The organism is Spirosoma endophyticum, from assembly GCF_900112365.1.
In the GTDB taxonomy this organism is placed as follows: Bacteria; Bacteroidota; Bacteroidia; order Cytophagales; family Spirosomataceae; genus Spirosoma; species Spirosoma endophyticum.
Window position 1 is genome coordinate 1 of record NZ_FOLQ01000025.1, and the last position, 57671, is coordinate 57671.

At 43.7% G+C, this 57671-nt stretch carries 55 protein-coding genes; 27 read left to right on the plus strand and 28 right to left on the minus strand.

Going from position 1 to position 57671, the window contains the following annotated elements; genetic code table 11:
- The coding region (locus tag BM202_RS31260) for a BACON domain-containing protein (protein ID WP_143100811.1) at positions 1-2540 on the minus strand (2540 nt) is incomplete at its 3' end.
- A 1193-nt stretch (positions 2541-3733) separates the two neighbouring features.
- On the opposite strand from BM202_RS31260, the gene BM202_RS31265 reads away from it, so the two are divergent.
- Positions 3734-4267, plus strand: coding sequence for a hypothetical protein (locus BM202_RS31265; protein WP_093833658.1), 534 nt, complete (start codon positions 3734-3736; stop codon positions 4265-4267).
- 170 nt (positions 4268-4437) lie between these two features.
- Here the strand turns inward: BM202_RS31265 and BM202_RS31270 are convergent, their stop codons facing one another.
- The 10 genes from BM202_RS31270 to BM202_RS31315 all read right to left on the minus strand — a co-directional run bounded on the left by BM202_RS31270 (position 4438) and on the right by BM202_RS31315 (position 13047).
- Complete coding sequence (locus BM202_RS31270; RefSeq protein WP_093833660.1) at positions 4438-5247, minus strand: hypothetical protein; 810 nt, start codon at positions 5245-5247, stop codon at positions 4438-4440.
- A 307-nt stretch (positions 5248-5554) separates the two neighbouring features.
- The gene (locus tag BM202_RS31275; RefSeq protein WP_093833662.1) at positions 5555-6316 is read right to left on the minus strand and encodes an IS5 family transposase; all 762 of its coding nucleotides are present in this window, start codon (positions 6314-6316) and stop codon (positions 5555-5557) included.
- Between the two features lie 38 nt (positions 6317-6354).
- Entirely contained in the window at positions 6355-6813 is a 459-nt protein-coding gene (locus BM202_RS31280) for a hypothetical protein (RefSeq protein ID WP_093833664.1), read from the minus strand.
- A gap of 37 nt (positions 6814-6850) precedes the next feature.
- On the minus strand, positions 6851-7828 hold the full coding sequence (locus BM202_RS31285) for a site-specific integrase (RefSeq protein ID WP_093833666.1): 978 nt from the start codon (positions 7826-7828) through the stop codon (positions 6851-6853).
- A gap of 83 nt (positions 7829-7911) precedes the next feature.
- Complete coding sequence (locus BM202_RS31290; protein WP_093833668.1) at positions 7912-8673, minus strand: Fic family protein; 762 nt, start codon at positions 8671-8673, stop codon at positions 7912-7914.
- A 48-nt stretch (positions 8674-8721) separates the two neighbouring features.
- On the minus strand, positions 8722-8919 hold the full coding sequence (locus BM202_RS31295; RefSeq protein WP_093833670.1) for a hypothetical protein: 198 nt from the start codon (positions 8917-8919) through the stop codon (positions 8722-8724).
- A gap of 652 nt (positions 8920-9571) precedes the next feature.
- Positions 9572-9967, minus strand: coding sequence for a helix-turn-helix domain-containing protein (locus tag BM202_RS31300; protein ID WP_093833672.1), 396 nt, complete (start codon positions 9965-9967; stop codon positions 9572-9574).
- 191 nt (positions 9968-10158) lie between these two features.
- Complete coding sequence (locus BM202_RS31305) at positions 10159-11847, minus strand: type IV secretory system conjugative DNA transfer family protein (protein WP_093833674.1); 1689 nt, start codon at positions 11845-11847, stop codon at positions 10159-10161.
- 30 nt (positions 11848-11877) lie between these two features.
- Complete coding sequence (locus BM202_RS31310) at positions 11878-12693, minus strand: DUF5712 family protein (protein WP_093833676.1); 816 nt, start codon at positions 12691-12693, stop codon at positions 11878-11880.
- A complete protein-coding gene (locus BM202_RS31315) occupies positions 12694-13047 on the minus strand; it encodes a BfmA/BtgA family mobilization protein (protein ID WP_093833678.1) in 354 nt (117 codons plus the stop codon).
- Between the two features lie 523 nt (positions 13048-13570).
- Here BM202_RS31315 and BM202_RS31320 point away from each other — a divergent pair.
- The 3 genes from BM202_RS31320 (at position 13571) to BM202_RS31330 (ending at position 16416) form a co-directional block, all read left to right on the plus strand.
- A complete protein-coding gene (locus BM202_RS31320) occupies positions 13571-14668 on the plus strand; it encodes a dsDNA nuclease domain-containing protein (protein WP_177236754.1) in 1098 nt (365 codons plus the stop codon).
- Positions 14669-14703: 35 nt separating this feature from the next.
- Positions 14704-15405 (plus strand): OLD family protein, encoded by a 702-nt coding sequence (locus tag BM202_RS31325; protein ID WP_143100812.1) that lies wholly within the window; start codon positions 14704-14706, stop codon positions 15403-15405.
- A gap of 306 nt (positions 15406-15711) precedes the next feature.
- The gene (locus tag BM202_RS31330) at positions 15712-16416 is read left to right on the plus strand and encodes a hypothetical protein (protein ID WP_093833684.1); all 705 of its coding nucleotides are present in this window, start codon (positions 15712-15714) and stop codon (positions 16414-16416) included.
- A 1054-nt stretch (positions 16417-17470) separates the two neighbouring features.
- On the opposite strand, the gene BM202_RS31335 is transcribed toward BM202_RS31330, so the two are convergent.
- Together BM202_RS31335 and BM202_RS31340 are read right to left on the minus strand one after the other, a co-directional pair.
- Entirely contained in the window at positions 17471-17755 is a 285-nt protein-coding gene (locus tag BM202_RS31335) for a hypothetical protein (protein WP_093833773.1), read from the minus strand.
- Between the two features lie 134 nt (positions 17756-17889).
- Positions 17890-18096: a helix-turn-helix domain-containing protein gene (locus BM202_RS31340; protein WP_093833686.1), complete on the minus strand. Its 207-nt coding sequence runs from the start codon at positions 18094-18096 to the stop codon at positions 17890-17892.
- Between the two features lie 783 nt (positions 18097-18879).
- Here BM202_RS31340 and BM202_RS31350 point away from each other — a divergent pair.
- Positions 18880-20205, plus strand: a complete 1326-nt coding sequence (locus BM202_RS31350) for a replication initiation protein (RefSeq protein ID WP_177236755.1) — start codon at positions 18880-18882, stop codon at positions 20203-20205.
- Between the two features lie 126 nt (positions 20206-20331).
- Here the strand turns inward: BM202_RS31350 and BM202_RS31355 are convergent, their stop codons facing one another.
- The 5 genes from BM202_RS31355 to BM202_RS31375 form a co-directional block, all read right to left on the minus strand.
- Positions 20332-20625: a hypothetical protein gene (locus tag BM202_RS31355; protein ID WP_093833692.1), complete on the minus strand. Its 294-nt coding sequence runs from the start codon at positions 20623-20625 to the stop codon at positions 20332-20334.
- Entirely contained in the window at positions 20597-21259 is a 663-nt protein-coding gene (locus BM202_RS31360; RefSeq protein ID WP_093833694.1) for an AAA family ATPase, read from the minus strand. The genes BM202_RS31355 and BM202_RS31360 overlap by 29 nt, the downstream gene beginning before the upstream one ends.
- Before the next feature lie 1004 nt (positions 21260-22263).
- On the minus strand, positions 22264-23079 hold the full coding sequence (locus tag BM202_RS31365) for a hypothetical protein (protein ID WP_093833696.1): 816 nt from the start codon (positions 23077-23079) through the stop codon (positions 22264-22266).
- A gap of 866 nt (positions 23080-23945) precedes the next feature.
- Positions 23946-24380 carry an ester cyclase gene (locus BM202_RS31370; protein WP_093833698.1) on the minus strand — a complete coding sequence of 145 codons (435 nt, stop codon included), beginning with the start codon at positions 24378-24380 and terminating at the stop codon, positions 23946-23948.
- A 77-nt stretch (positions 24381-24457) separates the two neighbouring features.
- Positions 24458-25000 carry a Crp/Fnr family transcriptional regulator gene (locus tag BM202_RS31375; RefSeq protein ID WP_177236756.1) on the minus strand — a complete coding sequence of 181 codons (543 nt, stop codon included), beginning with the start codon at positions 24998-25000 and terminating at the stop codon, positions 24458-24460.
- 116 nt (positions 25001-25116) lie between these two features.
- On the opposite strand from BM202_RS31375, the gene BM202_RS31380 reads away from it, so the two are divergent.
- The 7 genes from BM202_RS31380 (at position 25117) to lgt (ending at position 34595) form a co-directional block, all read left to right on the plus strand.
- A complete protein-coding gene (locus tag BM202_RS31380) occupies positions 25117-25788 on the plus strand; it encodes a response regulator transcription factor (protein WP_093833702.1) in 672 nt (223 codons plus the stop codon).
- A 24-nt stretch (positions 25789-25812) separates the two neighbouring features.
- The gene (locus BM202_RS31385) at positions 25813-27207 is read left to right on the plus strand and encodes a sensor histidine kinase (protein ID WP_093833704.1); all 1395 of its coding nucleotides are present in this window, start codon (positions 25813-25815) and stop codon (positions 27205-27207) included.
- A 127-nt stretch (positions 27208-27334) separates the two neighbouring features.
- Positions 27335-27610, plus strand: coding sequence for a hypothetical protein (locus tag BM202_RS31390; RefSeq protein WP_093833706.1), 276 nt, complete (start codon positions 27335-27337; stop codon positions 27608-27610).
- 57 nt (positions 27611-27667) lie between these two features.
- Positions 27668-29092, plus strand: a complete 1425-nt coding sequence (locus BM202_RS31395) for a TolC family protein (RefSeq protein WP_093833708.1) — start codon at positions 27668-27670, stop codon at positions 29090-29092.
- Positions 29093-29103: 11 nt separating this feature from the next.
- Complete coding sequence (locus BM202_RS31400) at positions 29104-32370, plus strand: efflux RND transporter permease subunit (protein ID WP_093833710.1); 3267 nt, start codon at positions 29104-29106, stop codon at positions 32368-32370.
- 95 nt (positions 32371-32465) lie between these two features.
- Positions 32466-33596 (plus strand): efflux RND transporter periplasmic adaptor subunit, encoded by a 1131-nt coding sequence (locus BM202_RS31405; protein ID WP_093833712.1) that lies wholly within the window; start codon positions 32466-32468, stop codon positions 33594-33596.
- 156 nt (positions 33597-33752) lie between these two features.
- Entirely contained in the window at positions 33753-34595 is an 843-nt protein-coding gene (lgt, locus tag BM202_RS31410; protein WP_093833714.1) for a prolipoprotein diacylglyceryl transferase, read from the plus strand.
- Positions 34596-34661: 66 nt separating this feature from the next.
- Here the strand turns inward: lgt and BM202_RS31415 are convergent, their stop codons facing one another.
- A complete protein-coding gene (locus BM202_RS31415) occupies positions 34662-36011 on the minus strand; it encodes a chloride channel protein (RefSeq protein WP_245776868.1) in 1350 nt (449 codons plus the stop codon).
- 125 nt (positions 36012-36136) lie between these two features.
- Between BM202_RS31415 and BM202_RS31420 the strand changes: the two genes are divergently transcribed.
- The 7 genes from BM202_RS31420 to BM202_RS31450 all read left to right on the plus strand — a co-directional run bounded on the left by BM202_RS31420 (position 36137) and on the right by BM202_RS31450 (position 41540).
- Entirely contained in the window at positions 36137-36742 is a 606-nt protein-coding gene (locus tag BM202_RS31420) for a methyltransferase family protein (RefSeq protein ID WP_093833718.1), read from the plus strand.
- A 22-nt stretch (positions 36743-36764) separates the two neighbouring features.
- On the plus strand, positions 36765-37403 hold the full coding sequence (locus tag BM202_RS31425) for a Crp/Fnr family transcriptional regulator (RefSeq protein ID WP_093833720.1): 639 nt from the start codon (positions 36765-36767) through the stop codon (positions 37401-37403).
- 65 nt (positions 37404-37468) lie between these two features.
- Entirely contained in the window at positions 37469-38272 is an 804-nt protein-coding gene (locus BM202_RS31430; RefSeq protein ID WP_093833722.1) for a sulfite exporter TauE/SafE family protein, read from the plus strand.
- An 86-nt stretch (positions 38273-38358) separates the two neighbouring features.
- Entirely contained in the window at positions 38359-39774 is a 1416-nt protein-coding gene (locus tag BM202_RS31435; RefSeq protein WP_093833724.1) for an MBL fold metallo-hydrolase, read from the plus strand.
- Between the two features lie 50 nt (positions 39775-39824).
- Positions 39825-40400: a YeeE/YedE family protein gene (locus tag BM202_RS31440; RefSeq protein WP_093833726.1), complete on the plus strand. Its 576-nt coding sequence runs from the start codon at positions 39825-39827 to the stop codon at positions 40398-40400.
- A gap of 8 nt (positions 40401-40408) precedes the next feature.
- Complete coding sequence (locus BM202_RS31445) at positions 40409-40912, plus strand: DUF6691 family protein (RefSeq protein WP_093833728.1); 504 nt, start codon at positions 40409-40411, stop codon at positions 40910-40912.
- Between the two features lie 10 nt (positions 40913-40922).
- Positions 40923-41540: a class I SAM-dependent methyltransferase gene (locus BM202_RS31450; protein ID WP_093833730.1), complete on the plus strand. Its 618-nt coding sequence runs from the start codon at positions 40923-40925 to the stop codon at positions 41538-41540.
- A gap of 199 nt (positions 41541-41739) precedes the next feature.
- Here BM202_RS31450 and BM202_RS36875 read toward each other — a convergent pair whose 3' ends face one another.
- The 7 genes from BM202_RS36875 to BM202_RS31485 form a co-directional block, all read right to left on the minus strand.
- Positions 41740-42237 carry a DUF6169 family protein gene (locus BM202_RS36875; protein ID WP_143100813.1) on the minus strand — a complete coding sequence of 166 codons (498 nt, stop codon included), beginning with the start codon at positions 42235-42237 and terminating at the stop codon, positions 41740-41742.
- A gap of 266 nt (positions 42238-42503) precedes the next feature.
- Entirely contained in the window at positions 42504-43583 is a 1080-nt protein-coding gene (locus BM202_RS31460) for a hypothetical protein (RefSeq protein ID WP_093833734.1), read from the minus strand.
- Entirely contained in the window at positions 43564-44511 is a 948-nt protein-coding gene (locus BM202_RS37565; protein WP_093833736.1) for a hypothetical protein, read from the minus strand. Before BM202_RS37565 ends, BM202_RS31460 begins: the two co-directional genes overlap by 20 nt.
- Positions 44512-44608: 97 nt before the next feature.
- On the minus strand, positions 44609-44851 hold the full coding sequence (locus tag BM202_RS31470) for a hypothetical protein (protein ID WP_093833738.1): 243 nt from the start codon (positions 44849-44851) through the stop codon (positions 44609-44611).
- Positions 44835-45311, minus strand: a complete 477-nt coding sequence (locus BM202_RS31475; protein WP_093833740.1) for a hypothetical protein — start codon at positions 45309-45311, stop codon at positions 44835-44837. Before BM202_RS31475 ends, BM202_RS31470 begins: the two co-directional genes overlap by 17 nt.
- A gap of 19 nt (positions 45312-45330) precedes the next feature.
- Positions 45331-47718 (minus strand): ThiF family adenylyltransferase, encoded by a 2388-nt coding sequence (locus BM202_RS31480; RefSeq protein WP_177236757.1) that lies wholly within the window; start codon positions 47716-47718, stop codon positions 45331-45333.
- Between the two features lies 1 nt (position 47719).
- Positions 47720-48832 carry a ComEC/Rec2 family competence protein gene (locus BM202_RS31485; protein WP_093833744.1) on the minus strand — a complete coding sequence of 371 codons (1113 nt, stop codon included), beginning with the start codon at positions 48830-48832 and terminating at the stop codon, positions 47720-47722.
- Positions 48833-48937: 105 nt separating this feature from the next.
- Here BM202_RS31485 and BM202_RS31490 point away from each other — a divergent pair, with 105 nt between their 5' ends.
- The 3 genes from BM202_RS31490 to BM202_RS31500 are packed head-to-tail and all read left to right on the plus strand — an operon-like array spanning position 48938 to position 50782.
- Positions 48938-49636, plus strand: coding sequence for an RNA polymerase sigma factor (locus BM202_RS31490; RefSeq protein WP_093833746.1), 699 nt, complete (start codon positions 48938-48940; stop codon positions 49634-49636).
- Positions 49620-49976, plus strand: a complete 357-nt coding sequence (locus tag BM202_RS31495) for a hypothetical protein (RefSeq protein WP_093833748.1) — start codon at positions 49620-49622, stop codon at positions 49974-49976. The genes BM202_RS31490 and BM202_RS31495 overlap by 17 nt, the downstream gene beginning before the upstream one ends.
- On the plus strand, positions 49973-50782 hold the full coding sequence (locus BM202_RS31500; RefSeq protein WP_093833750.1) for an ImmA/IrrE family metallo-endopeptidase: 810 nt from the start codon (positions 49973-49975) through the stop codon (positions 50780-50782). The genes BM202_RS31495 and BM202_RS31500 overlap by 4 nt, the downstream gene beginning before the upstream one ends.
- Positions 50783-50977: 195 nt before the next feature.
- Here the strand turns inward: BM202_RS31500 and BM202_RS31505 are convergent, their stop codons facing one another.
- Positions 50978-51823 (minus strand): abortive infection system antitoxin AbiGi family protein, encoded by an 846-nt coding sequence (locus tag BM202_RS31505; protein ID WP_093833752.1) that lies wholly within the window; start codon positions 51821-51823, stop codon positions 50978-50980.
- Positions 51824-52006: 183 nt separating this feature from the next.
- Entirely contained in the window at positions 52007-52684 is a 678-nt protein-coding gene (locus BM202_RS31510) for a recombinase family protein (protein WP_093833754.1), read from the minus strand.
- 121 nt (positions 52685-52805) lie between these two features.
- On the opposite strand from BM202_RS31510, the gene BM202_RS31515 reads away from it, so the two are divergent.
- From BM202_RS31515 to BM202_RS31535, 5 genes are all read left to right on the plus strand, one after another.
- Positions 52806-53009: a hypothetical protein gene (locus BM202_RS31515; protein ID WP_093833756.1), complete on the plus strand. Its 204-nt coding sequence runs from the start codon at positions 52806-52808 to the stop codon at positions 53007-53009.
- Between the two features lie 4 nt (positions 53010-53013).
- Positions 53014-53715 carry a recombinase family protein gene (locus BM202_RS31520; protein ID WP_093833758.1) on the plus strand — a complete coding sequence of 234 codons (702 nt, stop codon included), beginning with the start codon at positions 53014-53016 and terminating at the stop codon, positions 53713-53715.
- 255 nt (positions 53716-53970) lie between these two features.
- The gene (locus BM202_RS31525; protein ID WP_245776869.1) at positions 53971-55236 is read left to right on the plus strand and encodes a WG repeat-containing protein; all 1266 of its coding nucleotides are present in this window, start codon (positions 53971-53973) and stop codon (positions 55234-55236) included.
- A gap of 445 nt (positions 55237-55681) precedes the next feature.
- Entirely contained in the window at positions 55682-56692 is a 1011-nt protein-coding gene (locus BM202_RS31530) for a TlpA disulfide reductase family protein (protein ID WP_218160634.1), read from the plus strand.
- A 120-nt stretch (positions 56693-56812) separates the two neighbouring features.
- On the plus strand, positions 56813-57217 hold the full coding sequence (locus BM202_RS31535; RefSeq protein ID WP_093833764.1) for an energy transducer TonB: 405 nt from the start codon (positions 56813-56815) through the stop codon (positions 57215-57217).
- Positions 57218-57671 lie beyond the last annotated feature (454 nt).

Below are 57671 nucleotides of genomic sequence, written 5' to 3' on the forward strand. Positions count from 1 at the left end.
GCGTAGCTCATGAACTCCGCGCTGACCCCGAACCCGCCCACATACTGCCCGGCCGAGGCCTGGCTGCCGCTGCTGGGCGTCCGGTTACCACTGCCGCTCTCGGCTTCCAGACAAATGACTTCGGTTGTGGAAGTACTGCCTTGCTGGGTCACGGTAATGGTCTGGGTGAGGCCACCGCCGGTAACGCTCAGGGTTGCCGACCGGGCGGAGCCGGAATTGGCCGCCGCCGTGAGGGTGAACGTACCGTTATTGCTACCACTGGCCGTGTTCACGCTCAGCCAGCTGGTGCCGTTGGTATTGACACTCCAGGCGACGTTGCTGGATACGGTAATGAGTTGACTACCCCCACTGGTGGAAGCAGACCAGTTTGCCGGACTCACCGACAGCGAATTCGTGATTCCGGCTTGGGTGACAGTGATGGATTGAGTGGTCCCAGCTGGCCCGTTTATGGTCAGGGTGGCGGTCCGGTCGCTGGCCGTGTTGGCCGCCGCGGTCAGGGTAAGCGTGGCTGAGCCATTGCCAGTAGTTGGACTCAGGGTTAACCAGGCGGGAACGGTGGTAATGCTCCAGGCCCCACTGGCGCTTAGGCTGGCCGTGGTCGATCCCCCAGCAGACGGGGCTGACCAGGCGGCCGGACTGACGGAAAGATAATTATCAGTGGTCTCCCCGTATTTGTACAGGGTAGGAAATTGTCCTTTTAGCTGTACATCACTAATGACTCCATTAGCATCTCTTACTTTGATGGTCTGGACTTTGTAGGCGGGGTTCCACATGTTATAGGCCATAATTATTTTACCACCCGCCGTCGTATTGATAATATGGACTAGCGGATGTTTGGCCGTATAGGCAGAAGCGGGCAACAAGGCCGTCCCGGTGATCCAGGTGCTTCCTCCGTCCACACTGATGTCGGGTTTACTCCAGGTCTGACCAACCGTTTGCCGGTTTACCTCATTGGCTTTCCAAATACCCAAATACAGGTAATCGTCAACCCCGTAAAACTGACGAGCGTATACATCAGCCCCCGGATATTGGGTATTGCCATCCTCCTTAATCCAGTTGGACTTATCATCATTGCGGGTGTAATTATCCGAAAAATAACAAACCCCATCCCCAATGGTATTGGAATATAAGCCCGTAAATTCCTGTAAGGAACTGGACTGTTTGACCCATTGGCTTTGCCCACCGGTAAAGGTTATAGCGCCGCCCGTGGGTAGGGTGTGGGAAACCGTCGCAAAGTAGGGGGTCTCATGGAAGCCTTCAACGGTCAGTAAATGCTTCCATTCGGGAAATAGTTTTTTATTAATTTCCAAATCCTGGATCCACGCATACATGTTGGTGGGACTCATATCCTGCGTATACGTTTGTAGACTGGCTATTTTCCAGTCGTCGGCGACACTGGTATTATTGGCGATGACTTTTTGCCAATAGGCCGAAATGTAATTGAAGTTTACCAGGCTGTATCGATCGGTCGCACTGACATTGTATTTAGCATTCCATAACCCAGCATCGGTGCCTCCCGAAGGATCATGAAAAAACCGATCGGTATAGTAAGGTTGAGAATGGTGCTGACCAAACAGCGTTGTGGATCCATTTTGGATAACCCGGTCAAAAACATATTTATAATTGGTTAGCCCCTGGCTGTCAATATTGCCATTCCAAAACTCCCCATCTTGTAGCACGACCCCATAATTGCTTTTACTGCTTAGGTTAGTCCCGTAGGTATCCCAGGCTTGCTGGGTGGTCATGTGGTTGAATTGGTACCCCGCTATACAGCCTGCCTGCGGATAGGGTAAGGTTGAGTTACAGTTATTCCAATTCGTCGCCCACTCCCCATCATTAGCCGTTACGTACCGTTTACTAACCGGCAGATTGGGCATATTTTTAGCGTTCAAATAACTCAGCCCGTAACTCATCACGGTGTTATGGTCCGTGACACTTTTGGGTAACATGCCCGTGTGCAGGTTTATTTTACCATACTGCTCAATGGTTCCCGCCCCAATGGGGGGAATAAGCCCTCCCTTGAAGGTTTGCACTTCCAGGCTATTTTTGTTCCAGTGGAACGTACTAGGTTTTATGATGTAATTCGGCGAATCCGTGTCAAACTTTTTGATGTGGTAAGGCACCTCGATAATATTGGTAAAGCCTTGCGGTGAACCATACAGACTCCAGTCGTTTGGGTTGGTGGTTGTACAGCCACAGTGGTAGGTAAAATCGCCCCCAAACTCATGGACGATGTTTTCAGGCCGTGAGGTCTGAAAGCCGTAATAATTCTGGTCCCCACTGTGATCTTCGTTGATCCACCAGACTTTTTTTGCGTTGACCCCCCCGCACGGTAACTGGTCCCACAGCAGATCCGTTACAATATTCTGGTTCGAACCCGAAAATTGTAGTTTCGCGTGGTATCGATTGATGCTGCCGTCATTGTTATAAATAACATACCCATCTGGGTAAAAGGACCAGGAGGCATCCGTTCCGGCAACTTGGCTATACGCCAGGTTGCTTAATAAAAAAATAAACAGTGTGTAAACTATCTTTTTCATAAAGTTAAAGGGTATTGTTTGCTTAATCTGTAATAACACTATTGGCTGGTAGATACTGGTCAGTTGACCAGTATCTACCGCATCAAATCCTTACGCTTACTACTTGGTTGCGCATTATTCCGATGCCCAAATGAATTCGAAGCCATTCAGTTATCCGCTACTATTGGCTTTCCCCTATTTACTTTGGCTAGAGGCATCGCTGGTGAAACAACAAAAATGGCTTTTAAGGTAGCGGGCTGGTTGTGTTAACCCGCTGAGCTGACAAGGAAAAATGCCGTGCTTTAACGAACGAATAAGCGCTTGGGGCGCGGGGAATAAGTGGTTAGCTTTCTCACTCCTATTTGTGTTGAGACGTGAAAACAACGGCTGTATAATCAGCCATCAGACGTTGCATATTCACCTGATCCGATCATTTAAAGTGATCAGGCGCTACGAAGTCACAAAATCTAGACGTAATTGTTCGGGAGCTGTTAACTTATCATAGGCAAATGTTGTCAGAAGGTGATAAATCGGCGAAAAGGTATGCATTAATTTATATTTTAGCTCCTTATAGTAATAATTTAATATACATTAAATTAGGATTAATAAAGTCGGTATTAATCCGAGTAAAATTTCTTACATTAAGAAGTATATAATAAGGTGTGAAAAGTGATAGGTACTGTGCCGGCGCATAGTCCATGAAGACTTCGGCTGTAAATCACTCTATAAGGTGTTATAGTAAGATGGGCTTTAAACTGGAAGCCGGCGGATTGAAAACCCGCAATGCATGAGCGTATGCGACTGAACGAGTAGACAGATATTTACAAAACCAGTGTCTCAAGAAACGCTCTTTTTCTTGAGATGAAATAAGTTAGTAGTACAAACTAAAACCCTAGTTTGAAGCCGATAATTTTCGCCCGTTTGTAAGAAATACCCCATAACGGGTTTATGCTGTCTATTAGTAGCTGGGTTTATCGGGTATCATCTGCTGCATTTACCCTGGCAGCAATCAATAAGTCTAACCTTAACGCCCCGTCCCGAAGAATTTTTCGCTCCCTATAGTGGTGCAAATGATGATTCAACGAATCTGCCAAGCTAAAACCTTCCACCGTCCTTAATTAACCTATCGATCATTTTCAGCTTGAAATTTAGAGCCTGTTTCGATTTGCCCAATTTTTCATATGATTAATCACCCTTTAACTAATTATATCTCCATGGATATTTTTCGTATTAATGAAAAAATTGATCGTTTGACAACAAATCTGGAACAAACCTACCCATTATTTACAGACCTAACCCAGCCGATCGCACGAATTGCATTAATAATTCTGCCAATTGCAGTTGCCGTTCTTTATAGCAAATTATTTTCCATAGGTTGGTCGTTAATCGAGCCACTTCATTTGTTTGTTCCAGGGAGTGAAACCGAGTACTCACTTGGATACCTTTTGCTTTTTGTGCCACTCATGTGCCTAGTATCTATTTCACTAATTTTATCATCCTGCTGGGCGATTCGCAATCTTAATTTGACAGATAAAAATTCAGTAATTGACCTGATAAGTGCTTTAATTATCCTAATGATTTTAGGCTGGTGTTTACCCACGATAAACTCCGAAACGCTAAAAGTTTTATCCGTCATAACAGCGGACCGAGCAACAGTACTGAGCGCGGTATATTATATTTCGGTAGCCCTAACCTTCGCTTTTTGTCACTGGCCACGCCAGTTACAGGGAAGTAAATCATTTGTATAAGTTAAATACTGAAAAACCATACCAAAACCGGGAAAGGTTTGCCTTCGCAGTCGGGATGGTACTTTTTCCGGTTTTATTTTCAACGTAGAATTTATTATTGACCTAACCAAGAAACGGCGAACTAGGAAAATCGCTATAAAGTGATAAAAATATTGAAAGCTTTTCTTCTCCTACTCGATAAAGTATTCGTTAATAATGGCTACCGACTTATCGTACAGTTCCTCATATTTTTCTGGTGAGTTTGCCTTTAGCTTTTGATTAACAGTAACATGTTCCTCTTCGCTTACTTCATAGGCTATCACTCCGAATCTTTGTGCAATATTTTCTACCGTGTCCTTTCCCCAAATGTCAACCGCGTTACCAGTATTGTCCAAAACAAAGCTATGGACATACCCAAGTTGACTTCCACCGAATAAAGGACTGTATATTTTAGCTATTAAGGCCACTGGTTTGAAATTTCTTAAATAACCTAGAGCCGTTGCAAAAGGATTACAGCTTCTAAAGGTAAAATCAGCGGCAATATGTGCAGGAACGTTTGGTGCTTGCCGCTTCGGAATTTTCGCTAAAAAATCTTTATTAGCCATAATTAGTTTTTGGGCTGTATGTATCCTGGATTCATCGGGCTTTACTCTTAGTGGCAATTTAAACAATTCGCTTTCACTATAAAATCTTGTTACAAGAACGCCTTGGTTTGCTCCTCGTTTCTGAGCTATGGGTTGAATAATATTCTTTATATAAACGGTAAGCGATTGCTTGCCTTTGAAATCATATATTTGACTGGAGTTATTGCCAATATAGACACGCAAAGACTTCATGTTTTCAACGACTTCCTTATCGTTAGTAGGCGACCACCAGTCAACATGTAGCAACCAGCCCGTAATTCTGCGTAAGGCAATCGCGAAATTTACCCCGTCGCTTGTCTCCCAATCTCGAAGGATGTACTCAGGGAACTGTGTAATTTTTTTTACTTGTTTTGCCATTGACGATTAGGGCTATTTTGTAGCATCATTTGATGATACAATACCTGAATAAATGGTAGGAATCTATACACACTATATAGCGAATTAGGTTTGTCATCTTACGGCAATAAGTCACACATTTTTTTGCTAATGAGGTGGACTGCAGGATTTCTTTTACTCAGAGTTATATCACTTGGGGTGTGTCTCAACGCTTAAAAACAAATTGCCTTATCACTCAATAAGGTAGCTGGAACAACACATTTAAAGTGAAAAAACTGATCTCCTTTCATCTTTAGAAGGTGTTGGGGAATTATGTTTGGCAAACGAGCTAAATCCGTTGTAGCATGATCTGAATGTTAGCCAAATACAGCCAACTTACCGAAGAAGATAACGTGTATTCATAATCTTTGACGATCCGTCGAAAGAAATTCGTCAAAGCGATGCTTCGTTCAACGACCCAGCGCTTGGCTACGGGCACAAACCCTCGGGCTGATTCAGGTCGTGAAGCTTTCTCGAAGTCAATACTCCACTCGCCTAATGATTTGGCAAAAACGCCATTATAAGCTTGATCACCTAACACTTTTTCCAGCCGATCGCCGGCTGCCCAGAGTATATCCCTAATTAAAGGAACTGCCGCCGACCCATCACTGTCTCCAGCCGCGTGAACCTGAGCGGCCCATAAGCGGCCTTGGGTATCAACAATCAGTTGGCGTTTGCGGCCATTGACTCGCTTATAGACATCGAGTCCTCGATATTCGCAGATCATTGGACTCAACTTAACACTCTGTGAGTCAATGCATAGAAGAGATGGATATTCTTCTTTGCCAACTCGTCGACGGTCCATTTTATTGAGAGCCAGATTAATTCTCTCAAAGGTTCCATCAGATTTCCACTGATCAAAATAATAATAAACTGCCTGCCAGTGAGGCCAGGGGCCGGTCATATTCCGCCATTGAGTACCTGAGCGTAGTAACCAAAGAATGGCATTGACAATCTGGCGTAAATCATATTGTCGTTTGCGCTTTAGGTTTAAAAAGGGCGAAATTGCAGCCCACTGAGAGTCGGTCAGAACACTAAACTGTTTGGTCACATTCTTGTTGCTTGGTCGCTACAAAAGTGACACGACTCTCAGCTTTTCTCAAATCCCCAACACGCTCTTAGAAACGTGATTCGATGATGACCCTCACCAATGAAGTAAAAGTTTTGACCTGAAAGTGATACTCGATACAGAAAAAAATTACCTGAACCGGGCTGATTCTGTTCAGCGATAGCCTCGTAAAGTTTGGCGAACGGGTCTTTCAGATGGTTTTTACTTTTGCCTTCGGCCATGGCCCAAAACCAATCTAACCAGTTCACCGACCAAGGATGAGTGTATTTAGATGGGTCATACCCTCCATCTGTGACGCCAATAATGCGGTTTAGTTCTACGGTCTCTTCGATTTCTTTATCATTCTCTTGGCGTACTTCTTTCAACTCGAGAAAATAACAGGTGTCATACAACCAGGGGGCTATTGCTTGATTGGGGAAAACTTTGTTAAAAACCCGTTCTCCTCGGGTGTTATCCCGATCGACATTTTGAATAGGCATCTCTACGTGCGGTTAAGGATGATAATCACAGCTTAAATTAAAGGTCTAATTCCGTCGACCCATTCTGATGAATGACATCCCGCCGTCGATCGTAGCGGTCAAGCATGGCTGTGGTGCGATGCTTGGTTTGATTTTGAATCTTTCGATTATCGACGCCGGCATCTTTTAGTATGGTCACGAAGGAGGCCCGTAAGGAGTGTGCCGTATAATTTTTACCTTCTTTGGTAAACATCCGCTTGGTTAATAAATTTACGTAATCATCGGACAATCGCTCAAGTGTCAGCCTTTCCCCTTTGCGAATACGCACAAACAGGGGCCCCTGAGTACGGTCAATGATTGCCAACCAGTCCTGAACGGTAGCCAGAGGACAGTAGGCAGCCTGACGGGCCTTGGCCACGTATTTTTCTTCTTCTTCTCCCGTCTGATTCGTTTTAGAGCCGTTGATCTGGATAAGGATACCGCCTGGTTTTAGGTTTAGGTCCTCAATATTTAAAGCTACCAGTTCGCTACGACGAAAAGCACCGGTAAAGCCCAATAGTAAAATCAATCGGTCCCGAATGCCGGTAGGTGTGGGGGGCAAACCCTGGATAGCCTGGCGAAATTCCTCGATGGTAAAATCAGGGGCTTCTTTCTGGCGAACACTCATTTTTTTCTTTACCCCCTTCATGAACACTTTAAACTGTTCATGCGTGGTCGGTGAATCATGCTCGTTGATTCGATGATATTTAGCGATGCTGGCCAGCCGGCGTTGAATGGTGAAAAAGCCTTTTGACTCCGCCAAGTCGGTCACATATTCAGCCAGCGCCTGGGGTATCGCGGGAAGTGAAGGGTACTCCTTTTGGGTGAACCAATCAACGTAATGGGCCAAATCTGACAGATAGGCCTTCTGTGAATTGATTGACCCATAGAGACCAGCGTGATAAAATTCCCGGGCCTTCTGTTTTTGATCAGGCAGCTCAGCCCCTTCCGCTGGGATAGGTAAATGGGGAGGGGTTGGGGACAGGTCAAATTCCATAGATGTTGTCACTCTGTATCAGGTTAGGCAGCCCAAACGCTTAGCCGGGCTACTGAACGATTAGATCCATTTAATGGAACAGATTAATAGCCATCGGTCGATACTAATTTAGTCAGTTGTCCAAACATAAATGCGTCAAACGGCCGGATTGATTTTGAGCGAAACGCTAAATCTAACGCTCCCAGATACGACAACCGATCTTCGACGAAAACCACACTTTGCGGTTGACGACGATAGAGTTGAACATAGTTCATCAGGAGCCGGGCCACCCGGCCATTGCCCTCCGCAAAGGGATGGATACGAATCAATTCATAGTGCAGTCTAAAAGATGTTTCATACAGTTGCCGCAGGGTTTGCTTCCCCTGAAGACTCGTATTCGTCTGTTTTATCACCTCAAGCAAAGCCTTCTGTACTTTATGCGGCCGTTCATACGAACCACTGGTTCCCATGACCTCGTAGGTTCGCCATTCGCCCAGGCGCGAATCAACTGACTGCAGTAGTTGTGGTGTAAGGCCACCCGTATGGTGCATCACGCACGCGCCAAGTCGTTGCACATCAAGGAGCGACAGGGGTTGCTGATTGATAGCCCACCCGGCAATCAAGTCCTGTCCCTGTTGGTAATCGATGACCATCAACTGGGATGAGGTGAGGACTGAGTTGATCTCGTGCGTATCCAGCAGGGAAGCGATTTGGGCCGGGACTAACCCAGATCCGTCCAGGGCTGTCGAGTAATAGAGCTGGGCGAGGGTCTGTTCTCGAGCAAACGCATCGGACTCCGCTAGCTTGAGCAGGTAGCGGCTTATTAAATCCGGCAACCTGACGGATTCCGTTTGCGGGCTATTCATGTACGTTATTTGGGTTTGCCGATCTAGCTTCCTGGCTTTGCCCCCTTATTATAAAGGAGTCGTTTTGCCTTCTTTAATCTCCTGCTTTAGTTCATTCAGGAGAGGATCTAAGCGACCCGACTCCAGATCAGCTTCGATTTCCTTATCCCACCTGTCAAAATCATGTTCGGTGATCCATTCGGTGAGTGCCTTATACTCGGCATCTGGCAGGTTGGCAATTGCTAATTTAATTTGGTCAAGGTCCATGCTATACTATTGGGTTGATTCGAGCGGTAAACACAAGCTTTTCTGATTCACGCATATTTAATCCTTGCCTAATCGAAAATATGGCTATTCAGTAGTACTGTCAATTTGCGGCAATAAGCGCGCAACTAATGCGACAATTAAAATGCAAATTGACACCAGGTGTTCAAATATACCGGCAATATAACAAACAAATGGTTACCTACGATAATAAAGCCTTATCGTAGGTAACTACAACTAAAGTTGTAGTTTAACTGCTTACCTTAAAAGGCTGGCTGTACCCTGGGTGCCTATTGAATTGTCTTATCAAGTTACCCTTTCTAGGATTCGGTTTCCTATATTTAGGGTATTGTAGAAACTTAATGAGTGTTGACCTTATAAGTTGGCTGACAGGGCCCAAAACAAGTGGGGATAATAACACTGACCAGAAAGGCAATTATTAGAGAAAAAGTTAATACCTCAGAGTACGTTGGCTCAACGGTACGATTTACTAACTGAATAGCATCCATCACCAAAATCCACGTCAGCACAAAGGCAGAGTTAAAGGCAGGAGAAAACTTACTTACGTAAAATCTAAAATGAAATTTATATATAACTATAACTACAGGTATAGTTATATTCACAACTGTTTACGTAGGAAAGGACCAACCTATTCCTAATCAATTTTATTTTCAAATTTTGGAATAAGTCCTTCATGATGTAAAGTCGTAAGCATGTCTAAGAAGATGTGATTCAATTTACGCTCGGCGATACTCGAAACTCTCTTCGCTTTTTTAGATTCCATTTCATAGGGGTTATATCCCGTATTGTCTTCTGCAAAGAACCATTCAGGATTCATTTTATAATTCTTCATGTAATGAATGAAAAGCAGTAAAAATGAATTCAGGGAGATGTCACAATCTTTCTCAGAGCGATATACCAAATTTTGGCTCATACCAATTGTGTCTGCCATTTCAACTTGACTTAAACCAGAGTCTTCACGGATTCGCTCAAATCTCATTGCAAAATTTGATTTCCATTTTTTTACTTCTGAATCTTTGTTCCTTTTCATAAAATTTACCAAATAGACAAATTGTATTAACTAACTAATGTTAAGAGTCTTAATAAATGTCATCTTCTGCTTAACAGCCAAATGGTATTCCACTACAGCTAGTAATGTAACAAATATACATAAAAACAATGTAGCTATTAATTTATAATGTAAATTAATAGCTACATTTAATCTAAAATACATTTTCTATTCTAAAACTCATCCTCATCCTCATCCTCATCCTCATCCTCAACCTTTGGCTTTTTGGTTGATGTACTTAAAACAGGAACAACTTTTGGCATTTCTTGACTTGCAAGCAAACTTTTAATTTCTTTACTGATGCGGCTATAATTAGCTTTTACTTCCTCATCAGTAACAGTATTGAATGACTCTATTTCTTTACGATCAATGGGTTCAGGCTCAAACTGAGTGCGTAAATAGCTAACGTCACTCTCAACTATCTGGCCAAAAAATTCACCTTTTTTCAAATCGGTTACTTCCTGTACAGTTACACGATCTCGATTTATCAGACTATATGAATTAGATTTAGTGTTTGAAACTTCGTTCAAACGTGCCTGACCGACTGATTGACTTCGTTGCTCAACATATTCTTTACCCCAAATCCGGACAACATACTGAGCCGATGGTTCATGGGGCATACGTCCATAAAAACGGTTCGAAAGCGTATTAAGTATGGCGTCCTTTTGGTGCTGTCCATACATTTCTTCTAGTTGAGAAAAGTCCTGAACACCGGCTAAGGTAACTATTTTATTTTCTCGACCCGTAGCGGGAAGTGTTGAGAAATCAGGAATAAATAAGGTAGGGGCTTCATCTAAAACAACAAGTGAATCAAGCTTACCTTTTTGATTTAATTTTTTGATAGTAGTAGTTACAATTAAGGCAAGTACAGGCCCATACACAGACCGTAAGTCAGGGTTATTACCAATGACCAATATTTTCGGGTTATCTGGATTATTTAGATCTAGCGTAAAATCATTACCAGATAATACATAAACAACAGAGCGAATATTAATCTTACCTAAAGCATTTTGTAAAGTAGAAATTACGCCCGCTAATTGTTTACCCGCACCTTCATCAACTGCTGTTTTTATACTAGCCACTGAGGTAGCTACTTCCTCATTTTGGCAAATTAAAGGTAATACTTGTTTTACTGGTTGCGCTGCTAAACGCATAACGTGAGGTAAGGTACAGAACTGCGGATACTCTTCTCGCAGAAACCAAATAATACCTCCTAAGTAGGCTGTTGCATTATCGCTAAAAAAATTATCTTCGCCCTTAATTAAATTTTTCATAACAGCTTCTGCTGCGCTTCCCGCATGACTCTTGGTCACGATTATATCAGGATGAATCGGATTTACGCGATGAGTGCGGGATAAATCATCAAAATTAATATAGTATTTATTAACTTTTTCGTTTTTAGTTGCTGCGTTAACAACGCGTGCAAACGTTGGAAACTTAAAATCATAGATCAATCCTGTAAAACCTTTTTCTACGGCTTGGGTAATAATCGGTTCAATAACGCTAAAACTTTTACCAGCACCTGGGCCAGCAGCTACCAATATACCTGCAAAAGGATTTGTTATTTTAATTAATCCTTTACTAGTTTTAAGACCAAATACGTACTCTTTAACTTTTATGCCGGTTTTCGTCACTTGAGAAGCAGTTTGAATTTCTGCTCTGGAGTTACCTTCCATTCTCCTATAAATAATAAAACCTGCCACAAGTAGCCCCGCGCCGCCACCTGCTACATCTGAAAACATTCGAGGAAAACCAGCTAGGTTAAAAAGAAACTTGACCAATGCACCAGCTACAAGATAGCTAAATAATGGAATAGCTATATACCCAAAAAGTTTCCCTACAATTACACCAAAATTAAACATGAGTAAAATTGTTTTTTTCGTTGAATAACATTAATAACCTATTTCAAAATCCTGTACCTTCTCAACGTTTCGACTTTTAGAAGGTACCCTTTCATTTTCTCTTTGAATCACTTTTTCGTAATCTTGTTGTTTACCATTCTTAATTGCGTTACAATAATCATACGATTCTTCAAGCTTTCGTTCATAAGTAAAAAGTTTATCAAAAGTTTGTTCGGTAGCGCGATAAAAAGCATCCCGACTAAATATTATTGGGTTGTTAACATTCGGGCAAAGATGAGCAGTTTGTTCCTGTTTTTGGCGTTTAAGTTCTGACTCTAAAATATATCTATTCTCTCTGCCTTCGCACCGGGAAACAATAATATGAATATGGCGCTGGTCACCTTCTTTTAATTGACCTTTCTCTGCTAAACCTTCTTTTACCTCTGCGTCTAATGACGTATATTTCCGCTCGTGCTCAATCTTTGCATACCACACTAAATCTTTGCTTTCAACTCCCCTACTCTCTCCTTGATAATTACAAAATCCAGAAGCATAATTCTCCATTGCTGAACGGGTGAATTCTTTTAATTTTCCAGAGTCATTTCCGATTTGTGCAAGTTCTGCCTGACTAGGCGCAATAATTATAGAAAAAAAACGATCCTGGTTCTTCTCTATTTTTTGACTTTTTGCATTGTTGTCAATTTGTTGTATCACTTCCCACTTATTGCATTTATCCCTGTCTACCGAAAAAAAATACTCATTTTCTGTAGACAAACTACTTACATTCTCTTTCTCTAGATAATTAACTAACCTAGCAGAACTTCCCTTGTTAGTTGCTTCGACTGGGCTTGCAAATTTTGTTTGCATCTATTCATCTAGTTTTAAACCAGTTATTATTTTTTTTACATTAGCATTCACTATTCTTAAATCAGAACGTCGCGGCATTCCCTCTGTACCTGCTATATCAAAAATCGCTTCTTTCATCGGAATTAACAACTTTTTTTCTTGCTCTTTTATAAAGCTAATTAATCGCTTATCCAGAGCTTTTATTGCGTCAGTGGGATTGTCGGCTTTGGGGTCGCGGGGGTCGGCTTTGGTCACCTTAAAGTAGTTGACCATTGCGGCAAACAAGGCTGTATTATTTAGGCCGTAGGCATTGGCTAGCTGTTCAAAATTAGCGAAGTCGTGTTCGCTTGCGTTGACTGTCTTGTACTTAGGCATAGAGCAAATAGTTATGTGTATAGTTAGTCAAAGGTTTGATATTCAATTTCTTACAAAAGAAATAGTTATTAAGTAACTACTTTATTTACATTAATTATTTATAACTATCTGATTATCAGTAGAGACTCCGTATGGCAAGAGGAAGAAGGGTATCAAAGACCCCTTCCCTCTTGCTAAATTTTTTAAAAATTGTCTTTATGCCGAACCCGTAGGGGAAGGCGATGTAAATAGCTGTGTACCAACTCAAATAATCGGCTCTGGCACTACCATGTATGTAACTCAGTTGCTCCATTGCTTTGTACTCGTTGCATATGGAGAAAACTAAAGGAGCAGAAAAGAGACCGATAGTAAGCAACTATGCTAGATTTTATAGTTTTATTGGTGTTCTAAGTAGAATATGGTATTCTTACATCTTTATCTCAATTAGAGATTGTAATGAAGCATTATATTTATTCATTCAAATAAGGGTTTTACAGGTACTTGAAATATTTGTTTCCTTTAATCCATACTAAAGATGTTTTTGATGAATGCGATACAAAAGGCCTTAATTGAAAAGAAACCTGCTGAAAAAGGAGGAGCAATAGCTGAAGAAAGATTTGGCTATCAAAAAGATTGGGCAATTTGTAAATTATTAGAATTGCATAAAAGCGAAAATGATTATTTAATGATATTTGAGTATCATGATGATATTGTTGTTTTAGATAGTTGTGACAATCCTGGTTTAGTTTCTTTTTATCAAATAAAAACCAAATCTTCTGGCAATTGGACAACTAAAAATTTATTAGACAAAAGAAAAAAACTAAACTCTTATTTAGGTAAACTATTCTTAAATAAATTAAATTTTCCAGAGTTCGAAAGTACTTTGAATTTTGTTTCAAACGCCCGATATAGCATAGAACTTAATAATTCATCACACAAGAGTTTAGATTTTCCTAAAATTTGTGTTACTGACTTATCAAATTCAGAATTGAATTATATTAATAGTAATTTATGTAGTGAATTATCTAAAGATAAATTAGAAATAGTCGATACTTTCTTCCATGTATCAACTATTCCAATACAAAATTCAGAAGCATCATCAATATCAGCATTGGTAGATTACTTTGAAAAATTTACCAGTGATGAAGGAATTCCTAGGATACAACCTCTTCATGAGACTTTAATTAATGAAATTAGGAGAAAATCAAAATATACATATGAAGTTAGTAGTTTTGAGGAATTAATGAAATATCGTTCCTTTTCTAGATCTGAATTTCACGATATATTAATGTTGGCTTTAAAAAAGTCAAATATTGACCTAAGGAAAATTCAAGAAATGATAATTAATAGACTTAACAGTGAAAACGCAAGTATAAAAAATATTCAATATTTTTCAAAAAATAGCAATCAATATATTATTGATAAATTAAATATAATGAACTTACTTCTAAAAAAACTTGAAAAGGGTGTTAACGAGATTATCAGTACTATGAGTGATAATGATTTTGACCAAGCACTTTTACCATGTGCAGAAATGATTTATGAAAAACTGATTAACAAATATACACTTGGTAATACACTTGAAAAATCATATATTATGACTGTCATTTTGTTTCAAATTTATGGAACCTTCGAACTTTAAGCGATTAGTTCGCATATTACGAACTGAAAAAAAATATGAAAAGCTTTTGTTTATCAGAAATGCTAATTTACTCGGCAAAGGAGAGGAAAGCAAGGAGAGTTCCATTCAATCCGAATTTAACAGTAATATTAGGGAAAAACGACACAGGTAAATCTGTACTTATAAAAAGTATATATCACACATTTGGTGCAAATGTCAAATTTGATAGCACATGGGATAATGCAGCTACGTGTTCTTTGGTTAGATTCACGATAGATAAAAAACCATATTCCATCTTACGTTGGGGAAAGATTTTTGGGTTATTTGGCGAAAACGACTCCTTAATAGGTATTTATGAAAGTATATCTAAAGAACTGGGGCCAGTTTTGGCAAAATTATTTGACTTTGGATTAGTTTGGAATGATAGACAAAACGATACAAACGTTTTACCGCCAGCTTTTTTCTTGTTACCTTATTATATAGATCAGGATAAATCTTGGGCAGATAATTGGAATGCCTTTGAAAATTTATCACAGTATGACAATTGGCGAAATGCCGTTGTTGAGTATCATACTGGCTTAAAACCAAACGAATATTATGTGGCAAAAACTGAATTTGACAAACTTAAAGAAGTTGCGGCAGAGAAATCAAAAGAAACTAAAATGATGAAAAGCTTATTAGACAACACCAATAAAAGCATTTCTTCAGTAGATTTCAGTATTAGTATAGATATTTTTAAGAAAGAAGTAGATGAGTAAGTTAAGTTAAGTTCATCCCTTCAGAATAATCAAACACAATACAAAAACACTCTCACAACTCTTTATTCACAAAAAATTAACTTAGAAAGTCAGCAGAAGGTAGTAAGTTCGGTCTTAAATGAAATAAAGAAAGATTTACGATATTCCGTTGATGTATTAGAAGATATAGTTGAATGTCCAACTTGTGGCGCTCATTATTCTAATTCAATAAAGGAGAGATTTGCTTTCGCTGAAGATGAGCATAAATGCCTCGAAATATCTCAAAACATTTACGAAGAAATAATTAAAATAATATCAAAAATTAGATTGGAAGAAGAAAAATTAAAATCTATTTCAAAAGAAATACAAAATATTAATGAAGTATTAGCTGTAAAACATGGAGAAATTGCGCTTCGTGATATAATAGAGAATGAAGGTAAGCGTCAAGTAAAATCAATCTTCTCTTCAAGAATAGAGGAAATGTCTGATGAGTATTATAAAATATTGGAAAATCTTTCTGATTTAGAAAATAAGATTAAGCGTTATTTAGATAAAGAAAGAAGGGAACAAATAGTACAAGAATATCGGAGCTTAATGAGAAAATACTTGTACTTATTAAGTGTCAAGCTTTCAGAAAAAGATTACGAAAGAATAGATAGTAAAATTGGAGGTTTGGGGAGTGCAAAACCCAGAGCGCTGTTAGCGTACTATTATTCTATTTTAAATATCATTAAAAAATATGGTTCTTCGGCTCTTTGCCCTATCGTTTTAGATGAGCCTGATCAGCAGGGACAAGACGACTTAAATATGCCGATCATATTAAATTTCATTAAAGAAAATAAGCCTCATAACTCACAATTAATTTTGGGGTTACAAGATACAATGGGCTTAAATTTTGAAGGATCAGTTTTTGAAATAAAAGAAAAGTTTAGTGTTTTAACTGAGGATGATTTTGAAAGTGTCCAGATTGAAATTACACCGTTGATAAACAAGGTTATTGTGATTAATAATGATTTATTTGGTTCTATATAATTGATAAGTTAGTAATGCTAGACCATGTAAACCATTAGCTTTAGACGCTTGCCGAACTAGCAAAGTTACCGTAATGTTAGCCATCCTATAATACAAGCAATTAAGGCGCACTTTTTCCGAAAAGTATAGGGTAGCCAAGACTACCTCTGTAAGACTTAGCTGGCGTTTTACGTAAACTTTACGATTACGGCTCATTTGTTTCAATCTTCAGAATGAACGGTTAGGCCATCCGAGCCATTACAGTGAAGTGAGTAGGCTTCCAGTTTGGCCGTAGTTATTACAGGACGTTTTAGATTTCGTTCCAAAATAAGAGTTGGACATGAACTTGTTAGAAAGCTGGCCAAAATGTTCCGTAATGGCTAGGCTGGTAATGCATCCGTTTGCAGGTTGGAAAATCTATTTGTTAGTTTGCTTATGCCGGTTTCTTCGTCCAATGCTTTATATAAAAATATCCTTTAAACGTCTCCGCTATTAGCCTCGCTAATGAGTTGCAAACGCCATTTTTCAGGCTGTTTTTGTAATTCTTAGATATTTTCTTAATCTAATTCCTTAGGACTAGATTAAATAGTTTTCTGTCTCATGTAAAAGGCTTGGTATGTTTATACTACTAAATACTGAATAGATTCCACCATTTACAGCCATTCAGCTCACTAGTATTATAAATTAGGAGATGGTGTATTATTGGGCCATTTCCTAATAAACAGCGTTATTCATCTTAACTTATTTTGCACAAAACGTGTCGGATATGATTCCGTTTGCTCGTGGCATGTGTGACATAGGGTTCGCCCATTGTTTATGTCCCAAAGTGCCTTACAATTACGCGCTGACTCTACACTATTTACCTTATTTTCTTTCACAAGTATGGTAATACTTACTTTGTGATCCGCTTCAATAATCCGTTTACGCCCATTTCTCGCCCCGCAGTTCTGACAGGTGAACCTATCCCGTACAAAAACAGCCCGTTTCCATAGTTCATACTCATCCATCCGACGAATAAGACGGACAAGGTTGCTCACTGAAACAACTTTATCCAGTGATTGACTATTCATAGAATTTACACCTGTTCAACGTTTATGGGATGGAACGCTAAAGCCTCCGTGATCATAGGGTTTAACCCTTCAATCAGGATTTCAAGGTGGTACGAAAGTGCGCGAACCTCATCAGCCAATAAGCGGCCATGATTAGCGACCAAATAGGGGTTTTTGGTCAGCAGGTAAACATTGCGAAGGGTCTCGATTTGGGCGTAGAAACTACCAGTGGAAACTAGCGGCAAGCTGACTACTTGCTCAAGGGAGTTTTGATTGCTGTTAGAAACAGCGTTATTTTGCATGATAATCATAACTGTAATGGTTTTTGATTTGCCGCCCCTTCGCTGCTTCCGCCAAGATGTTAGCGTTGGGGCTTTTTTGTTATCGTTTGACTTTATAAATATAGCAATAATTATGGATATATCCATAATTATTGCTTAAAAAATTAACCTAAAGTAATATCAAATGAGACGCCTAGAGCATTAGCAACTTTTTGGATTGTCTCTATAGTAAGATTCTGTTTACCTACTTCATATTGATTTACAGTGCCAACTGATAAGCTAATCTTGTCAGCCAATTCTTTTTGCGTTAATCCTTTAGCTTTTCGAGCCTCCCGAATCTTTTCTCCTACCCGCCGTTTTATGTCTTCCATTGATTATTACTCTACCTAACTATTGCTTTTACTTAGTGGCCAAAGATTGGTTATTATCGGGCATTTACATTGTAAGCAAAACATTTATTATACTATTTTCTACCCTGAACTATAACCTGTATCACGCAGCCATCGCGCAATTTAAGTTTTGCCTTTTAACTGACAGATTCAAAGTTATTCTTTACAAAAGAAAAAATAATTTAAACTGTACACACTGGCTTAGTGTGTTTCCTTTTAAAGCTTTTTTTAATGTTTCGTTTACAGTGATACAACATATTGATTTTCAATAGATTATAGCAAAATATATAACTTATAACACGTTCACGTATAACCCAATTCACGTTTATATATAACTCGTATCTCGTATAGTTATAACCTACTTCTCGTCAAACTATAACTCAATTCACGTATATAACCTGAAACACGTAGCTCGCAAAGATCCGCTTATTAGGTAATTTGTGCCTGAATACACCTCAAGTAGGCACAAAATAATTTTTTTACTGATGTAATCTCTTCCCATTTGTCCAAATCTTTAGGAATTTAACGAGAGTTAGGCAAACTGATTACGATGGCTTATTCAAAACATATAACCGCTAACACGTAACTATAACCTAGATCACGTATGCATACAAAGCCACTAAAAATTACCCTGATAAGTAAACACAAATTTTTTGTAGTTCAGTTGAATTAACTTAAGTTGTTGTGATTTAGCAGTGCAAGGATATGACCAAGGAGACTACATTACGAAGACGCTCGGATATAGGTGAACGAACAATTGCCCGAATGAAAGCGGGTAGAAACGGTATAGTTGAGGCTACGTACCGAATGGACGTAGTGGAATTCCGCGTGTTTTTTACCATGCTTACCATGATTAGTCCAGATGACGTAACCTTCTGTGAGTATGAACTACGCGTTGCCGATATTATCCGATTATTTAGTTTAAGTCGGGACGGGCGCAGTTACGAAAGCATAAAAGATGCAGCGGAACGGCTCGTAAATAAAACAATGGTCATTTATCATACAAAGGAAGATGGTAACCGGTATCGTACAGTTATCCCCTTTCTGACCAGTGCTAGTTCGCAAGTCGGTAATACTAAATCTGAATCGATTCGGGTTACTTTTCATCCTGAGCTAAAACCGTATTTACTTCAACTTCGCTCGGAGTACCTTGAATTTGACGTACGTAATCTTTCAGGCGTACATAGTCAATTTTCTATTCGCCTGTACATGATGCTACGTCATCAGATGAACTTAAAAAAGACATCCATTCGCTACACGGTGGAGCGGCTCCGAGACGTCTTTGAAATTGGTGAAAAAGAATATCCGCTTTACGGTAACTTTAAGCAGAAAGTACTACTCAGAGCTTGTAATGATTTAAACGCCTCTACCAATATACGTATCAATCAAATGATAGAAGAACGTAGTAACCGTAAAGTTGCTGCGGTCATCTTTCATATGTCTTCTCAGGCCCTACCCCTACTGCAAACGGACAGCCAGTCTAAAAAAATAGCAAACGAAAGAGCGGAATCAACTTTATCTGCTAACAATGAACAACAATCCACACCATTAGCAAGTGCCCTTGCAACTGAGTATGTAGTTGATCAACTGCATAGTTCTATTGCAAATTATGTAGGACGCGAAACCGTAAAGAACTGGCTTCAAAAATCACCAGTGGATCAAGTGCGTAACGCTATACATTATACACTGAAGCAATTAAAACAAGGCAGTGTTATAAAGAACGTAGGAGGTTATATACAAAAAATGATTAATACCCATTTACCAGCAGTACCTGACAATAAAAATCCGACTGTAGATACAACAATCCAAATAGCCAAATTAAAAGCCGATGAACAACAGGCTACAGAGGCCAAATTAAAAGCTCTTACAGAAACTAAACATAAGATTGCCTTCCAGTTATTGAAAGATCACCCTGAATGGCATGAACCAGTTCAGCAGCATATGCAATCAGGATTATTCGGTAGATTTTATGACAAAACGCTATCACTTTTCGACAATGTACGAAGTCCGGTTATGTACGGCCCATTTTTCCAAAGCATTGAGCGCTTATCTCCTTTGGTGTTTAATGATATAGAAAAGGACGAAGAGTAAGCCACTATTCAACGGCTTCCCTCCTACCCTTCAATTTTTAAACGTCTGGGCCTTTTAGACCAAGCCCACAGATTCATATAGTTTGAATAATTGTCTGTTTGAGGCACCCTATCTGCACAGATTGTATTACATTGAGTATTTACGTTTCTCGCGCGCCATTTTTTCTTCAATGGCTTCTAATATCCAATCGTGGGTCGATATGCCGAGTTTGGGGCTGGCCAACTTACGCGGTCGTTTAGCTCTAAGCCCTTCAATCTTAGTAAGTACACCTTGCGTCAAGCGCAGGTTGAAGAACTTAACTGTATCGTCATCTATTGGCTGATCATCCTTTTTGAGGGTAGAACTACCTTTGTTGATTACAGCTTCGATTTCTGCTTCGGTAGGCTGTTTCTTACGCTGTGGCGGGAGTGTTGTGGCCATGTAATACGTTATTAAAAAGTGCGTTAATTTCGGCGACAGCTTTCAAATCAGGTTGTTCGGTTTCAAACACGGCAAGCCCTACCCCTGCTGCATTGCTAAATGCTTTTCGGTTGCAGATGGGATATGGTAGATACTGGATTGCTGGATACGTTGCTAGCGCCTGGGCAACCTCCCGGTTATCGGCGCTTTTAATGTCGGCTCGGCTCAGGAACGTGTATGCCTTGAGGGGTTTATCCCGAATCGACTGGATTTCATCTATTACCTCAATGACCTTCGTGATTGTCCATAAATCGAAGCTGCGAGGCGCAAACGGGATCATAGCCACATCAGCCACTGACAGAGCCGCGCGTTGACTGGTGGTGTCCCTACCCCCGGTGTCAATGACGATATGATCGTACTTTGACCGCATACTCTCGACTTGTTTACGTAGGTTAGCTCCGGTCATATTCACCAGCGTATAGCCAGTATCCCCCCTGGTCTGCTCCCGGTATGCCGTGAAGTCACTAGACGTCTCTTGCTCGTCGCCATCGACCAGCAACACGTCGTGGCCCTCTTTAACTAGCCAAGCCGCAAAATTGACCGCTAACGTGCTCTTACCGACGCCACCCTTAATCGAATTAAAAGAGATGACCATTTAGATCAAAATTTAGTATAGTTTCCAGGTTCGATAATAGTATGGAAAACAGATGTGAAAGTAGTATACCATTTGTAAAGTTTTAAGACGGATAAAAGATTTAAATTTAGTATTAATTTAGATTTGAAATTAGGTGTGGAATTAGATTTAGAATCTAGATTAAAATAGATGATAATACTTATCTAAACCTAGAAGAAATAAAGATTTGAAAATAGATTTAAAAATTTATATAATGTCTCAATCAAATTAGATGTATAATTAGATGTATAATTAGATGTATAATTAGATGTATAATTAGATGTATAATTAGATGTATAATTAGATGTATAATTAGATGTATAATCTATCTTATTTCTTGGATAATATCATAAAATAATGCCAATATTTCAACGTATATCTTACTCATTATCAAAGCTATAGCAGTATTTACCCTATAAAAAATTTATATTACTTCTCACTACCTATAATAATATTGCATAGGCTGAATCAAGTGTTCATCTTTATAACTTATCTAATATAAACGTACGAAGGATGAAAAAATCATTATTTAACTCAAGTTAAGCATTTAAAATTTACCAGCCGGAAGGCAACGACTGCGTCAATGACGACATAAATATCTTGGTTGTAAAGTGTTTGGCCGATCCTATCGATGGATAGAATATCTTAGTATTTGTGAACGAAGAATAAATTGTCTATCCCTTGAAACAAGTGGGGTAGGGGAGATGGTGCGACTAATTGATAATTATACGCCTTTAAGTAGCAGCGTAGGCCGTAAATGCATCTGTTTGACTAAGCTATCTAATTCCGCGTAGGAATTCGGAAGCAGTTCAGCGGAGGAGGCTTTAAAATAGACGTTATTTAACCGGACAACTTGTCCTATGTTATAGGACGGAGGGGAAGGAGATTTAGTAACAACTGGTGAAGAGGGGAGGGGAGGGGATGGTTCTACGACCGGTACGGATGGGCGTGGCCAGAAATAAGCAACGAATAAGTTTAATCAAAGATTACCGTCCTTCACCCCGTAGTCCATACCCAATCGTATTGATCGCTGTGACCTGGTTGTTTTGATAAAAGGTATGCTGTTCAGTAAATGTTTGTTGGAGTGGAACGCTAGCGGATATTGACGCTTCGATGTTATCGTAATGAACGCCCACTTCAGGGATAATAAACCAGCTTTGGGGCATACTGCTCCGGCGCTGAATAACACTACCGGTACCAGTATCAAGGTAATTGAAGGTGAATGGCTCGTTAACCGATACGGCTGGTTCAATATAGGTAACGCCGAAGGCCTGGCTGGTTCCCAGCCGAAGAAATAAACCATCATTTCCAGAACGGGAAAGCAGTTTACTCCAGTAATATGTTAGGACCGCATTGACCTGAAAATACTTTACATAGGCGTTCCACGAGACAATAGAGTACCCCTTAAAATAGTAGCTGTTATCATAACTGGACGAAAAAAGCTGTTGCGAGTAATCCGCTCCAAGTAGGATCGACCAGGCCCGGTCAGTATTGTAGTTGACCCGCTTCAGACCAATGTCTATCCCGGCGCGAATGGGTAGTGGATGAACAGTTTTTTCGTTTCCATTCTGGTAAATCAGAGATTTAGGCGGTGCTCCTTTATAAAGTGAGAAACCACTGGTTCCCTGTTCACGCGTGTAGTCCGGGGAAAATTGCAGCACATTGTAACCGCCCTTGGGCGATACAACCAGTTGAAGTTCTTTTTTGTCATATTGAGCCAGTGATGAGGTTACGACAGTGGCAACTATACTTAAGCTCAGACTAACCAGCTTCCAGTTATTAATTTGAAAAGGTAGGTCCATATTTCTCAGACAATTGAGTTCGTTAAAAGACCCGATAAAAATGCACTGAGATTATGAAATACGGGAATAGACTTATCAATTGGTTCAGTTTAGGCATGGTAAACTGAAAGACATAATATCATCAGCGTTAAGATATCGACTTTCGAAACAACTTATCAATCATTATTAATCTCTTTGAGCGTTCTAAGGCTAGCTGTACAAAAAGTATTCACTCCACAAGCCATGCATGAAAGCTGCTAATTATAAAGTTGCTTTCACGAAAACTAAAGGGAGGTTTTCGTGAACGCTTTTGACTTATGTTTAAATCAACCACAAATACCTATTTCACAGCGAATTAGATAGTTCAGAAAATAAAAGCGGCTGACATTTTATTGAACGAAATTAAGTTTTGGCTTAAGTCTGATATAGTTTGTCGTTTTTTGGTTAAACTAATAACCTACATCAGGTTATGATAATGACGCCGATCAGATTAGTTAGCGCAGTATCGGGCCATTACTTCACCAATCTGGTTACCACAGATCAATCAAACTTTTTCGCCATGATTTCGTCAGTATGTTGGCCGAAACAAAAAATTTCCCCATTGCGTCAAGTAGTCTGGCGAATAAACTAATTGAGGAGACCCTCTCCCCATAGTCGACTGTGCCCAATCAGTCTTCTGATGTCAGGTATCCGAAACGTAATACTTTCCTAGTCCCACGTTTCCGTAAATTCAAGCCTTATCAACCGAGCTATAAAAAAAAATCAGCAACGAGAACAACGCTGGAAAGGGCACTGATATTCGCTTTTCAGATTAGGTAAAAAAGCTCCGGTTAGCAAGCCGAAACCAGTATAACTTAGCGCATGCTGAACGATTTTGTACAAATGAGTTAGTTAGGGATTTTGCATCCACTGCCAGCCTGGTGTTTAAGTTGGTTTTCTACTGCCGTACCGTCTATCGCAGCCCAATGGTCAATGATTTTTCCATCCGCTACCCGGTAAAACCGATAGCCCATTGTACTAACCTGAGCACCTGTAGGTTTAATACCCCGCCATATACCTACGTGCGTCATTTGCATGGTAATCTTTAGAATTGTCTTACTGGCTTCTGTAACCTGATCGTCAATAAATGTCTGATGCAAAAATGACTGACTCGTTGCCTGAATCCAGTTTTGTAAGCCTTTACCATCTGGCGATAACGCTATTGGGAGTGAATGGTCCACGTAATCCGGATGCAGATACAGGTCCAGCTTTTCGAATTGCTGTTGATTCCAGATGGCCTCGATGAAATCAGCGACTAGTTGTTTGGTTTGATGAATGGACATGGCGTTGATGTTTTAGACAACGCAAAAGTAGCCGGGCAATAGCCCTAAAATCTGTGACAAAAGTCAAAAAAGAAGCCTTATTTCAACTTCCGAATTCGGCTTAACGTTTCCCGGCGAATCCCTAAAAAAGAGGCTAGATGGCCCAGCGAAACGCGCTGTACCAAATCAGGTTGTTTTTTTACCAATCGGTTATAGCGTTCCCTGGCCGAATAAAGGGTAAACCAGGCCGCATACTCTTCCTGCTCTTCGAGCAAGTTTTCCAGTAGCCGTCTGCCAAAGGCCTCCAGGTGATGAGACCGCTCATATAACCCGAGTAAGTCGGCTTTTGGAATGCTTTGCAGGGTTGACGATTCAAGCGCCTGGATACTCAACTGGGCGGGTTGCCCTGAGCGCAGACTTTTCATATCCGTAACAAAGCTGTTTTCAAGCGTAAAGGCCACGTTTCGTTCCTCACCATCGGTTAGATAGAAACTTCTCAATAGCCCTGTCTGAAGAAAAAAGATGTGTTTACACACCTGGCCAGGTTTCAGGAGTAGATCCCCTTTTACCAGTTGATGCTCAACCAGTACGTTTCGGAGTAGCCCCCATGTGTCTTTGTCGAGGGTTACAATTTGGTTCATAGAAGCCTGCATAGTACGAATTGAAATAGGTCGTAATGTAAGGGTTGAATGGCCATGTAATTAATTTAAACGTTATGTTCTTACTTTGGTGGTCTGAATTGCCAGGTAATCAACTCATGAAGATATTGGTCGTTGAAGACGAAGTGAGTTTAGCGTCGTTTATCAAAAAAGGACTCGAAGCGGAATCCTTTACTACCGACGTCGCCTATGATGGCTATGTTGGAAAGCAGCTCTTCCAGAAAAACGAGTACGATGTCGTCATTCTGGACGTCAACTTGCCGTCGATGAATGGATTTGATCTCTGCCAATTCATTAAACGGGAAAACGAACGTACTCCCGTTCTGATGCTCACGGCACTGGATACCCTGGAGGATAAAGTCCGCGGATTTGACGCGGGCGCGGATGATTATCTGCCTAAACCATTTGCTTTCAAGGAATTGTTGCTCCGCCTTCGGGCCATCACCAAACGCCACGTGCTTCGTCATTCCACGGTCCTGCGCCTGGCTGACTTAACGCTGAATTTAGATACGAAAGTGGTCATTCGCGCCGAAAAGCGCATCGAGTTAACCACCAAAGAGTTTGCGCTGCTGGAATACATGCTGATGCATAAAGGCAAAATTATTTCCCGCGCCGAACTCGCCGAACGGGTCTGGGATACGGATTTTGACTCCAACACGAATGTCATCGATGTGTACGTCAACTACCTGCGCAAGAAAATCGATAAAGAGTTTTCGTCCAAACTCCTGCATACAGTCATCGGCATGGGCTACTCGCTGCACGAATCTTAAGGTACGCTCAGAGACGACCGATCTATGCTGATCCGACACAAACTAACCCTTCTGTTTACCGGCATCGTGCTGGCCATCCAGCTAGCCTTCACCAGCTTTGTCTACACCTTTTATTCGGTGTACCGGCAGCAGGGGTTTACCGTACGGTTGCAGGGAAAGGCCCGGTTATTCGGACGGGTTATGATTTCTCGTCATTCGGCCCAGGGCGTACTGGACCGGGCACTGAATGCGACGGATCTGCAAACCCTTACTGAAGAACACATCAGCATTTTTGACCAACAGGGTAAGCTGGTATTTACCAATCAACTCCCCGCTTTTGTGCAGAAGGAAACCCGGCTCATTCCGGCGTTGGCCCAACAATCCCCCCTTACGTTTACCATCAATCGAAATGAAGGGGTTGGAATTGTATATCAAGATCGGGGCTTGTCGTATTCAATCTTTGTGACGGGCTATGACCGGCTGGGTCATTCCAAACAGCAAAATTTGTTTATGATCTTACTGGTCGCCAACATCGGCGGCTTTTTGCTGATCCTGGTCGGAGGCTGGTACTTTGCGGGGCGATTCTTACGTCCCCTGGCCAGCATGGTGAGTATGGTCAGGAGCGTCCAGCCTGTTTCGGATGCACATCTGCATCTCCGACTAAATGAAGGCAACCAAACGGACGAAATTGCCCAATTGGCGATCACCTTTAATCAGCTATTGACCCAACTTCAGGCAACCTTTGAGAACCAACGGCAATTTGTCGCCCACGCGTCCCACGAACTGCGCACGCCCTTAACAACGGTGTTGGGAACCCTTGAAACCTCCCATCAGTACGATTCCGACCCGATTGACTTCCGGCTTAGTATGGAAGTGGCCATGCGGGAATTGACCAAGCTGGTTGGGCTGACCAATAGCTTATTGAATCTGGCCAAATCGGGCGACGGCTCGCTGGCGATGAGACCCATTCGATTAGAAGAATGCGTGATGGCGGCTGTGAGTCAGGTCAAACGAAAACGAACGGGCTGTAGCATTTTATTTCAATTTGGACAGATGCCCGATGACGATTTTTTCATGGTCTTGGGTAACGAAATCCTGCTCACGACGGCGATACAGAACGTGATCGACAATGGCTGCAAATACTCTGAGCAAGCCGTTCATGTCGATTTGTTTACCCAGCTTGCTGATGGCCTGCACGTGATCACCATAACCGATCAGGGTATTGGTATCTCGCCCGACGATCTTCCGCATGTGTTCGAGCCATTATACCGGGGGCAAAATGCGGGTAAGGTAGATGGATTTGGCGTGGGGCTGGCGATTACTCAGCAGGTTATTCAACGGCACCGGGGTACCATTAGTCTGACGGATAGTCCAACAACCGGAACGATGGTGCGGATTGAACTGCCCGCCCTGGATGCTAAACCTGTTACGGTCGTATAACGGATCAAGCCACTTCCTGGGCATCAACGTCGATCCATTCGTAATTCTAATGAATTCTAATCTCCGCCTAAGACGGCTCTAATCCCGCAACATCATCTTTGTCCCGGGCTTAAACGTCGATCGGGTTATGAAGCGGACTGCCTCCACTAATTTCTTTGTGCTTATTCTGGGGATCGCGCTCCTGGCATCACTGGGTGTAAACATCTACCAGTTGTATAGCCGAAGTGCCTTCTGGCCACCTGATGGGGAGGTCGTGGACCGGGAAGCTGAATCCACTCAGTTGCTCCAGCAATTATCAAGCTGTAGTCAGGAAAACACCCGAAAAGATAGCCTCATCGCCGTGCTCAAACAACGGTCGGCGATTACTACGTACTCTACCTTGTCCAGCCAACAAGGACCCTAATCGACGTGGCAAGCTGATTTCTAAGGTATTCCTGGTTCACACTGATACGTCTCGTTTATGAACATCTCGTTGCCAAGTCGATGGCTTACTGGCCTGCTGCTGATCAGCGCTGGCATTGTGTCGGCTCAAACTAGTCCCGCTGATTCCGTCCTGACGCTTGCCAGAGCGCTTGATCTGGCCGTGCAGAATTACCCATCCATTAAAAATAAACTCACCGAAACCCAGGCAACACAAGCGGATCTGGCTGCGCGGAAAGCCAGTTTTTTGCCCGTTGCCTCGTTTCAGGCCCAGGCCTTGTACGGGACGTCCAATAACGTACGGGGTGCTACCTTTCCCAATGAAGGATCGACCAACTCGGTTTCCAGTGGGGTTAAAGCCAATGGACCGACAACGGATGCGGTCTGGGGCAGCCTAAGCTCCCTAAACGTCAACTGGAAAGCCATCACCTTTGGTCGTAACAAAGCCGAACTGGCGCTGTCCAAATCGGCGATTCAGCGGGCAAATGCCGATTATAATCAGGAATTGTTCATTCACCGGGTCCGCGTGGCCGATACCTACCTGATGGCATTGATTATCGACCAGACGGTCAAGGTGCAGGCGGCTAATCTAGCCCGGATCGACGCTTTCCGGACCGTGATGCAGGCCAATACCCGCTCGGGCCGACGGCCCGGTGTTGATAGTGTGCTGGCCGATGCCGAGGTGGCTAAAGCCAGGCTTTTGTTGATTGAGAGTCGCCGAATCGCCCAGCAGCAACGGGTGCAACTGGGCGAGTTTATGGGCTTGCCTGGTTCGACGTTCCGGCTGGATACCAACACCTTTCAGGTAGCCTTACCCCCCGATTTCCAGTTTTCAGTCGAAAAGCTGGCCAATCATCCGGTACTGTCCTACTTCCGACGGCAGATTGAGTTTAGCCAGGCCCGGGTGGAAGCTATCCGAAAATCCTATTTACCCGCTATCGCGTTGAATGGCTCATTTTGGGCCAGGGGATCGGGGATCAGCGATAACACCACCCCCGAAGGTAATTTCATTTATAACCCATCCCTGGGAGCGGGTTTACCGTTCCGGGTGGCTAACTATTTTGTGGGCGTGAGTACGTTTTGGCGCTTCAGTGATGTGTTTCGGACCCGTCAGGAAACCAAGGCGCAAGTCTTGCGGACGCAGGGGGATCAATACCAGTATGATCAGGAAGTGCTCCGCATCAAGGCTGAGCAGCAAACGGCCGATCTTCAAATTCAGAACGCTTACGAGGCCGCTCAACAGGCTCCCATTCAATTGGGTGCGGCACGGGCGGCTTATGAACAGGCACAGGCCCGGTACACGGCGGGTTTGTCGAACGTGTACGAATTTACCCAGGCGTTTACCTTGCTTAACCGGGCTGAGATCGACCAGTTCGTCACGACCAATAATGTCTGGCGGGCACTCCTACTCAAGTCGGCTGCCGAAGGTGACTTAACGGATTTTATTAAACTGACTACGAAATAAACCTGCTTTAGATGAACCAACTTATCGCGTCTGCGCTCACCCGACCCGTTACCATTGTGGTGCTGGTGCTGGGCATGCTGGTGTTCTCGGTCATGGCCGTGCTGAACATCCCCGTCGATATCTTTCCCAAACTCAACGCCCCGACTATTTACATCGCTCAGTCCTACGGCGGCATGATGCCTTCCCAGATGGAAGGCTTTATTGCCACCCGGTATCAAAATCAGATGCTGTACGTCTCGGGTGTGAAAGATGTGGATGTCAAGAACGTGCAGGGCCTGACGCTGGTGAAGTGTTCGTTTTACGAAAATACGAACATGGCCCAGGCAGCTGGTGAAGTGGCCAATCAGGTGAGTCGGGTGCTTTCCTACCTGCCACCTGGCTCGCAGCCGCCAGTCGTGGTTCGCTTTGATGCCTCCACGCTGCCCGTGGGTCAGCTCGTATTCAATTCCAAGACCCGATCCTTGTCGGAAATTCAAGATCTAGCGTCGACGAAGATCAGACCCCTACTGGCCAAGATTCCAGGCGCTTCCTCTCCGCCACCGTTCGGGGGTAACGAACGAACGGTGGTGATCAAAGTTGATCCCAGCAAGATGCAGTCCTACGCGCTGACGCCCGATCAGATTGTGCAGTCAGTCGTTAAAGCCAACCAGATTTCCCCGGCGGGGGTAGTGCGCATGAAAGACTATGCTTACATGACGCCTTCGAATTCGGTCATCAATACGGTGAGCGAGTTTGCGCAAATTCCGCTGAAAATGGGGACGGGTCCCACCGTCCTGTTGGGGGATGTGGCCACCGTCAATGACGCGGCTGATCAGACAGTCGGCTACGCCCTAGTAAATGGGAAGCGGGCCGTTTACATCCCGGTGACTAAAACGGGAGATGCCTCTACCATGGCGGTTGTAACGGCCCTAAAAGCTAAGCTTGCCGAGATGCAGAGCTTACTGCCCGATGACGTGAAACTCAGCTACGAATTCGATCAGTCGGTGTACGTTTCCAATGCAGTCAGTGGATTGATGAGCGAAGGCATTATCGGAGCCGTCCTGACGGGCCTTACGGTGCTGCTGTTTTTGCGCGATTGGCGCAGCTCGCTGATTGTGGTCCTAACGATACCGGTGGCCATCTTGGCGGCAGTGATGCTTTTGAATGCGGCTGGCCAGACCATCAACATCATGACCTTATCCGGACTGGCGCTTGCCATTGGTATCCTGGTCGATGAAGCGACGGTGACGATCGAAAATATTCACCAGCACCTGGAAATGGGAAAACCCAAAGCGCGGGCGATTTACGATGCTTGTCTGGAAATTGCCTTCCCCGAATTTTTGATTCTAATCTGTATTCTGGCTGTTTTTGCCCCCTCGTTTTTAATGAGTGGCGTACCCAAAGCCATGTTTTTACCCCTGTCGCTCTCGATTGGTTTTGCGATGATCGTAGCCTTTTTTCTGGCCTTAACGCTCGTGCCGGTCTTATCCAATTGGTGGATGAAATCGCATCACAAAGGGGATCATGAAGAGGCCGTGCAGGCCCTAAATTCACAGGAAGTCGCGCAGGTAGAAAGCCATGCTCACTATGAAAAGACGACCAAAAACGAGCTGAAGGGGTTTGATAAATTCAAAGCGCGGTATTTATCGCTGGTTGAAACGCTGTTACGCCATCGAACGCTGGTGATCAGTTGTTACATCCTAATCACGTTTGGATTAGCGGGTTTACTGTTTATGCACATTGGTCAGGATATGCTCCCCAAAAGCAATGCAAAACAGTTTCAGGTGCGGGTCATTGCGCCCCAGGGCATGCGCATCGAACGGACAGAGGAGCGGGTTCAGCGGGTACTGGGCATCATCGAGCAGTTGGTCGGTAAAGAAAACGTCGAAATTTCGTCGGCCTTTGTCGGCATGACCCCGTCCAGTTACGGGACCAGTAATCTCTATGTGTTCAACGCCGGACCTCACGAAGCAACCGTGCAGGTAGCATTGAGTGAAGCCTATACCGGCAATATGGATGTCCTCCGGGATAACCTGCGGGCTGCTGTGCGGAAACAACTGCCGGGCGTGGGTATTTCCTACGAGCCCATTGAGTTGACCGATAAAATTATGAGCCAAGGCGCGTCAACGCCGATTGAAGTGCAGGTCGGAGGTAAAAGCCTGGAAGATGGCCAGGCCTACGCCAAGCGGTTGCAGGAGGGGCTTAAATCCATTCCCTATCTACGGGATATTCGCATCAAACAACCCTTGAATTATCCCACGCTGGATATTCAGTTCGACCGGATCAAAGCGGCTCAGTTTGGCCTAACAGCCGATGATATATCGAAAAGCCTGGTCGCAGCCACCTCGTCAAGCCGGTTTACCGCCAAGAATCTCTGGCTGGATCGAAAAACCGGCTATGCCTATCAGGTGCAAGTGCAATTGCCCGAATACGAAATGAGTTCGGTGGAAGACATGGAAAATATTCCTCTGGTGAAAGGCCAGCTTCGCCCGACGCTGGGTGATGTGGCGACTATTCGTCGGACAACCGTACCGGGTGAATATGACCGCAGTGGTCCCCGGCGACTGGTAACCGTATCGGCTAATATTTTCAATAAAGATTTAGGGACGGCCACCCGGGATGTGCAACAGGTGATTGATGGCTTAGGCACCCCACCCAAGGGGACCGTGGTGGATTTGCAGGGGATGGCGCAGCTATTGCGCGACACGCTGGGCAGTTTGCAAACGGGTCTGGGACTGGCCATTGTGGTTATTTTCCTGGTGCTGATGGCCAATTTCCAATCGTTTGGTGTGGCCTTCGTGGTGCTGTCAACGATTCCAGCGGTGCTGGCCGGGTCGCTGGGGCTGCTCAGTCTGACGGGTAGTACACTCAACCTACAATCCTACATGGGCATTATCATGTCGGTTGGGGTATCGGTGGCCAATGCTATCCTGTTGATCACCAATGCTGAACAATTACGGCTGGTCTATAACGACTCCACCAAGGCGGCTCTTACAGCGGGGAGCATGCGTCTGCGACCCATTATGATGACCTCGCTGGCCATGATTGCCGGGATGATTCCCATGGCCTCTGGGCTGGGTGAAGCAGGGGATCAGTCGGCTCCGCTGGGGCGGGCGGTGATCGGAGGGCTGTTTTTCTCGGCGTTTGCGGCCCTGCTAATTCTCCCCGTCATTTTTGCCAGTGTCCAGGGGAAAGCCTCCGTGAAATCAGCCTCATTGAATCCTAATGATGAGGAAAGCGAGTTTTATGACGGTGTAGACCCGCTGAAAAAACAACTTTTAACCACGCACCCCAACTAATCTGCCCACTGCCTGACGTTAGGCCCGGTTATCATCACCGGTCCCCGATACCCGGAACACCGAACGTCAGGTCGGGCACCAATTATTCGACTACTATGAAAAACCTGCTGTATTATAGTGTGCTGCTGCTCGGAACGGCTACGTTACTGCCGGCCTGCTCGTCGGACGAACAGTCAAAAAAATCAACTGGCGAAAAAGCAGAAGCGGGTAACGAGGCTGCTTTCCAGACGGTTCCAGTATCCGTGGAGACCCAGGCGAAACAATTGGCGTTGCCAGGTGAATTCAGTCCCTATTACGATGTGGCACTCTACGCCAAAGTGAACGGCTTCATTAAAAGTATGCCCGTTGATGTAGGCGCTAAAGTGCATCGGGGACAGGTCCTGGCCATCATGGAAGCCCCCGAGCTGGAATCGGATTTAAGTCGGACGCTGTCGGATCTAACAGCCGCCAAGGGTCGACTTAATATCAGTAAAAGTAATTATCGGCGCTTAGTCCAGGCCGCTAAAACAGCCGGAGCGGTAGCCCCTCAGGAATTGGATCAGGCGCAGGCGGTCGTCATGGGAGATAGTGCCAATCTAACCAGCCAGCAACAACGGGTCGCCGGGGCGCGCCAGATGAAGCAATATTTGAGGCTAACGGCTCCCTTCGATGGGGTGGTTACTGAACGTATCCTGAGTCCTGGTGCGCTGGTAGGGCCAACTCAGAAAGATGCGCAGCCAATGTTAAAACTCAAAGAAATAGGACGGTTACGCTTACAGGTAACTGTACCGGAAGTATATGCGGGCCAAATACGGCAAAATGCGCCCGTTACGTTTTCGGTGAATGCCTTTCCAGGTAAAGAATTTACCGGCAAGATTAATCGAATTTCGTACAATGTTGAACGGAGTGTGCGGGCTGAACTGATTGAGATCGAGGTAAAAAATCCAGGACTGCAACTCATGCCTGGAATGTACGCGACGGTCGGCTTTCCAGTTCAACGGCAAAGTAAAAGTTTATATGTGCCAAAATCAGCCGTAGTCATTTCGATGGAAGGCAGCTACGTGATTACGGTGGTAAACGGAAAAACGCACTGGGTAACCGTCCAAACTGGCAATGAATCGAACGATCAGATCGAAGTGATTGGCAATCTCAAACCCACCGATCAGGTGCTTGTAACTGGGTCTGATGATATTAGGGATAATATGGCGATTAAAACCGTTTCAGAACCGAAAGTCGCGCGTCACTAAATGAGAAACGCCCTGACAGGATTTTGGCAAGGAGAAGCGAGACCATTCGATTACCAGGATTGACAACGATCTAGCTGACCACTACCAATAGCATCCTTTCCGCTTTGATTTCTATCCGGAAATTCAACGGTTAACCGAATTCATCTAAACCCAAAAATGCTTATTTCTCCACGCATTGGCTCCCTGCCTGGTGTCATTATCTGGACGGCAAAAGCGGAATTGTTTCGCCTCGGACCGTTTGCGGTAACCTGGTATGGGCTGTTTTTTGGCCTGAGTTTTATTATTGGCCTTCAGGTAATTACCTACATTTTTAAACAGGAGGGAAAGCCAGCACGCGAAGTAGATTCGCTGCTACTCTATACAATCATTTCAACAATCGCTGGTGCCCGTTTGGGGCATTTCCTGTTTTATGAACCAACGATGCTCTGGCAACATCCACTGGAAGTACTGTTACCTCCGTACCAGGGTTTAGCCAGTCACGGAGCAGCAATTGGTATCTTACTGGGTTTGTTTCTCTACACGCGTACCCGACCCGAGCGAGGTGGATCTTTTCTATGGGTAGCAGACCGGATCGCCATCGTCGTCGCCCTAAGCGGCTGCTTTATTCGGCTGGGTAATCTAATGAATTCCGAAATTATTGGTCGACCGACAAGTCTACCCTGGGGATTTGTCTTCGTTAACAACACCGAGTATTCGGCAGTACCGCGCCATCCCGCCCAATTGTATGAATCTCTAACTTGTCTGTTATTGTTTGGTGTGCTGTTGTGGATATGGTCCCGCTATAAGGCGCAAACACCATATGGCTTATTGGTCGGGGTGTTTATGATCTGGGTCTTTAGCCTTCGTTTTTTATATGAATTTTTGAAGGAGAACCAAGTCCCGTTTGAAGCTCACATGCGCCTGAATGTGGGTCAGTTATTGAGCATTCCAGCCGTTTTATTAGGGGTTTACTTGCTGATTAGATGTTTCAAAACCGTATCGCATTCCCCTACGAATTGAAGACGATAGTCTGTTTCGATTATAAAATTGATACACTTGTTAATGTTCAGGATGATTCCCTGTCAATTAATCCGATCGTTTTCTATATGATCGCCAGCGCTTTTTTATCCAGTCAATAAACCAAACTTCAGAGTTCTTTATTGAGTTTTTTACGGCACTGATTTCTATTCCTGGTTCAATCGCAATTGCCCTTGACTTGCTGATGCTCAGGATCTGAGAAGTATAAAGGCTGCGATGGCCGGACATCAGAAAACTGATGACACAGGAAACAGCGGCATAAGGTGCGACTGCTGCGCCAAATAACTCAATGGCCAGAATACTCGACGCAATGGGTGTATTGGTGGTTCCCGCTAGCAGACTCACAAAACCAATGGCCGCAAACGTACCCTGATCGGCGCCCACCGTATGACCAAAGAAACTACCCGCCGTAGCCCCGATAAATAAAACCGGCGTTATGACACTACCACTTCGACTAATACTCAGCGTAATAATGGTGAAGAGCGCTTTCAGGATAAAGGCGTACCCCAATACGGGCATCCCCTTTATACTCCCTTCCATTAGATTAAGTCCTAGCCCCAAGTAGTCCCGTGAAAAGAGGAGCGTCAATCCGGCGAGTAGCAACCCGCCCAGTAGCCCCTTCCAGGGACGCCAGATGGGAATGCGATTGGTAAAGGCAGCGCTGCTTTGAATCGCCTTGATAAGGGCGTAGGCGCACAAACCGAAGAAAATGCCACCCGCTAGCAATCGGAGAAAAAAGCCCTCTTCAAAAGTAGGGACAAAATTAAGTGGATAATAAAAGAACGTGACGCCTAAGGCCGATGAAACCTGATAGGCCGTAATGGAGGCTACGAACGCCGGGAGCAGCACATCATACAAAATGACCCCTACGGCCAGCAACTCGATTCCGAACAGCGCACCGGCCAGCGGTGCGCCAAACACACAGGAAAACCCCGCACAGAAGCCGCATAAGACCATCTTTCGCCGGTCAATATCATCCACCCGAAACAGATTGGCACATACACTGCCAATACCCGCTCCAATTTGAGCGCACGGACTTTCCTTACCGGCAGAGCCCCCCGTTGCCAAAATGAGCGCAATATTGACCACTTTAGTTGGGATGAAACTGCCCTCTATTTTGCCATAATTTTTGTTGATTGCCGCAATCAACGCATCGGTGCCAACATGCTTTTTTAGTAAAAACTGACTCAGTAAGTTAGCCGTGAAAAAACTAAGGGGTAGTAAGTAAAATACGTGCTGATACTGGTTGCTCTGCTCGATAACGAAATGAATAAAGAGAATGAATCCCGATGCCGCCAATCCCACCAAACACCCAATCAGACTGGAAATGAACAGCCATTTAAGGACGGTAAAAAATAGAATCACCTCTTCATTAACACGCATACCACAAGAACTCATTTTACAGGGTAATGTCCTGATGATCGTCAACATTCATCGCCTTATCTGGTTACCATGAACGTTTGCGCTTAGCTTTTCGCTTACACTGTACAAGTAGACCCTGGTAAATTTTCAAAACGATACCTATGAGTGGTTACATCGCAATAGGGTTGAGCTGGCTTTTGTTTGGACTTCTTCATAGCTTAACCGCCACTCACTGGTTTAAACAGTGGGTACAATCCGTACATCTTATTCCTCAGCCGTACTATCGGCTGATTTACAATGGAATTGCCCTGATCACATTTTTGCCCGTATTACTTACCCTTCAAGAAGGCCCGGTCGATTGGCTTGGTAGCTGGCGTGGCTCAGCGTGGATAGGAAGCCTACTGATTGTAAGTGGGTCGCTAGTTGGTCTATTGGCCTTTAAGGAATACGATATAGTAGATTTTTTGGGCTGGCCAATGAATTCCCCGCTTAAAGAAAGCGCCGAAAGCGAGGGGCTGCGGCAGGATGGCTTACTGCGGTACGTTCGTCATCCGTTATACCTGGGAACAATCAGTGCGCTACTTGGCTTACTGGCCAATCAACCGGATTGGAAGCATCTCATGTTTAGCTTAGTAGCCTTTACGTACTTGCGCATCGGTATTTACTTTGAAGAACGCAAACTCGTTAAAACCTTTGGTGAAGCGTACCTACGTTACCAACATCAGGTACCCATGCTTTTCCCCTACCGATTCGCACCCCACCGATGAGTATGCCCTTACCCGATAGGCCATGAAATTAACCCTAGAGTATTTACAGGAAACCCTGAAGGGCCAATTTGAACGGTCGCTCCTTCAGGAATTGGTAGAGGTGGGCCAATATAAGCGGGCCCCTGTTGGGGCCTACCTGATTCGACCAGGGGAGTATATCCGTTCTGTTCCCTTCATTATCCGGGGATCGGTTAAAATAATGCGCGCCGACCAGGAAGGTCGGGAGGCATTGCTTTATTACCTGGGCGGAATGGATGCCTGTGCAATGTCGCTCACGTGTTGTCTGGGAAGCCGACGAAGTGAAATTACGGCCCAGGCTGAAGAAGAAACGGAAATGATCACGATCCCAGTTGAGAAAGTTGACGAGTGGATGTGCCGCTATTCCACCTGGAAACAATTTGTCTTCCAGACGTATCAGAAACGGTTCGACAGCTTACTGGCCACGGTTGATCAGGTTGTTTTTCACAAATTAGATGAGCGGCTACTGGCTTATCTACAGCAGAAAGGGGCTAATTGTCAATGCCGAACGCTGGCTATTACGCATGAACAGATCGCTCAGGACCTGGCCACCTCCCGCGAGGTGATTTCCCGGCTGCTCAAGCAGGCCGAGAAAGCGGGATTAATCAAACTGATGCGGAATAAAATAGAGCTTATCGAGTAATGTAACATTTGTCACTGTAAGCTGGCCGGGCCGGGTCGTAATTCGCTTAAAATTCAGAAGCGTTTATGACTTTATCACATACGATCGGCTTTTTGGCATCCATTCTGATTGGCGTAAGCCTGGGCCTGATTGGCGGGGGAGGGAGCATTCTGACGCTTCCCGTGCTGGTTTATCTACTGGGTATCAATCCTGTCCTGTCAACGGCCTACTCGTTGTTTGTCGTGGGTACAACCTCCCTGGTGGGATCGGTCAATTACATGCGGCAGCGGCTGGTCAATTATAAGGCCGCTTTCGTTTTTGCGTTGCCTTCGTTTCTGGCCGTTTTTCTTACCCGGAAGTACCTGCTCCCCTGGATTCCCGAACCTGTATTGGCCACCGATACATTCGTTTTGAGCAAGGATATGGCCATCATGGTGCTCTTTGCCTTGATTATGCTGGCTGCCTCGTTGACCATGATTCGGGATAAAAATGAGCAACATAGCCAACCCACTAGATCGTTGCCAGTCAATTTTACGGGCATTGCCCTGAATGGTATTTTGGTGGGACTGCTGACGGGAATCATCGGGGCCGGTGGTGGGTTTCTCATTATCCCAGCCTTGGTTCTTTTGGTCCGCTTACCCATGAAGATCGCTGTCGGAACATCCCTGCTCATTATTGCCGCCAATACCCTACTGGGCTTTTGGGGAGGCAGTGCCACCTTACCGATCGACTGGTCTTTTTTGCTTCGCTTTACCGCCTTATCAGTGGGCGGCATTTTTCTAGGGACCTACCTGGCCCGTTTTGTGGCTGGACAAAAATTGAAGAAAGCCTTTGGCTGGTTCGTGATGCTGATGGGACTCTACATCCTGGGACACGAGCTTTTTTTATAAGCTTACCCAAGTGACAAAAGTCACTGAAGCGGCACAAGCCAACCATTACTTTTGATCCATTAACTCCTACAAACCAACCCATTAGTATGTTTTTTCAACGAATTTATGATCAAACGCTAGCCCAGGCCAGTTACCTCATCGGCTGCCAGAAAACAGGTGAGTCGATTGTCATTGATCCAAAACGGGATGTGGATACCTACCTGGAACTGGCCAACCAACATGGCTTGCGCATCACTCACATTACTGAGACGCACATTCACGCCGACTTTTTAGCTGGCTCACGGGAGCTGGCCGCCATCACGGGCGCTACACTGTACTTATCAAATGAGGGTGGTCCCGACTGGCAGTATGAATTTACGCACGTGGGTTTACGCCATGGGGATGTCTTTGGTGTTGGCAATCTGAATCTAAAGGTATTGCACACGCCAGGCCATACGCCTGAGAGCCTAAGCTTCCTATTAACCGACAAGCCCGCTACTTCTGAACCGGTTATGCTGTTTACCGGCGACTTTGTGTTTGTCGGTGATGTAGGTCGTCCCGATCTGCTCGAAAAAGCAGCGGGGCTGGTCGGCACGCAGGAATTAGGAGCCCGACAACTGTATCAATCGCTTGACACGTTCCGTCGTCTTCCCAATTTTGTGCAGGTATGGCCAGGACACGGGGCCGGCTCCGCGTGTGGTAAAGCGCTTGGGGCCGTTCCCAGTTCGACGGTGGGGTATGAAAAAATTCGGAATTGGGCGTTTCACTATGAACATGATCCGGAAGGGTTTGCCCAGGTTTTACTCGCCGATCAGCCCGAGCCGCCCCGTTATTTTGCGCAGATGAAAAAGCTCAATAAAATTGAACGACCACTTCTCACGCAGGTCCCCATTCATAAGAAGCTGAGTACTCCGCAAGTTAGAGAGGCCCTTTCCAGAGGAATTCCTCTGATTGATACGCGCAGCAAGGACCTATTTGCTCAGGGCTTTGTACCGGGTAGCCTGAACATCCAGGGAACTACTTCATTCTCCACCTGGATGGGCTGGTTAATGGACTACGACAAACCCTTTATGCTGGTCGCTGATGAAAGTCAGATGGAAGACCTTACCCGAAAACTCATGCGCATTGGTTTAGACAGCCTGTACGGCTTTACGGACAGTATTACGAATCTGGGTATTAATTTGGCAAAAAGCGACCTCATTGATACTGAAACGGTTGACGCGTATGTCGGTCGTGATGAGTGGCAGCTTATCGATTTGCGCGGAGCGGCTGAGTACAAACGGGGGCACCTGCCAGGAGCCCAGAATATCTTTGTTGGAACGCTGGCTCAGAATCTCGATAAAATCAGTAAAAATAAGCGGGTCGTTGTGTACTGCCAGGGTGGAGACCGGGCTACCATCGGCTACTCACTACTCATAGCGCAGGGCTTTACTCATGTTCAAAACTATTCCGGTAGCTTGAATGCCTGGATCAACCAGGGACATCCAATGGTATCAGAAGAACTTGAACCGGTTATCGACTAGTCAAACTGGCTACTCAGATCACACGTAGTATTAATCTTTTATTTACCTGCATGTCATTTCTAGAATTCATCAGCCAGCCCTGGCCCTGGTACGTAGCGGGTCCACTCATCGGCTTGACGGTGCCGATCCTCCTCTTGATTGGGAACAAATCATTTGGCATTTCCTCGTCACTGCGGCACATTTGCGCGGCCTGCCTGCCCGCCAATATCTCGTTTTTCCACTACAACTGGAAACAGGAGGCCTGGAACTTGTTTTTTGTCGTAGGCGTGCTGATCGGTGGGTTTATCGCGACTCGTTTTTTGGCCAATTTGAATCCGTTTCAATTAGCCCCTGCTACGGAGACGGCGCTGCGTTCCCTGGGTATTCAGGACTTTTCAGGATTAATGCCCGCTGATCTGTTTGCCGTATCCAACCTGTTTACGTTGAAAGGATTGTTTTTCTTTGTCATCGGTGGGTTGATGGTCGGTTTTGGGACCCGTTGGGCCGGTGGCTGTACGTCAGGCCATGCGATTATGGGCCTTTCTAACCTGCAATGGCCGTCGCTAGTAGCTACGATCAGCTTTATGGCCGGTGGTTTTGCCATGACCCACCTGGTGTTACCCTTCATTTTTAAACTGATTAACTAAGCCTTCTTATGCAACAAGCCCCATTAACACCGGACCTGGTTCCTGGCGGTTCCGAAAGGAGTGATAAACTAAGTCCCTCGATCCCCACAACTGTATCGGCGCTGGCTAACCTAAAATACCTGATCGTGGGTTTGGTTTTCGGTCTTGTCTTTGTGAAGGCTGAAATCATTTCCTGGTTCCGTATCCAGGAGATGTTTCGACTGGACTCATTTCATATGTACGGGGTCATCGGTAGTGCGATACTGGTTGGCATGGCATCGGTGTACTTGATAAAACGATTCGATCTAAAAACGATGCAGGGCGAAACCGTTCGTATTGCACCCAAGTCGTTTACGAAAGGGCAAGTGTACGGTGGCTTGATTTTTGGCTTGGGCTGGGCCTTAACGGGAGCCTGTCCGGGACCATTATTTGCCCAGATTGGCAGTGGCTATTTGGTGATCGGCATGACCTTGCTGAGTGCTATCGCCGGTACGTGGCTGTACGGCTATTTTCGGAATCACCTTCCTCATTAAGCCTAATCTCATGAAATCGGCTAATCAAGCCCATTGGAATCAAGTGTTCCAGACGAAACCTCTTGATTCGGTAAGTTGGTACGAACCCGTGCCCACTCTATCCCTCCGGTATATCGCCGAGCAACACCTACCCAGGCAGGCCCAAATCATTGACGTAGGCGGTGGCGATAGTCTGCTGGTCGATCACCTACTGGCGCTGGGGTACATCAACCTGACGGTATTGGATATTTCAGCGCAGGCAATCCGGCGCGCTCAGAAAAGACTGGGGAAACAGGCTAGCCGGGTACATTGGATTATTTCGGACATAACCTCCTTTGAGTCCGAAACTCGCTTTGATTTTTGGCATGACCGCGCTGCGTTTCACTTCTTAACGGAGGAGCAGCAGATTGGTCAATATCTTTCGATTGCCAGTCGAAGCCTGCACACGGGAGGCATATTATCGGTGGGGACTTTTTCTGACAAAGGTCCCCGTCATTGCAGTGGCTTACCTGTTCGGCAGTATACGCCAGATGTCCTGACGGCACTTTTTCATCAGGCCTTTGCTAAGCTTTATTGTGAGGAGGTGGAGCACCAGACGCCCTGGATGACTAGTCAGGCGTTTACGTTTTGCCAATTTCGTCGGATGTAAATCTTAGGTTTTGGAATATTGTCCCGAAATCAACCGGACGTTTTTCTGAACGATAGTTGGGTAGGAGGGAAGGGTCTGAAAACGGCCCTTTTGCGTTCAATAAAACCGTTCAGTTTAATAGTTCAGCATTTTTGCTCTAGCTGTGGTTTTTTTGGACTGTTTCAGCAAGTACAATAAGTTATTAGCCTTCCTTGGCCAATTATTTGTTCTGTTCAACGGCTTGCAAAATAGTTAGCTCAATGAGCCACCTTTCTGGGAGATCGCTCCGAACGATAGCTGACATATACAACCCTTGGTCGGGATAATTGAAATCGAATCGTTCATAGCCTCCCTGCTGATGCCTGGAAAACCATTGCCTAAACAAGCGGCTTCTTACTCGCTCCTGCCCATTTTCTGTACTGCATACGTACAGGAGGATTGCCTTTGGATCAGCTTCAAAAAATATATGCAGTGCCTGAACGATCGTAGGCTCAATACGAGGATCTTTACGGTCAAATGAGCCAGAAATGGGCAAGATTGAAAAAGAATAAACAGAATCGGCGAAAGGAGTATCGGGTAAATAGTCCGAATCCGATGTAAAGTCTAAGCGATAGGTTGCACCCTGTTCGGTCGTAAAACTAAAGCCATGCTCAGTCTCGCTTAGCGGGTATAGAGAAGGGTTTGACGAACTTGAGGCCGACTGGTTTTCTAGACTCATCGCCACTTTGATAATAGTCCTCTAACTGCTTTTTGTCCTGCATCAGCTTCTGAGCTAGATCTACAAGACGTTTTGTTTTTGTCGCCATAGCAATTCCCTCTGTTTGTATAATCTATGGGCACTTCAGATTCTTTTTAATGCATTTCTGTATCGTAACAGCCCAGCAAAGAAACGCAAATTTTGTGTAATTAGTTGATCTCTCGCTGAGAGGCTTACTAACTTGTTGACAGCGGATACTCGTCAATTATACAGAGTCGACTAACAAATCAAGCTTGCGTAAGCAAACGCCGACAGATAATGGCGGCAACATCAGCATCACGCTTTAGCAGCAATAATGGACTTTTACCTGTAAGCTTGCCGACTTCAATCCCTTGTCTATAAGCTATCACTTTATTGATTGTGTTTAGCTTAATTGAGGTAGTTTTGAGCCGACCCACGATTAGGATTCGTTTATTGGTCAAATAAATCTGGCCAACATCTATTCGCTTTAACAAGTCAAACCGGGTTTGGCGAGTTGTTGAATTGACTTGCAGATCAATTTCATCTAACGTTTTGTGGTTAATATAATGGTCGTCAACGTTGGTCCGCCGAGCCGTAGCTCGCTCTTCAAACCACTGCATATCATCACTATAAAAATGGCAACTCTCCAATTTTTGGAGAGGGAAGCTAATGTCAATAACCGGCAAATCCGTGTTTTCTAGCGTCCAGTAAAGCTTATAGCGTGCTAAAGATTGCTTAGTTGACTGATCAGGTTTTACACCGAGGTTCTTACTGATTTGTTCTATCTGACGTTCATCCTCGGGTGTAATTCGGGCATCCGCACTTAGCTTTTCAATCAATCGAGATAAATACTGACCGTAGACATCTTCTGAGATTTTATTCGCCAAATCAGACGGTAAAGAAAGGGTTTGTTGAAGTCGTTGCAGAAATTGGTGTTCTTCTGAAGTGACTACACCATCGTTGATGACCTCCTCTATACTTTGTCGATAAATAACCTCTCCAATACGCTCCTGCAACAGCTTAATAGTTTGAGGTGGTAGTTGTAACAGGATCTGTAAATGGCTTAGATCGGCTGATGCTTCTTCGGATAATCGTCGATCTTGAAGAGCGTAGTTTAAATAAACCGTATAAAACTCTTCCAGATTTAACGTAAAGGTATCCAATAATGTCAAATTGTACTTTCGTTCAATCGAATTGATATCCGCAGCAGATATAGAGCGGACAGGCATAGACGCAAGTAAGTTATTCAACTCGATGATAGCATTTTCAAGCGGATGCTGATTCAGAAGCCGTTGCATAAAACTTCGCGGCAGTAACGAGCTAACTTCAAAAACCGGTACGATCATATTTACGGTAGGTTTTATAAATGGGTTTATTCCAGTTGCAAACGCCCCCATGATGAGAACAAGCCCCACTTCCCTTTGCATTAGATGGACTATCCGATCCATCACAGCAAACCGTTTGATAATACAGTACTCTACGAAGGAGGGGATTTAATTGGTTATACAATCTAGTGGCAGGTTTATAACCTGCTAGGGATGCATCGTTCAGGTCGGAAATAGCTTCAATTTTACGGCCTATTTTTTGATAGCATAGAGCCCGTTTATACTGATATTCAGGATCAGAAGAACGTTCAGCGATTAACTTGTCATACTGCTTAATTGCCTGCTGATATTGTCTGGTACGGACGTAACTTTCAGCTAAACCAGTCCAAATATGATGATTGTCAACCCCGTTCGATTCCGAGGCAAATCGCAAAGATTGACTATAAAGATTAATGGACTTGATATAAGCGCCTTTTTTTAAAGAAGCGTCGGCCAACGTAAGATAGCTTCGTAAGCTATCCAGCCGGATCATATGCTGACGATTCGCTTCCTGCTCAATTCGTTGCTTCTCGATCCCTTCCAGCCGTAACGCTTCGGCTGTCTTGGCAACTTGCTGGCGATACTGCTGGCCTGTTACAACGGAGGCAACAGCCAGAAGGCCTAGCACGCCTGCCTTTAACGAGGAGGTGAAATAAAACCGAAGTCCTTTTTCTACCCGGTGCCGACCCCAGGGCGAGGCAAAGAAAGCAAATAGCAATAAGCAGAGACCAAAGCCAGCATGCTGAGTCCAAACGAATAAGGAGATCAGGGTAAATACTCCAGCCAGTGCCCACCATAAATAATCAACTGGATCAGTAACTGGCGTTGTTTCTAGTGGATTTTCCTGTCGAAAATAATCGGGTAAAACCCGATATTTCTCTGGGATTAATTTAGGTACATAGTGTTTCATGAAGCAGCCTTAAGGTTTCAGATGGGGTGTGCGAATAAACGTGAAATTTCATCCTGACCTAACTAAGTCTACTACACGGTACGCTGAAAAAGGGGCTTTAGGCAGACATATCAGCTATTTTGTCTTCGGCGAGATAATGGTCAACCAACGTTTCAGCATATTCTTCGCCTGCCCGACGAATAATGAAGCGACCTAGAAAAGCGATTATACCATAAATAAGGGAAAGGCTGATTGCCATGCCAACCTGCAAGCCGCCCATTTGATACTGGTAAAAGCTCATTAGAACAGCTATAGCAACGGCAAATACACTGCCACCAACCATATTACGCGCAAAAACCATAAGAAATATTACGGCGACGTACGAAAACATCTTTACGCATTTTTAGCCGGATACGGGGAACCACGGAAGCTATTATTTTTCTGGCCTCCACTGGATCGGCCAGTTCTTGCTGTTCAGTAAGTAGTTTGACACCAAAATCAGTTACTATTTTCTGATGAAGCTCTTTTTTAGTTTTGCGACCCAATAACGAATTCGAATAAAGGATTCGGTACGTCGTTGGTAAAAATTCGGGTTTGGCCTGAAAAAGTTGTTTCGAGATGTAAGCATTTACTTGGGTCATCCAGAAAGATAATCCAGCAGAAAAAGCTGCTGGTGCAAATTTCATGAAAGCTAAAATATCCGCAGAAGGCCGCCACCAATTTGAGTGAAGGAGTACTTCATCAAAAACCATCATTAAAGGAAGACTCGTTAGAACGGCGGGAAGGTATTGCGCCCGCCAATAATATTTATCGATTTTCATAGCCTTTAGAAATAATGCGTCAAGCAGGTGAGGATGAGATAGGGATAGTTGATGCTGAATTGACAGAAATTGTAACTGGATAATAAGGATGTGCAGCAGGATGTACTGTACAGGATGGTTCTCCCTGATTATTAAAAATAATCATAATCGGTAGCTCCGTCAAATAATTATTGCTGATAGCAATGTCTTCTAAACTTCCCAAATCTGTAGCACTTGGCCTATTGTCCTTCATTGGGTGGTAGTGCCACTCGCCAAGATAAATATAACCCGACTGTTGATACTGAGCATCGACAAACTGCTGGCAATAGGTAACATCCCGTTCAAAATAAGTAGGTGTACGTATAGCATTAGGACCGGGGCCTGAAACTGCTTCGATAGACAACGTTTTACCACTAAATCGACCAGCTAAGACGCCACCTGTCTCCAGTTTCGGTTCCTTTTGGGTTTCCATTCGCATCGTATCAAGTAGCTCAAGGGGGCATTGGACCGTTAGTGTGGGTGGAAATTGGCAATAGGAGCAATGGGGATGAGGAGGTATTGTACTAGGCAATAACGAGAAGGGGGTTGTTCCATCCGAAGGAACATTTTCCTCCGTCGTCCAGATCCAATGGTTTATTTGATCATCCAATCGACCTTGTAAATCATCCAACAGAAGACGGCTTGTGATTGACGCAATCAGTTTCAGATCCGCACTACTTGCGGGTCGAACCGGATTGTTACATTCATTCGTTAATACGGGTAGAGCTAAATCTGCCTCAATGCGGGGAAGGATTGGATTATTTTCTGCGGCATACAGGGAAAGACAATGAAAGCAGGCATCTTGGCCAGGACGAACTCGAAAAATCCGAGCGGCCTTTCCGCCACGTAGTGCTCGGCTGTAATACATAGGTCGCCTTGTGCGTATGCACTGTTCATTTAGAAAGCCTTCAACGTTATCATCGGCAATCGTTGAAATGCCAACCGCCCGCGTATCAAAATACTCATTAATTCGGCCATTGAGTACATCGCCAGGATAATACTGGATATTTACGAACGGATTGTGGGCTTCCAACTCTTCCGCAAGGGCATGCACTTTCGCAATACCTATTCGGTATAAGTTGATCAGATGACGAACGGCATTGTGGGCTTTAAAGAGCTCCTTGTCAACAAGCATGATGGAGCCCATTCCTGCTTTGTTAAGTATATCTGCAATCTCGCTTCCCAACGAACCACAACCAATCATGACGGCATGACGCTGAGCAAGTAGTGAATAATCGGCCCGGCCGGCATTGCGCTGATGATAGGATTCATTACTAAGCAATTCGGTCTGTATAGCACTGACCGTTTCATAACTGTTTAGTAACGAGTGTGTGAATTCATCAATTCCTACCCCCAAAAGGACCTGAGGGGTTTGTGCAGTCTTATCTAGTCGGAACAGTTGCCATTCTAATTCTCCCCGTCGATTCGGATAACGAATACCGATGAAGATGAAAGGGTTCAGCTCGTTAATGAATTTTCCGATTACCTGATACATCCGCATCAGGCCAGTTTGTCGATCATTATTTCCGATAAGGTCTAAAAGGCCATCAAGACCAATGAATGGGGCCGGTTCTGTTTGAATCGAAAACCAGTATCCTTTCAACAACTCTTTTTTATCGACTGCTTCCTTTAATAAGCCCGGTTTGGTTTCCAAGTCAAGCATGGATACAAATCCTTCCGGCAAATAGCATTGCCAGCGATCGATTGGACGAAGTTGAAAAAGACCATTCGACGTTTGACCACTAATGAAAACCCCGTAGTAGATTCGTTTTTCGATTATATATTGCTTTCCCTTGGGAATAACCGCTAGTGGGTAGGCGTAAAAATCTCCCTGCATGAGCGACTCATCAAGAAACTCGATAGGATAAATTAGCTCCGTATCAATGACTCGATTTCGGAAATGAGAAAATAATTCAACTTCAGAACTGTCTGTGGGAAACCGACCACTTGTCAAGCCAGCTAACCAGTCTCGAACACGCATGAGTACTTGGTCGGCCTGATAAAATGATGAACCTGTTTCTAGATGATCACTCTCTAGTATACACAAAGCGCCACCAGACATTTGATGGCGTCTATCAAAAAACCGTCGATTATCGCCTAACAAACGCGGGATTTCACTATCCGAATGTTTAGCAAGTACATCAAGTGTATCTTTATCAGGGACCGTTTTGAGCGGGTAAATGCTGGGAAGGGAATAGGGGGCCGATTCGGGATAAACCAGCAAAATTGGATAACGATGCAGTTCATTCTGCCGAATAATAATCTCACCGCAGGAAATAAAGAGTTCATCAGTGACCTGATGATACTCCTGATAGGTGCTATCTGTCCGTAAAAGCTGGCTTTCCTGCCGATAATAATCGGGATGCCGTTTGTACCATCTTTGTTTCATATTAGCCCATGGGTTTGTTATCAAACTTCGTTCCCTGTGAGCCAATGAATGGTCCGGTAGACTGAAGTACACGGGCCGTTTGTTTGTCGTTGCTAGCAGATTTAGCTTCTGGCTGTCGGCCATAGGTTTCTACAAGCTTTTTATCAGTACGCACTTCTACTTGGCCAGTAGGGCTTATATCAACGATTACCGACTCGAGGTTCTGACCTAAATGCAAAATGTTTGCCTCATCCACGTATTTACGATAGAGTTCCATGGCATCATCATGCGGATGATCATGGGGACTATCTTGCTGCTTTGGCGCACTAATAATTAGGTAGGTTGGGGCAATGTGTTGAATATGGTCTTCATACACATCCTTATCCTCTTCGTTTTTTTTGAAAAAGGTCCGAGAACCATGATGGCTGGCACTTAAAATAATAGATGGTAGGCGCTGTTGATGGTAGTCAGTGATATGTTCCTGCCAAGCTTTCTTGTCTGAATCACCAGTAAACAAGATACTTTGAATGGGTTGTCCGTACGAAAACCGCATAACCCCACACTGCTCATGGATTCGACGGTAACGAGCATCATCATCTTCACCATCGATATCATCACAAACGTATTCAGCTGGTGAAAGCACCTCATAATCAACCAGCCCAAGTTTCCGTTTTACTTCCAAATCAGCGTAGCCGAGCCGGATTTTGTTAAGCTCTGTAGATCCTTTTAAATGATATTCATTGAATTTGCCGACTTTCCCTATGACATACTCTAACTCCTCAAAAGCGCCCTGATCCTTACCCGAAGATTTGTGATTAGAATGCCAGACTTCATCAAACCCGATTTCATCATATATCTCTTTGATACCAGCAGTATGATCGGCGTGTGGATGGGTATTAATAAATAAGCTAAGATGACCTCCATCACGAAACAAATCCTTCAACATCGGTATCAGATCGATTTCACTTGGTTCTTTATCTTGATCGCAGTCAAGCAGGACGAAAATGTAGTCGCTAACAAGTGGCCCTGTCGGAATGACGAGCAGCGTTGACTCACCTTGACCGGTATATAAAAACACGCATCGAAAAATGCCCGGCTGTTTGGGTAGAATGACTTCTTGTGCTGTATTTAGCATAGTATGGTGAAATTTAAACTTACTTTCACTGTAAAGAATACAGAACCGTGACAAAGCCCATTGTCACGGTTCTGTATTCTACTACACACCATTACCTGTCCCACAATGAAACAGGAAGATAAAGTACCCAATGAGCTCATGGATGAAGCAGATGAAGACTTATTGGTGATTATGTCGATGAAGGACGATCCGTCGAATCGGGTAAAAGCATACAAAGAGTTTTATAGACGTTATGCTCCTTTTTTATCAAATTATATTAAAAAAATCGTAGGTAAGCAGTTAACCATCCCAGAACAAATGGATATGGTTTATCGAACATTTACAATCGTTTATGAGAAAAGCGATGGGTTTGACACCAGAGGTCAAAAGGATGTGGACAAAATCAGAATTCAAATTCGAGGCTGGCTGGGGCGAATCATAAAAAATGTCTTTTTAACCTATTTGAAGGAAGAATGGAAAGTACCCTGGGAAAACATTGATCCACTTATTGAATATTCGGCCGAAACAACAGAAGCTGAAGAAGCTCCAGTGACCTATAAGAGGCAGCTTCTTGATGAAGCATTGGAGCAACTCAGTGAGCGTGACCGTGAAATGGTTCTAACTTACTATCAGTTTTATGAAAAGGGTGCAGGAAATCAGTCACTCAATATCCCTAAAGAGGTTTTAGACCCGCTTTGTAAATATCACAAAACGACCACAACATATTTTCGACAGATTGTAAAACGAGGTCGAGAAAAGGTAGAAAATTATGTTAAGTCCCATTACCAACCTCATCTAGATAAAAGCCATGTTCAACGCAAATGATCAAAAACTCAATCAAGATTCTGACGAACCAATTGACCCAAGTTTAATTTGGTCGCTTAAAGTTCACGGCGTCGTTTTTCCAGACACAGATGATGAAGTAGAAGAATTTCGGATAAACAATCTGGCCAGTATAGAACCGCTACCCGACTACTTGGCTGATCCAATGGCTATTTTTGACAGAACACGAGCTAGAATTGAAACTAAACGAGCGTGGTCAGTCTCTAATGAATTAAGCATAAATATGGCAATGGCAGCCCGAGAAGGAGGGGAAATCCCAGACGACGTACGTCAGCAAATGGAACGTGATCGTTTAGAAGCACTCAAGAAAAAGGGGCAATGAGTTACGTATTTTGGAATGCTAGACAACGCGTTATCGCAGAATTAGCAGAAACAATTGCTGCAACTTATTTTAAAAAAGCTCCAATAGAACCAGCCCTGATTGCGGATGAAGAAGGTATTTCTTATTGTTACGGCCATTATCAAAATTCATTTGATGGATTATTACACTGTCAGGAAGAGCATTTCCATATATTTTTGAATCTAGATCGATTGGGAGAGAGGGATTGGCCTAGAACCCGATTTACGTTTGGCCATGAATTAGGCCATTATTTTATTGATGAGCATCGAAATGAGTTACTAAGTGGCAAAACACCTGCTCATCCTTCCTTTAATAAATTATTTCAAAAAAATCCTGTCGAAATAGAAGCAGATTATTTTGCTTCCTGCTTATTAATGCCTGCTGATTTTTTTAGAAATTTCTGCGTGCGTTCAATATTAAATGAGGCATTGCTGGAAAACTTATCGAAGCATTTCCAGACAAGCCTTTCATCAACTATTTTTCGCTATTATAATTTGAATATCAGCCCAATAGCAATAATTATGTCAAAAGCTGGTAAAGTCGAGAAAGTAATGGCTACTTCTGACTTTAAGTTTTGGGGTAGACCCGTAAAAGGTTCACCAATCCCACCCACGACAGTAGCAGGAGAATATTACACTCAAGGAAAAAAGTATGATTCCACAGAGCAACTTTTTGCCGATGATTGGTTTACGGATAAAAACGCAGAACAAATACAACTATATGAAAAATGCTATTATTTAGCAAATAACTCAGTAATAAGTTTAATTTGGATTAAAGAAAGGTATTGATTCATAAATTAACATCTAAAGGAATTATTCTAAAACAGTAAATGTGCAATCTTTTGAATAAATCAACCCACGAATCAATAAGGCTAAAGCAATAAGCTTAATAGTAATGGGTTATGTAAATCTAATTTGTTAAATCAATTAAATACGTCTCAATACCCTCCGTGTCATAAGACAAATACCCTTTTACCTGTAGAATTAAAAATCTTCACTTATTTGTTTACAAGTTACTATAGTAGTTGTTAAATATTGTACATCATATGACGTAAATTTTTTTGGAAATTTATTATTAAGTGCTTGAAGTCCTTTGATAAGCCAATCTATTTCCTTTTTATCGTCTACAATTAAATACTTAACATCACTAGCTTTGAAGCTGATGGATTTACTTTCTAATCTCTTATTGAATTCTTCTTTAGATGTATCATTAAGTTCCTGAAATAAAATTAAAAATTCGCTTAGTATAATATCTGTAAGCGGGGGGACGTATCTCCATTCTTTTTCGTTATAATATTTATAGCCTTTACCTTGATTTCTATAAATTCCCTTAGATTTATATGGTTTGAGAAAAGATAAAAGTGCATACGTTAATTTAGCTTTTTCGTAAGAAATATGATTTACTTTTTTAATTTTATCAATCAAATTTCTCACGGAAGGTTTATGCCCCTTATTCATCATAAATTCTTCAGCTATTAAAGAGCTATATAATAAGACTAAATCATTAATATTCTTTCGGTATGTGTTAATATTGCTTGCATTTGAATGTATGTAAGTTACAGGATTAAGACCTTTCTTTTGACCCCAGTTTGTTGATAGACCAATTCCATAGTGATGGTAAATTTTTAAATGATTTTCAACACTTGACAGTGGTATATCGCAGAAGCTAACCATCGGAATATAAATATCTTTGATATCCTCGAAAAAGTCAGGATCAACAGTTGGCTCAAATTCTCTATTATATCTTGGAAAAAAACCTTTTTCAATGATATTTAATAGGAATTCTTTTTTTGTAAAGTGGAAAAGTGTATTTGCGCTTAATAGAGCCATTGATCAAGTAGTTTTATTATCAGTCTGTAACCTCAATAGGTACTGTTTTAAAGTACGCGTTTAGTTATTACGTTACATTCATTAGGTGTGAATATTTATTCATAAAGGTCGAAAGTACGTTATTATAAAGGTTAAATGGTCGGTCAATGAATGTAATCCTTGATTTAAATTATTATAATCATTTTATTTAAAAAGAGCTATTATACGTTGTACTTGCACCGCTTGAAATTGTTTACCCCTGCGCGTACGAAATCCATGTTCATTCAATGTAGAAGCGATGTTACTCCAAGATTCTCCAGCATTACGTAGAGATCTAGCAAAAGCAGCTGCACGACGATTGTTTTCATGCTCTCGGGCATTTTTCTGCCTAACCATTAGCCCCTTTTGAGTAGCATCTGAGGTAAGATTTTCTGGCTTTCCTAATTGGAAGCCAGCTCGTTTTTTTTCAGCTAAAGCTTTCCGGGTCCGATCTCCAATCACTTCCCGTTCGTGTTGGGCCATGGTTGCCATCACGCCGATGGTGAGGGTATTGGCCTCAGGCATATCGGCACATACAAACTCGACACCCGAATCGCGCAGGGTAAAAATAAAAGCGACGTTACGAGTTAGCCGGTCGAGCTTAGCAATGAGTAGGACTCCTCCCTTTTCCTTACAATGAGTAATCGCTTTGAGTAGCTCGGGTCGATTATTTTTCTTGCCCGACTCAATGTCGGTAAACTCGGCTATAATTTCCCCTCTAATATATATATAGGAACTGACAGAGGTACGCTGAGCGGAAAGGCCTAGACCACTTGCCCCTTGTCTTTGGGTCGAAACGCGAAAGTAAGCGACGTACTGTCTGTGTCCAAATTGATGTTCCACGGCACAACTAACGAATTCTTGAGCAAGGTAAGATCAATTTTACATTTTCCAAACGTTCCTTTAAGCCTTGTAAAATATAAAAGAAACTATATTTTTGCTCGACACAGTAACGAACTACCTTATGGTCTATCATGAAGTTCAGTTTCTCACACCTGTTCAGGGGGAGTGGATCACTCTCAAAGAATTTGATGATTCGACCGGGGCACTTTTACCCCTTTCCGACTCCGCCGAGCAATTGAGCCTGGAAGAAGCCGAAACCAGGCTGATGGAGCTCTCCAAGAAATATCCCTTTCTGACCTTCCGGATCAATAAGGTAATTCTATAAAGTGATGGCGAAGAAATCAACACCTGCCCTGGTTAGCACAGTTCTTATTAAATACGTTGCTTACTACCGGGTATCCACCAAAGAACAAGGGGATTCGGGACTGGGGTTGGAAGCTCAGCGCACGGCGGTGGCCGGATTTATTAAAGGGGTTATCCTGGCCGAGTATACCGAGGTCGAATCGGGTAAGAACAACCAGCGGCTTCAATTGGCAGAAGCGATTAATAGAGCCAAGAAAGAAGGAGCAATTCTCATTATTGCCAAATTAGATCGACTTAGCCGCAATGCCTCGTTCATCTTTGCCTTGAGGGATTCGGGGGTTAACTTTCAGTGTGTCGATCTGCCCGATGCTAACACCTTAACCATTGGCATCTTTGCCTCCCTGGCTCAACACGAGCGGGAATTAATCAGTGCGCGCACCAAGGCGGCTTTAGCGGCTAAGATTGCCCAGGGGGCTAAACTGGGGAAGCCGGAAAATCTTACGGCTCAGGGTCAGCAGAAAGGAGGGGAAACAACCCGGCGGAATGCGGTAGTCGACCCGGCAAACCGGCGGGCCTTTTCCGTTGCCGACATAATGTTCAAGGCTGGCAAGAACTATTCTCAAATTGCCGACTACCTCAACCAGTCTGGCTTTCAAACCGTAAGGGGTTGCGCTTTTCAGGCCACTCAGGTCATGCGCTTACTCAAGCGACAGCAGCAGACAGGTTAGGGCTGGATCCCTAGCTTACGGAACCTCGGTTGTTTCACAAACTAAATCTAGTCTAGATTTCCCTGCGTAGCAGTATGGAATACCCTAAAGCAATACATCTACTAAGGATAACCCTTCTCTCATTGATCAAAATATATGTATCAACAGTACTTTAGGAATGCCAAGTGTAGGCGTAAAAGACAGCGGTTCCAAAGCATTCTGACCACGCTTCGAACTATAGCATTTATTATACTACTCTGGCCATCGACGGGGCTATTGGCCCAGACCCAGCCTGAGCCAAACCAGACCTGGCTTAAGGAGTATGATGAATGCCAGGATTATGGGGAGGTCTATGTGGTCAAAAAGATTACCAGGGCCTGCCGTTCCTACCAAACCTATCTTACCGATAAATACGGACGCAAACTAAGTCCCGCTTATCGAGACATTGGGGACTTCGAAGAAGGGCTGGCCGAGTTTGTGCCGATGCAGCTAAGTCCGCAAGGGCATGGATTGCATGGATTTATTGACAAACAGGGGAAGGTTATCGTTGAGCCTAAATACATCGCCACCGACCGGTTCCGCCAGGGCAAAACCTGGGTCATTTATCCCGCGGCCACCCACTATGGGCTTTCCTATATTGATAAGACCGGAAAAGAGGTCTATAAGATTCCCATCCAGCACTACGCAAACGACTACCTGATCAATGAGTCTACAATCGATCACACCTGTAACCACGACACCAAGGAAGATGTGCTGTGGTGGCGAAAGGGCGAATACTTTATTCTTAATTTTAATTTCACTCCCTTTGTTACCGAGCAGATCCAGCGATCCAAACACGTTACTCCGTTTAAATACCAGGGGAAATTTGGCATCATCGACCCCAATTTGGTGCTGAAAGTTCCGGTGGCGCTCGATGCCATTGATGTCGATTACACCTATTCCGGTCAAGGCATGCAACGAGTGCAATATGGGAACAAGTACGGGTACGTGAGTCCTCTGACGGGTGAACTGATCGTTCCTTTCGACTATACTGATACGCGCAAGCCAACTAACGGCCTGTTTTGGGTCAAGAAGAATGGCAAATGGGGCTGTATCGACAAAACCGGCCAGCTGCGCATTCCCCATTTGTACGATGAAGCTACCGGCTTTACCGCTGAAGATAGGTCAGCAGTGGCCATTAACGGTAAGTTCGGCCATATTGACAAATCGGGCAAGGTGCGCACCCCATTGACCTATGATTTTGCCTCGTATTATCAGCATGGCCTCTCGATGGTTCGCATGATGGACAAATACGGCTTTATCGATACGACCAACCGGTTGATTATCCCACTCATCTACGACGAAGCGTTTCCCTTTGACCATTTAACAACGATCGTTGAGCGCTACTGGATTCGATATGAGCTCTCCTTGGATGGTAGGGAGAAATTCATGGGGTTTTCCTACAAGCTGGATGCCGTATTGATTATCATTGGCCTTCTGCTCTTTATCTGGCTCAACAGTCTGTTTCTAAGGGTATTCAGCAAGTTTAGGACCGTGCGGTAGAAGGGCTAGAACTAGTGATGAAATAGCATAGGCCCTTACTGGTCAGGAACTTTCAATAAAGGTTCCTTTAATAAAGGTTAAACTTAACAGACCGAACAAATTACGTTTCGAAAGCTAGTGTGGTAAACCGTTAAATGATCTGATTCAGTACTGTAGTTTTTGATTTGTGCAAAGGCGAATGGGTGTAGGGAAGAGGGGTTAATAACATCAATTTATTTGGGGAGACTTTATTCTAACCCATGACTAGACAGTTTGCCTGCTGGACTACCTTGGAATTATCTGACCTTGTATCCAATAAGAGGAAGCAAATCCAGCCAAACAAATCGTAAAACTACAAATACACAACATATAACTAATTAATTAGTTATATTGCCCCAAAATCTACGGTAGCATGAAGATGTCACTGATAATCAATATACTATCAATAGCCTTCATGGGCCAACTGATGGCTGTATCGCCCTCATTCAGTCAGGAAACGTATCGGCTTAAGGCCGCTATTACAGGCTTGAGTAGTAGCTCAGTCGTTATTCGTTATTCACGGCAAGGCATGCTCATCAATGATACCATTCGTGTCCATCAAAATCAATTTACGCACGCATTAGCCATGACGGATGGGGCTATAGCCACGCTCGTGCTTAACCCAACCACCCAACTTCCCTTCTGGCTCGAATCGCCACTTATTTCCATTACGGGCACATTGGGTACGACTCCTATCTTACAAAGTAGAGGTACACCCGAAAACGATTGGTTAGACTTGTATCGAAAGACGATTGAGCGGCCCTATACGCTGAGAAAGCAGGGAAAATCAAGTGCGGAGGTGGATGCCATCGTTCTTCAACAAGACCAGGCTACTCGTCAATTTATCGCCCAACATCCCACTACACGTACGGCGGCTTATTTACTCTACTGGCAAGCAGTCTATGACACCACTATTTTCGATCAGATAGAACTTCTTTTAGCCAAGTTGAGCCCACAGGTTAAAGCCAGTTATTGGGCCCAAAAAACATTGACGAGAATCAATAATGTTCAAAATCGACCTCGTGTTGGTAAAAAGTTACCCGCATTCAGTTTACCCGATGCCACGGGCAAAACAATATCGCTTACTTCATTCGCCGGTAAATATATATTATTAGACTTTTGGGGTACCTGGTGTGTTCCCTGCATACAAGGTATTCCTGAATTAAAAGCAATTCACGAAAAGTATGGAAGCCGTTTAGCCATTGTCAGTATTGCGCTTGAACGACCATCTGATCGCCAGAAGTGGCTCAAAGCGATTGACAAATATGACATGAATTGGACACAAACAGCCCAATTTACCAGTGCTCGGGAAGGGGTTAACGAGCTTTATAATATTCATGAATATCCTACTTTTCTTTTAGCTGACCCTGAAGGTATTCTGGTGGCAAAAATAAAGTATGGAGAAGTCGAAAGTCAACTGGAACAACTCCTCAAGTAAGTAATGGTAGGCAGTCCTGATGAGCTGAATTAACCCGTCTTCACGTCTTCTTATTAGAATAATCATACTGCCGAATTACAATAGTCTACCTCTTAATCATCCACTTAACCCTTTACGCCTATGCGCTCTTTCATTGTCTCATTGATTGTACTTAGCTCCCTGTGTTGTTCCCTTCATGCCCAACAACTTGATCCTGATTCATCCCCCAACCGGGTCATTTATGCAACGACCGAACAAAAGCCTGAATTTCCCGGCGGCTTACCTAAATTGAAAGAGTTTATTCAACAAAATCTTCACTATCCATCCGCTGCCCAAAAAGCCATGAAGGAAGGTACGGTGTTCATTAATTTTATTGTGAGTGAGCAAGGAGCCTTGGAAGATGTTCGTGTGCGAATGCCCGTCAATCCGGAGTTAGATGCCGAGGCGCTACGACTTATTAAAACGATGCCTACCTGGACACCCGGTAAGATAGCTGGTAAGCCAGTGGCTTGTCGCTATACTCTGCCGATTAAGTTTGCTCTTTAAGCTGGCCGCTTCACAAGCCGTGGACGGGATTGCGCAAAGGCAACCGAGTCGTATTCATGAAAACTTGGTTGCCTACCGTCAAGATGCCCCTTTTTGATTTGGTCAATCAGGATTAACTATACAATTTGGGAGGTGCTCTGCTCACCAGTGCTTGGTTGTAATATGAAAAGAGTGCTAACCTTTTAACCCCTTAATCGTCTTATAATAGCTCCCTTAGGCTAACAGGACAAATTCGTTCAGTTAAAGGCATGAGACATTTTAAAGTGAACTATATAAATACCTGAAAGTCAATTAGTTATTGGCATTTTGGGCTCTTTTAAAAAACGTTCACGAAAACCCTTAGCCAAATGAACGCTTATTTTGACGCAAGAAAGTTACCTGACCCTAGTCTTGAAAACTAGAAAGCGGTTATAAAAAGTGTCTATTCGTAAACTAGCCGCAGAGGATTAATTAG

Bases quoted from the DNA above. Each gene is read 5' to 3' on its own strand.
- BM202_RS31265 (WP_093833658.1), top strand. From the start codon at position 3,734: ATGGATATTTTTCGTATTAATGAAAAAATTGATCGTTTGACAACAAAT.
- BM202_RS31270 (WP_093833660.1), bottom strand. From the start codon at position 5,247: ATGGCAAAACAAGTAAAAAAAATTACACAGTTCCCTGAGTACATCCTT.
- BM202_RS31280 (WP_093833664.1), bottom strand. From the start codon at position 6,813: ATGCCTATTCAAAATGTCGATCGGGATAACACCCGAGGAGAACGGGTT.
- BM202_RS31285 (WP_093833666.1), bottom strand. From the start codon at position 7,828: ATGGAATTTGACCTGTCCCCAACCCCTCCCCATTTACCTATCCCAGCG.
- BM202_RS31290 (WP_093833668.1), bottom strand. From the start codon at position 8,673: ATGAATAGCCCGCAAACGGAATCCGTCAGGTTGCCGGATTTAATAAGC.
- BM202_RS31295 (WP_093833670.1), bottom strand. From the start codon at position 8,919: ATGGACCTTGACCAAATTAAATTAGCAATTGCCAACCTGCCAGATGCC.
- BM202_RS31300 (WP_093833672.1), bottom strand. From the start codon at position 9,967: ATGAAAAGGAACAAAGATTCAGAAGTAAAAAAATGGAAATCAAATTTT.
- BM202_RS31305 (WP_093833674.1), bottom strand. From the start codon at position 11,847: ATGTTTAATTTTGGTGTAATTGTAGGGAAACTTTTTGGGTATATAGCT.
- BM202_RS31310 (WP_093833676.1), bottom strand. From the start codon at position 12,693: ATGCAAACAAAATTTGCAAGCCCAGTCGAAGCAACTAACAAGGGAAGT.
- BM202_RS31315 (WP_093833678.1), bottom strand. From the start codon at position 13,047: ATGCCTAAGTACAAGACAGTCAACGCAAGCGAACACGACTTCGCTAAT.
- BM202_RS31320 (WP_177236754.1), top strand. From the start codon at position 13,571: ATGAATGCGATACAAAAGGCCTTAATTGAAAAGAAACCTGCTGAAAAA.
- BM202_RS31325 (WP_143100812.1), top strand. From the start codon at position 14,704: ATGAAAAGCTTTTGTTTATCAGAAATGCTAATTTACTCGGCAAAGGAG.
- BM202_RS31335 (WP_093833773.1), bottom strand. From the start codon at position 17,755: ATGATTATCATGCAAAATAACGCTGTTTCTAACAGCAATCAAAACTCC.
- BM202_RS31340 (WP_093833686.1), bottom strand. From the start codon at position 18,096: ATGGAAGACATAAAACGGCGGGTAGGAGAAAAGATTCGGGAGGCTCGA.
- BM202_RS31350 (WP_177236755.1), top strand. From the start codon at position 18,880: ATGAAAGCGGGTAGAAACGGTATAGTTGAGGCTACGTACCGAATGGAC.
- BM202_RS31355 (WP_093833692.1), bottom strand. From the start codon at position 20,625: ATGGCCACAACACTCCCGCCACAGCGTAAGAAACAGCCTACCGAAGCA.
- BM202_RS31360 (WP_093833694.1), bottom strand. From the start codon at position 21,259: ATGGTCATCTCTTTTAATTCGATTAAGGGTGGCGTCGGTAAGAGCACG.
- BM202_RS31365 (WP_093833696.1), bottom strand. From the start codon at position 23,079: ATGGACCTACCTTTTCAAATTAATAACTGGAAGCTGGTTAGTCTGAGC.
- BM202_RS31370 (WP_093833698.1), bottom strand. From the start codon at position 24,380: ATGTCCATTCATCAAACCAAACAACTAGTCGCTGATTTCATCGAGGCC.
- BM202_RS31375 (WP_177236756.1), bottom strand. From the start codon at position 25,000: ATGAACCAAATTGTAACCCTCGACAAAGACACATGGGGGCTACTCCGA.
- BM202_RS31380 (WP_093833702.1), top strand. From the start codon at position 25,117: ATGAAGATATTGGTCGTTGAAGACGAAGTGAGTTTAGCGTCGTTTATC.
- BM202_RS31385 (WP_093833704.1), top strand. From the start codon at position 25,813: ATGCTGATCCGACACAAACTAACCCTTCTGTTTACCGGCATCGTGCTG.
- BM202_RS31390 (WP_093833706.1), top strand. From the start codon at position 27,335: ATGAAGCGGACTGCCTCCACTAATTTCTTTGTGCTTATTCTGGGGATC.
- BM202_RS31395 (WP_093833708.1), top strand. From the start codon at position 27,668: ATGAACATCTCGTTGCCAAGTCGATGGCTTACTGGCCTGCTGCTGATC.
- BM202_RS31400 (WP_093833710.1), top strand. From the start codon at position 29,104: ATGAACCAACTTATCGCGTCTGCGCTCACCCGACCCGTTACCATTGTG.
- BM202_RS31405 (WP_093833712.1), top strand. From the start codon at position 32,466: ATGAAAAACCTGCTGTATTATAGTGTGCTGCTGCTCGGAACGGCTACG.
- lgt (WP_093833714.1), top strand. From the start codon at position 33,753: ATGCTTATTTCTCCACGCATTGGCTCCCTGCCTGGTGTCATTATCTGG.
- BM202_RS31415 (WP_245776868.1), bottom strand. From the start codon at position 36,011: ATGAGTTCTTGTGGTATGCGTGTTAATGAAGAGGTGATTCTATTTTTT.
- BM202_RS31420 (WP_093833718.1), top strand. From the start codon at position 36,137: ATGAGTGGTTACATCGCAATAGGGTTGAGCTGGCTTTTGTTTGGACTT.
- BM202_RS31425 (WP_093833720.1), top strand. From the start codon at position 36,765: ATGAAATTAACCCTAGAGTATTTACAGGAAACCCTGAAGGGCCAATTT.
- BM202_RS31430 (WP_093833722.1), top strand. From the start codon at position 37,469: ATGACTTTATCACATACGATCGGCTTTTTGGCATCCATTCTGATTGGC.
- BM202_RS31435 (WP_093833724.1), top strand. From the start codon at position 38,359: ATGTTTTTTCAACGAATTTATGATCAAACGCTAGCCCAGGCCAGTTAC.
- BM202_RS31440 (WP_093833726.1), top strand. From the start codon at position 39,825: ATGTCATTTCTAGAATTCATCAGCCAGCCCTGGCCCTGGTACGTAGCG.
- BM202_RS31445 (WP_093833728.1), top strand. From the start codon at position 40,409: ATGCAACAAGCCCCATTAACACCGGACCTGGTTCCTGGCGGTTCCGAA.
- BM202_RS31450 (WP_093833730.1), top strand. From the start codon at position 40,923: ATGAAATCGGCTAATCAAGCCCATTGGAATCAAGTGTTCCAGACGAAA.
- BM202_RS36875 (WP_143100813.1), bottom strand. From the start codon at position 42,237: ATGAGTCTAGAAAACCAGTCGGCCTCAAGTTCGTCAAACCCTTCTCTA.
- BM202_RS31460 (WP_093833734.1), bottom strand. From the start codon at position 43,583: ATGATCGTACCGGTTTTTGAAGTTAGCTCGTTACTGCCGCGAAGTTTT.
- BM202_RS37565 (WP_093833736.1), bottom strand. From the start codon at position 44,511: ATGAAACACTATGTACCTAAATTAATCCCAGAGAAATATCGGGTTTTA.
- BM202_RS31470 (WP_093833738.1), bottom strand. From the start codon at position 44,851: ATGGTTTTTGCGCGTAATATGGTTGGTGGCAGTGTATTTGCCGTTGCT.
- BM202_RS31475 (WP_093833740.1), bottom strand. From the start codon at position 45,311: ATGAAAATCGATAAATATTATTGGCGGGCGCAATACCTTCCCGCCGTT.
- BM202_RS31480 (WP_177236757.1), bottom strand. From the start codon at position 47,718: ATGAAACAAAGATGGTACAAACGGCATCCCGATTATTATCGGCAGGAA.
- BM202_RS31485 (WP_093833744.1), bottom strand. From the start codon at position 48,832: ATGCTAAATACAGCACAAGAAGTCATTCTACCCAAACAGCCGGGCATT.
- BM202_RS31490 (WP_093833746.1), top strand. From the start codon at position 48,938: ATGAAACAGGAAGATAAAGTACCCAATGAGCTCATGGATGAAGCAGAT.
- BM202_RS31495 (WP_093833748.1), top strand. From the start codon at position 49,620: ATGTTCAACGCAAATGATCAAAAACTCAATCAAGATTCTGACGAACCA.
- BM202_RS31500 (WP_093833750.1), top strand. From the start codon at position 49,973: ATGAGTTACGTATTTTGGAATGCTAGACAACGCGTTATCGCAGAATTA.
- BM202_RS31505 (WP_093833752.1), bottom strand. From the start codon at position 51,823: ATGGCTCTATTAAGCGCAAATACACTTTTCCACTTTACAAAAAAAGAA.
- BM202_RS31515 (WP_093833756.1), top strand. From the start codon at position 52,806: ATGGTCTATCATGAAGTTCAGTTTCTCACACCTGTTCAGGGGGAGTGG.
- BM202_RS31520 (WP_093833758.1), top strand. From the start codon at position 53,014: ATGGCGAAGAAATCAACACCTGCCCTGGTTAGCACAGTTCTTATTAAA.
- BM202_RS31530 (WP_218160634.1), top strand. From the start codon at position 55,682: ATGGCTGTATCGCCCTCATTCAGTCAGGAAACGTATCGGCTTAAGGCC.
- BM202_RS31535 (WP_093833764.1), top strand. From the start codon at position 56,813: ATGCGCTCTTTCATTGTCTCATTGATTGTACTTAGCTCCCTGTGTTGT.